The sequence below is a fragment of the Cellulosimicrobium composti genome (assembly GCF_010287905.1).
GTDB classification, from domain to species: Bacteria; Actinomycetota; Actinomycetes; order Actinomycetales; family Cellulomonadaceae; genus Cellulosimicrobium; species Cellulosimicrobium composti.
Window position 1 is genome coordinate 1 of the sequence record NZ_JAAFAN010000030.1, and the last position, 48,563, is coordinate 48,563.

The window sequence follows — 48,563 nt, forward strand, 5'->3', positions numbered from 1 at the left end:
CCCCCCCCCCCCCCCCCCCCCCCCCCGGCCCCCGCCCCGACGCCCTCCCGCGAAAGAGACCGTCATGACCACCCGCACCGACACCGAGCCCCAGGCCGGGCCCCGCCCCGCGCCCGCGGCGACGCGCACGCCGGCCGCCCGCCGCCGTCGTCGTCCCGCCTGGGTCCCGTACCTGCCCTACCTCCTGCCCGGCGCGGTGGCGTTCGTCGTCGTGATCGGCTACCCGTTCGCGATGAACGTCTACTACAGCCTGTTCAAGTGGCGCGGCGGCATGGCGCCCATGCGCTGGAACGGGCTCGGCAACTACGCCGACCTCCTGCACGACTCGGCGTTCTGGACGTCGTTCCAGAACTCGATCGCGATGATCCTCGCGATGGTCGTCGTGCCCACGCTCATCGGCCTCGTCCTCGCGGCCGTGCTGTTCGACTACCTCGGGCGGCGCTTCGGGCCGCGCGTCGCGGCGTTCCTGCGCGCGACGTACTACCTGCCGCAGATCCTGCCGGTCGCCGTCGCGGGCGTGCTGTGGAACTGGATCCTCAACTCCCAGACCGGCGCGCTCAACGTCATCCTGCGGGGGATCGGGATCGACAGCCCGCCGAACTGGCTGGGCGACACGACGACCGCCCTGCCGAGCGTCATGCTCGTGCTCATCTGGGTGCAGGTCGGCTACCCCGTCGTCATCTTCATGTCCGCGCTCCAGCGCGTGGACCCCGAGCTGTACGAGGCCGCCGAGCTCGACGGCGCGGGGTGGTGGCGCCGCTTCCGGGCCATCACGATCCCGCAGATCCGCCCCGAGACGTTCGTCGTCACGCTCACGTGCACGGTCGCGGCGCTCAAGGTGTTCGGGCCGATCTACGTGCTCACGCGCGGCGGCCCCGAGAGCTCGACCCTCGTGCCGAGCTACTACTCGTACCTGAACTTCTTCGACAAGTCGAAGGTCGGCTACGGCGCCGCGGTGGCGACCGTGCTCACCCTCGTCATCATCCTCGTCGCCGTCGTGATCCTCGCGCTCCAGAACCGCGCCGAGCGACGTGAGCAGGAGGGCCGCTGATGTCCACCGTCACCACCACCCCGACCGCGGGCGCCGCACCCGCCGCCGCGCCGTCGTCCGCCGCGCGCGGTCCCGTCCGGGCGACGCGCCCGGACGAGCGCTACCGCCGCGGCGTCGGCCGCTGGTTCGTGCTCGCCGCGGCGGTCGTCGTCGCCCTGCTCATGCTGTCGCCGTTCGTCATCATGGTGCTCAACGCGTTCAAGTCGCCGGCCGAGTACTCGCAGGACGGCCCGCTGAGCATCCCGAGCGAGCTGTACCTCGACGGCGTGCAGAACTTCTGGACGCGCACGAACTTCCCGCAGAAGCTCTGGAACTCCGTCTTCATCTCGGCGCTCGTCGCGGTGTTCGGCACGCTCCTGTCGCTGCTCAGCGCGTACGCGATCGGCGTCGGGCGCATCAAGGGCCGCCTGTGGATCGTCACGCTCTTCCTCGTGGCGAACATGCTCCCGCAGGAGGCGCTCATCTACCCGCTGTTCGACATGGCGCAGAAGGTCGGCCTGTCGAACTCGCCGTGGTCGATCATCATCATCTTCACCGTCATCCAGGCGGCGTTCGGCACGTACCTGCTCGCGTCCGTGCTCGGCACGTTCCCGCCCGCGCTGCTCGAGGCGGCCCAGCTCGACGGCGCCGGCCGCTGGCGCATCCTGTGGCAGGTCGTGTACCCGATCGTCAAGCCCACGCTCGGCGTCCTCATGATCTTCTTCTTCATCTGGACGTGGAACGAGTTCTTCATCCCACTCGTGATGCTCACGACCAACGACACGCAGACCATCCCCATCGCGCTCGCGTCGCTCCAGGGCGACCGGATGATGGACGCCCCGACGACCAACGCGGGCGCGCTCGTGTCGCTGATCCCCGCGCTGGTCTTCTTCCTCATCTTCCAGCGCACGCTCACCCGCGGCGTCACGGCCGGCGCCGTGAAGTGACGCGGCCCCCGAGACCCCGACGCACGCACCGACGAAGGAAGCACCACCGATGAAGTTCACCGACGGGTACTGGCAGGTCCGACCGGGCATGCACCCGCTCTACGCGGTCGAGGTCGACGACGTCCGCGCCGACGAGGCGGCCGGGACGCTCACCGTGTACGCGCCGACCGCGAAGATCCGCGGCCGTGGCGACACGCTCAACCGCCCCATGCTCACGACGACGTACTCGTCGCCCGCCCCGGGCGTCATCCGGGTGCGCGTCGAGCACCACCAGGGCGCGGTACGTCGCGGCCCGGCGTTCCGGGTCACGGGCGAGCCGGGGTTCCGGCCCGAGGTCGAGGTCCACGACGACGTCGCGGTCCTGCGGTCCAAGGACCTCGCCGTGCGCGTGCACCGCGGCGACCGGTGGCGCGTCGACTTCGAGGCGGACGGCGAGGTCCTCACGTCGTCGCTGCCGAAGTCGGTCGGGCACGTGACGTCCGACGACGGCGGCGCGTGGACCCACGAGCAGCTCGCGCTCGAGCCGGGCGAGCTCGTGTACGGCCTGGGGGAGCGGTTCGGGCCCTTCGTCAAGAACGGGCAGGTCGTCGACATCTGGAACGAGGACGGCGGGACGTCGAGCGAGCAGGCGTACAAGTCCGTGCCGCTCTACCTCACGACCAAGGGCTACGGGGTGTTCGTCGACCACCCGGAGAAGGTCTCGTTCGAGGTCGCCTCCGAGGTGAACACGCGCGTCCAGTTCTCCGTCGAGGGCCAGGCGCTGGAGTACCTCGTCATCCAGGGTCCGACGCCCAAGGACGTGCTGCGCCGCTACACCGCGCTCACCGGGCGCCCGGCGCGCGTGCCCGCGTGGTCGTTCGGGCTGTGGCTCACGACGTCGTTCACGACGAGCTACGACGAGCAGACCGTGAACGGGTTCATCGACGGGATGGCCGAGCGCGACCTGCCGCTGTCCGTCTTCCACTTCGACTGCTTCTGGATGCGCGAGTACCAGTGGGTCGACTTCGAGTGGGACCCGCGCACGTTCCCCGACCCCGAGGGCATGCTCCGCCGTCTGCACGACCGTGGCCTCAAGGTGTGCGTGTGGATCAACCCGTACGTCGCGCAGCGCTCGCCGCTGTTCGCCGAGGCCGCCGAGCAGGGGTTCCTCGTCCGGCGCGAGGACGGCTCCGTGTGGCAGTGGGACCTGTGGCAGGCGGGCATGGGGCTCGTCGACTTCACGAACCCCGAGGCGACCGCGTGGTACGTCGGCAAGCTCGAGGCGCTGCTCGACCAGGGCGTCGACTGCTTCAAGACCGACTTCGGCGAGCGCATCCCCGTCGACGGCATCGCGTGGCACGACGGCTCCGACCCGCGCAAGATGCACAACTACTACGCCCAGCTCTACAACGAGGCGGTCTTCCGGCTGCTCGAGCGCAAGCGCGGCCAGGGCGAGGCGGTGCTCTTCGCCCGGTCGGCGACGGCGGGCGGGCAGCAGTTCCCCGTGCACTGGGGCGGCGACTGCGACTCGACGTACGCGTCGATGGCCGAGTCGCTGCGCGGCGGCCTGTCGATGTCGATGTCCGGCTTCGGGTACTGGAGCCACGACATCGGCGGGTTCGAGGGCACGCCGGACCCCGGCGTCTTCAAGCGCTGGACGGCGTTCGGCCTGCTGTCCTCGCACTCGCGCCTGCACGGCTCGGGCTCGGTCCGCGTGCCGTGGGCGTTCGACGACGAGGCCGTCGACGTCACGCGCAAGTTCACGCACCTCAAGCTCTCGCTCATGCCGTACCTGGCGCGCGTGGCCGAGGAAGCGCACACGGACGGCGTGCCGATGATGCGACCGCTCGTGCTCGAGCTGCCGCACGACCGCGCGGGCTTCACCGCGGACACGCAGTACCTGCTCGGTGACGCCCTGCTCGTCGCGCCGGTCTTCCGCGCCGACGGCCGCGTCGAGTACTACGTGCCGGAGGGCACGTGGACGCGTCTCGTCCAGCCCGACGACGGCCCGGCCCTGAGCGAGACCGTGACGGGCCCGCGCTGGGTCACCGAGACGCACGGGTTCGACTCGCTCCCGGTGCTCGTGCGCCCGGGCACCGTCCTCCCGGTCGGCGCCCGCACCGACCGGCCCGACTACGACTGGGCCGACGGCGTCACGCTGCACGCGTTCGAGCTGCCCGACGGGTACGACGAGCGCGTCGTCGTCCCGGCCGCCGACGGCGCACCCGGGGCCACGTTCCGCGTGCGCCGGTCCGGCACGACCCTCACCGTGTCGTCCGACGACGCCGTGGCGGGCTGGTCCGTGCGGGCCGGCTCCGCGACGGCGGACGCTCACGGCGCGACGAGCGTGACGATCGACCTCGGCTGAGGACGTATCCTGGGCGGACGAACCATGGAAGCGCTCCCATGGTTCGTCCGCCCGGCCCGGCCACCGGCCACCGACCCGACCACCGTCGCGGACCGCGCCGTCCGACGACCGACCAGCGAGGACCTCCGTGACCACCGACACCACCGCCCCCGTCGACGTCGACGCCCAGACCGCCGCCGCGCCGTCGGGCCGCCGGACCTTCCCCACCGACTTCCTCTGGGGCTCCGCCACCGCCGCCTACCAGATCGAGGGCGCCGCCGCCGAGGGCGGGCGCACCCCGTCCATCTGGGACACGTACTCCCACACCCCCGGCCGCACCCTCAACGGCGACACCGGCGACGTCGCCGACGACCACTACCACCGGTGGCAGGAGGACGTGCAGCACATCGCCGACCTCGGCCTCGGCGCCTACCGGTTCTCCATCTCGTGGTCCCGCGTCCAGCCCGGCGGCACCGGCCCCCTCAACCCCGAGGGCGTCGCGTTCTACTCGCGCCTCGTCGACGCGCTCCTCGAGAAGGGCGTCAAGCCCGTCGTCACGCTCTACCACTGGGACCTCCCGCAGGAGCTCGAGGACGCCGGCGGCTGGGCCAACCGCGACACCGCGTACGCGTTCGCCGAGTACGCCCGCCACATGGCGCGCGAGCTCGGCGACCGGATCGACACGTGGACGACGCTCAACGAGCCGTGGTGCTCCGCCTACCTCGGCTACGGCTCCGGTGTGCACGCGCCCGGCCGCACCGAGCCCGCCGCGGCGCTCGCGGCCGTCCACCACCTCAACCTCGCGCACGGCCTCGCCGTCCAGGCGATCCGCGACGAGCTCGGCGAGGACGCGAAGACGTCCGTGACGCTCAACCTCCACGTCATCCGCCCCGACGACCCGACGTCCGCCGCGGACCTCGACGCCGTGCGGAAGATCGACGCCCTCGCCAACCGCGCCTTCCTCGGCCCCGTCCTCGACGGCGAGTACCCCGCCGACCTGCTCGCCGACACCGCCCACGTCAGCGACTGGTCGTTCGTGCAGGACGGCGACCTGGAGACCGTGCGCCAGCCGCTGTCGATCCTCGGCGTCAACTACTACTCGACCGTGCGCGTGCGCCACTTCTCCGGCGAGGGCGAGCGGTCCGAGAACGACGGCCACGGCGCGTCCACCCACAGCCCGTGGATCGGCGTCGACGACGTCGAGTTCGTCCAGCAGCCCGGCCCCTACACCGCGATGGGCTGGAACATCGAGCCCGCCGGCATGACCGAGCTCCTCGTCTCCCTCGCGCGCACCTACCCCGACCAGCCGCTCATGGTCACCGAGAACGGCGCCGCGTTCCACGACGAGGTGACCGTGGACGCCGACGGCACGCGCCGCGTCCACGACGACCGCCGTGTCGCCTACCTGCACGACCACGTGGACGCCGTCGGCGCCGCGATCGACGCGGGAGCCGACGTGCGCGGGTACTTCGCGTGGTCCCTCCTCGACAACTTCGAGTGGGGCTACGGCTACGACCGCCGGTTCGGCATCATCCGCGTCGACTACGACACGCTCGAGCGCACGTGGAAGGACTCCGCGCACTGGTACCGCCGGCTCGCGACGTCGTCCGTGCTGCCCGGGGTCGACGAGACCGCCTGAGCCGTCCCGCCCCGACGCCCGCCCGGAGTCCGCTCCGGGCGGGCGTCGTCGTGAGCGGGCGTTCTCGTGGGCGGGCGTCGTCGTGGGTCGGGTCCGCGGCCGGGCCTCCGCGGGCGGGGTCGCGGGTCTACCATCCGCCGCTCGTCCCTCGCGGCTCCCGCCAGACCCGCCACGACCCGCGACCCCGCCCGCTCCGGCCCGCCCGCTCGTCCGTCGTCGTGCCCGGGTGGACCGGGGCCTCGTCCCAGCGGACGGGCCGACTCTCGCCCGTGCTCCGGAGCGTCCGAGCGGCGGGTCGTGCGGTGCCCGCCGCGGTGACGTTTCTCGCACCTGACGGGGCGGTGGCGCGACACGCCGACGGGGCGCGACACGCCGACGAGTTCGAGGAGCGTCCTGTCCGGATTAGGGTGGTTTCGACCGGGCGTTCGAAGGGCGGTCCCGGTGGGTGCGGAGGGGTCCGCGGGCGCGCGCGACGGGTCGCACAGGGTGTGGACCGACGTCGTCCCCACCCTGTGGACGGGTGGTCGCCGACCGCGTGAAGACGCGGTTCTCCCGGCTCCACGGCGGTGGACGACGGGCTGTGGACGACCCCCTCCGAGGGGGTGTCAGAGGGTCCTGGGACCATGGATCCATGGCCCCTAGCACACCCCGGTGGGTGAAGTTCGACCACGACATCTAGTGCGGTGGCGCGGTGTCGACCACTAGGTATAGTGGTTGCACACCCAGGGGGCCGGAGGCCTTCTGGCGAATCACACAGTCGTAGTTCCACCGGTGTCCTTCGAGGTCAGAGACGTTTCTCCCTCCCCGAGGACCCGCCCAGGACAGAGCGCGAGAGACGAGGAGTCACCACCATGAGCGTCACGGTCTACAGCAAGCCGGCTTGCGTTCAGTGCGACGCGACGTACCGCGCTCTGGACAAGAAGGGCATCGAGTACTCGGTCGTCGACATCACGCAGGACGCCGAGGCGCTCGAGCTCGTGCGCGGGCTCGGCTACCTGCAGGCGCCCGTGGTCGTCGCCGGGGACGAGCACTGGTCCGGGTTCCGTCCGGACCAGATCAACGCCCTCGCGCAGAAGGTCTCCCCGGTCGTCGCCTGACCGGCCTCCCGGGTCGCCGCGAGGCGCCCCGGAACCCGTAGCACAGAGCAGGCGGAGCAGGGCAGGACGGAGGTGCGTCCCCGTGGGGTCGCTCGTGTACTTCTCCAGCGTCAGCGAGAACACGCACCGGTTCGTCCAGCGGCTCGACCTGCCGGCCCTCGGCATGGACGTCCAGCGCATCCCGCTGCGTCCGACCGAGGGCTTCCTGCGCGTCGAGGAGCCGTACGTGCTCATGGTCCCGACCTACGGGGGCGGCAACGAGGGCGGTGCCGTCCCGCGCCAGGTCGTGAAGTTCCTCAACGACGTGCACAACCGGTCGTTGATCCGCGGCGTCATCGCCGCGGGCAACACCAACTTCGGTGACGCGTACTGCATCGCCGGCGACATCATCTCCGCGAAGTGCCAGGTGCCCTACCTGTACGCCTTCGAACTCCTGGGAACAGCCGAGGACGCCGTGCGCGTCCGCGACGGATTGGGACGATTTTGGCAACGACAGTCACGGATTCCGGCGTGAACTCCGCGAGCGCAGCGGCGGGTGACGTCGCGCTCGCGCCCCAGCAGGTGCCGCTGACGAGCGCGCAGCTCGACTACCACGCGCTCAACGCGATGCTGAACCTCTACGGTCCGAACGGCGAGATCCAGTTCGACAAGGACCGTGAGGCCGCGCGGCAGTACTTCCTGCAGCACGTCAACCAGAACACGGTCTTCTTCCACGACCTCGCGGAGAAGCTCGACTACCTGGTCGATCACCAGTACTACGACCCCGAGGTCCTGGCGAAGTACGACCGCGAGTTCGTGAAGTCGCTGTTCGAGTTCGCGTACTCCAAGAAGTTCCGGTTCGAGACGTTCCTCGGCGCGTTCAAGTACTACACGTCGTACACCCTCAAGACGTTCGACGGGAAGCGGTACCTCGAGCGCTTCGAGGACCGCGTCTGCATGGTCGCGCTCGGTCTCGCCGACGGCAACGAGCAGGCCGCGCTCGACATCGTCGAGGAGGTCATCTCGGGCCGCTTCCAGCCCGCGACCCCGACGTTCCTCAACGTCGGCAAGGCGCAGCGCGGCGAGCCCGTGTCCTGCTTCCTGCTGCGCATCGAGGACAACATGGAGTCCATCGCGCGCGGCATCAACTCCGCGCTGCAGCTCTCCAAGCGCGGCGGCGGCGTCGCCCTGCTCCTGTCGAACATCCGCGAGCACGGCGCCCCGATCAAGCACATCGAGAACCAGTCGTCCGGCGTCATCCCCGTGATGAAGCTGCTCGAGGACTCGTTCTCCTACGCGAACCAGCTCGGCGCGCGCCAGGGCGCCGGTGCCGTGTACCTGCACGCGCACCACCCGGACATCCTGCGGTTCCTCGACACCAAGCGCGAGAACGCGGACGAGAAGATCCGCATCAAGACGCTGTCGCTCGGCGTCGTGATCCCCGACATCACGTTCGAGCTCGCCAAGAGGAACGAGGACATGTACCTCTTCTCGCCGTACGACGTCGAGCGCGTCTACGGCAAGCCGTTCGCCGACATCTCGATCACCGAGAAGTACGACGAGATGGTCGACGACTCGCGCATCCGCAAGACGAAGATCAAGGCGCGCGACTTCTTCCAGACGATCGCCGAGCTCCAGTTCGAGTCCGGCTACCCGTACATCATGTTCGAGGACACGGTGAACAAGGCGAACCCGATCAAGGGCCGCATCACCCACTCGAACCTGTGCTCGGAGATCCTCCAGGTCTCGACGCCGTCGACGTTCAACGAGGACCTCTCGTACGACCACGTCGGCCGCGACATCTCCTGCAACCTCGGCTCGCTCAACATCGCCAAGACGATGGACTCGCCCGACTTCGCGAAGACCATCGACACCGCGATCCGCGCGCTCACCGCCGTCTCCGACCAGACGAGCATCGAGTCCGTGCCGTCGGTCAAGCGCGCCAACGAGTCGGGTCACGCGATCGGCCTCGGCCAGATGAACCTCCACGGCTACCTCGCGCGCGAGCGGATCCACTACGGGTCCGAGGAGGGCATCGACTTCACGAACATCTACTTCTACACGGTCGCCTACCACGCGATCGCGGCGTCCAACCGCCTCGCGATCGAGCGCGGCCGCGCGTTCGGCGGCTTCGAGGAGTCGAAGTACGCGACGGGGGAGTACTTCGACAAGTACACCGACCAGGTGTGGGAGCCCGCCACGGAGCGCGTGCGCCAGCTCTTCGCCGACGCCGGCGTGCACATCCCCACGCAGGACGACTGGAAGGCCCTCAAGGCCTCCGTCATGGAGCACGGGATCTACAACCAGAACCTCCAGGCCGTCCCGCCGACGGGCTCGATCTCCTACATCAACAACTCGACGTCCTCGATCCACCCGGTGCCGTCGAAGATCGAGATCCGCAAGGAGGGCAAGATCGGGCGCGTCTACTACCCGGCGCCCTACCTGACGAACGACAACCTCGAGTACTACCAGGACGCGTACGAGATCGGCTACGAGAAGATCATCGACACGTACGCCGCCGCGACGCAGCACGTCGACCAGGGCCTGAGCCTCACGCTGTTCTTCAAGGACACGGTCACGACGCGCGACGTCAACCGCGCCCAGATCTACGCGTGGCGCAAGGGCATCAAGACGCTCTACTACATCCGTCTCCGCCAGATGGCCCTGGAGGGCACGGAGGTCGAGGGTTGCGTCTCGTGCATGCTCTAGTCCTCGGGTCACCGTCGCGGTGACTCTCCAGGGATGCGGGCACCGGTCTACCAGCCGGCCGCTCGTGCCTCGCGGCCTCCCGCCAGGCCCGCCACGACCGGCGCCCGCATCCCTTCCGGTCCCCGCTCGTCCGTCCGTCACCAGCACGCCTGGCGCGGTGCACGACGGCGTAGCGTTCGTTTCGTAGCCACCTCCCGGTCGGTCCGGGGTCAGCAGGAGAGAAGAAGGCAGATGTCGCCCACGGGGAAGCTCAAGCTCATCGATCGCGTGAGCGCGATCAACTGGAACCGTCTCGAGGACGAGAAGGACCTCGAGGTGTGGGACCGCCTCGTCGGGAACTTCTGGCTGCCCGAGAAGGTGCCGGTGTCGAACGACATCCAGTCGTGGCACACGCTCACCGAGCAGGAGCAGCAGCTCACGATGCGGGTGTTCACGGGCCTGACGCTGCTCGACACGATCCAGGGCACGGTCGGCGCGGTGTCGCTCATCCCGGACGCGCTCACGCCGCACGAGGAGGCGGTGTACACGAACATCGCGTTCATGGAGTCGGTGCACGCCAAGAGCTACTCGTCGATCTTCTCGACGCTGTGCTCGACGCGCGAGATCGACGACGCGTTCCGGTGGTCGGAGGAGAACCCGAACCTCCAGCGCAAGGCCGAGATCGTCATGGAGTACTACAAGGGCGACTCGCCGCTCAAGCGCAAGGTCGCGAGCACGCTGCTCGAGTCGTTCCTGTTCTACTCCGGCTTCTACCTGCCGATGTACTGGTCGTCGCGCGCCAAGCTCACGAACACGGCCGACCTCATCCGCCTCATCATCCGCGACGAGGCGGTGCACGGGTACTACATCGGCTACAAGTTCCAGAAGGGCCTCGAGAAGCTCTCCCCGGAGGAGCGCGACGAGCTCAAGGCGTACACGTTCGAGCTGCTCTTCGAGCTGTACGACAACGAGGTGCAGTACACGGAGGACCTCTACGACGGCGTCGGGCTCACCGAGGACGTCAAGAAGTTCCTGCGGTACAACGCGAACAAGGCGCTCATGAACCTCGGGTACGAGGCGCTGTTCCCCAAGGACGAGACCGACGTCAACCCGGCGATCCTCTCCGCGCTGTCGCCGAACGCCGACGAGAACCACGACTTCTTCTCCGGGTCCGGGTCGTCGTACGTCATCGGCAAGGCCGTCAACACGACGGACGACGACTGGGACTTCTAGGGCTCGTCACCGACGCGCTCGCCGAGCGAGCCGAAGGCCCGGACCGCGATGTCGCGGTCCGGGCCTTGTCGTGTCGGCTCGGCGACGGCCCCGGTGGTGGGGCCGTCGCGCGTCACGCAGCCTGGTCCTTCTTCTTGCCCACGAGGCTCTGCACGGCCTGGGCGACCGCCGCGAACTCGTCCTGCTTGCGGGCGACGAGCTCGAGGGCCTCGGTGCCGGTGGCCAGCACCTCCCGGCCCACCTCGCCGACATCCGCGAAGTGGTGGCTCGCGTTGCCCGAGAGGCCGCCCTCGAGCGCGAGTCGTCCCACCAGGTCGAGCTTGAGGACCTTGGTGCCCTCGTTGAAGCTCAGATCGGCGAAGTCCACCCACACGATGTTCGGCCGGGTGGTGGACTCGTAGGCGTAGCGCTTGTTCGTGAGGTCGAGCACGACCTGCCAGATGGTCTGCGACGCGTCCGGCTTGCCCTCCTCCGGCGTGCGGAACGGCTGCGCGGCGTTGCGGATGATGCTGAACATCGCCGACATCGCCTCGATCTGGGTCTTCGGCTGCTTCTGGTGCGCCACGTAGAACGAGGCGCGCGCGAAGCGGTCGCTGGCCAGCGTCGAGCCGGGGAGCGGCTTGTCCCCGCCGAGGCCCTCGACCTGCGTGACGAGCTCGAGCTGCTTGTCGAACGTGGGGGAGTTGGTCATGACCTGGTACTCGCGGCCGTGGTAGACCTTCGGCGTGCCGTCCGTGTACTCGATGATCGCGGAGTCGCCGGTCGCGTCGTCGATCGCCAGGTGCAGCGTGGGGACCAGGTGCCCGGTCGGGTCGAAGAGCTGGGCGATCTGCACCTGCGACTCCTTCGTCCAGGCGACCGCCTCCGCCACCGTCGCGAAGTTGTCGAGGTAGTACTGCAGCCACACCGCCTGGCTGAGCTGCGTGGCGTCGGCCGCCGGCTTGCCGTAGTCGGACTCCGCCAGCCACAGGATGTGGCCCGCGAACCCTTCCTCGTTCATGCCGTCGGTCGCGATCAGGTCGAACGCCGTCGCGACGACGCTCCCGTACTTCGCTCTCCAGGTCAGGTTGCCGTGGACACCGTCGGAGCGCTCGATGCCGCGGGGGTATTTCCAGAGGTTGGTGAGCAGGTCCATGTGGAAATCCATGTTTCGGCCGACGATGACGGCACCATTGGCATCAGGCCAGACAACTCGTGTGCACATGAGCGCTGCACATCCTCTCGTCAATGTGAGCCCGCCTGAGTCCGCGAGGACCCGCAGGCTCTTTGGAGGCTATCCGGCCTGCGCCGAACGCGACGGACAAGGAGATGAATTCACCCCGGTGATCCACCCGGGCGTCACCCCGTGCGTCACCCGTCCGTCGGGGCGCGTCGGCGCGCCACGACGCCCGGGACGGGTGGCACGTCCCCTTCCTGAGGAGACGTCCGCGACCGGGTCTCCTCCGGATCCGAACTGCCGGGACGGGCGTACAGACGGCAATTGTCCGACCGCATTGCAGGCTCCGGAACAACGCGTCCTCGTGGCGTCGGGCGGGGCCCGTGCCGGTGGCGAAGAATGCGCGGGGCCGCCCGCTGCGGCGCCTTTCTTACGGCACGAGGAACTGTGCCAGCAGACGGTGGAAGGCGTCCGGGTGCTCGACCGCCGGGACGTGCCCGCAGCGCCCGAGCACGTGCAGCCGGACGTCGGGCAGGTGGTCGAGGAACGGCAGCGCCGCGGTGCGCAGGGGAGTGAGGCGGTCCTGCGCGCCGTGGACGAGCAGCACGGGCACCCGGACCTCGGACAGCTCACGGCTGGACAGGGTCAGGTCCTCGGCCCACCGCTCCCGCGGCGGGGGGAACATCGTGGCGAAGGACGACGCGTCGGCGCGCATCGCCTCCGCACGCGCCTCGACCGCCGCCTCGGTGACGTGTGCCGGGTCGAGGAAGAGTCGGCTCAGCATGTCCCGCGCGCCGCGTCGGTCGGGCGTGGCGCCCCAGACCGCGTCGAGGTCCGGCGACAGCGGCGCTCCCGGCGCACCCATCGCCGCGACCCCCACGACGGCGGTGACGTTCCGGGGCCGTGCGGCGGCCAGCGCCAGTGCCACGGCACCACCCATGGAGTGGCCCACCACCGCGTAGGTGCCGATGCCGAGCGCGTCCATCAGGCCCGCGGCCTGCTCGGTCCACACGCGCAGGCCGCCCCGCGACCCCGCGGGCAGCGGCGTGCGACCGAACCCCGCGTGGTCCGGGGCCACCACGCGCCACGACTGGCTCAACGCCGCGGCGGTCGCCGACCACGCGCCCGAGCCGGTCGTGCCCGGGCCGGATCCGTGCAGCAGGAGCACCGCAGGACCGTCGCCCGCCTCGAGCACCCGGACGGGTGAGCCCGCGACGTCGACGGTCCTGCTCGGGGCCCCGGGGGCACGCGGTCCGCGCTCAGGCAACCGTGCCGACCGACTTGTCGAAGACCTCCATCATCACGCGGCCGAACTTCGGCATGTCCGGCCAGCCTCGGCACGACACGAGGTTGCCGTCGACGACGTCGGGCGCGTCGATCACCGTGGCGCCGGCGTTCTCCATGTCGCCCGTGATGGGCGGGAAGCACGCCGTCTTCCGGCCCTTGAGCAGCCCGTAGACCGCAGGGACCTGCGCACCGTGGCACACCAGCGCGATCGGCAGGTCGCGGGCGAAGAAGTGCTCCGTGATGCGCCGGACGTGCGCGTCGACCCGGATCCACTCGGGCGCGCGGCCGCCGGGGATGATCAGGGCGTCGTACCGCTCGAGGTCGACGTCGGCCCACGGGACGTCGACCGGCAGCTTGCGCCCGTTCTTCTCGACGTAGGCGTCGGAGCCGGGGTCGAACTCGTGGATGACGAGCTGGACGTCGCGCATCGTCCGTGACGACACGTCGACGTCCCAGCCGCCCTCCTGCACGCGGTAGTAGGGGTACATCGTGTCGAGCTCCTCGGCGGCGTCGCCGGTCAGGAGCAGAGCTCTGGGCACGTGCTTCTCCTCGCATTCGTCGTTGAATGGCTTGATCCGATCGGATCGGATTGTCAGTCAGGATTCACCGCGACGCCCGATCCGTCAACCCCTGCGGCGCCTTCGCCCTCCGGTCCCGTCTCGAACAGGCGGCGGATCCGGTCCCCGGAGAGCAGGATGTGCCGGCGCATCGCGTAGGCGGCCGCGTCGGGGTCGCGCGCGGCGATCGCGGCGAGCACGTCCTCGTGCTCGTGCGTGGCGAGGTCGGTGACCTGGGCGTCGTATACCAGCCGGAACAGGTGCACGTGCGCGTGCATCCGGGCCAGGGCCTCGCGGATCACGCGGTTACCGCCGCTCGTGGCCACGACGTCGTGGAACGCCGCGTCGAGCAGCCCGAACTCGCCGTAGGCCGTGTGCCCGTCCGAGAGCGCCGCCATCTCGTCCAGCACCGCGCGCAGCCGGGCGAGCTGCTTCGCCGAGGCGCGCTCCGCGGCGCGTCGCGCCGCGGCGGGCTCGAGCAGCAGGCGCGCCTCCAGCATGTCCTCGAACCGCTCCCGCGTGATCTGCGGGGGGATGCGGTAGCCGGCGTTGGGCACGCGAACGACGAGGTCGTCGGCCTCCAGGCGGTTGAGAGCGGCCCGGATCGGGGTCTGCGAGACCCCGAGCTCGCGCGCCAGGGCGTCGACGGTGACGCGCGACCCGGGCTCGATCCGCTGCGACATCAGCTGGGTGAGCAGCGTGTCGTAGACCTTGTCCGCCGGGCGGCGGCGCGCCTTCCTCGCCGACGCCTCGGGCCGGTCCTCGTCGGTCCGCTCGTCGCGCTCGTCCGTCACCGCAGCGTCCACCTCGTGGGGGCTCCCTTCGTGGGTCGAGTCGCAGAACCTGTTGACACCAACTGTTCCACTACTCCATGATCTGGATCGATCGGATCGGATCCGATCGTATCGGAACGAGTGCACGTGACGTGACCAACGGCGGCCGCGGAACGACCACATCTTCACTCACCCTCTAGCTCCCGGAGTTTCCCATGAGCATGCTCGGCTTCCTGCGCGGGCCACGAGAGATCTTGTTCGGAGCCGGACAGCGCCACGCGCTGGGAACCGTGACCGCGTCTCTCGGGTCTCACGCCCTGATCTGCACCGACGCCCGCTTCGGGCGCACGAGCGACTTCGCCGGGCTGGTCGGTCTGATCGAGGGCGCGGGCGTCCGCGTGACGGTCTTCGCGGAGGCGCTGCCCGACGTCCCGGTGCACCAGGTGGAGCAGGTCGCCGAGCTCGCCGCGGAGGCGGGCCCGGACGTCGTCGTCGGCATGGGCGGGGGCAGCTGCCTCGACCTCGCCAAGGCCGCGGCCGTCGTCATCACCCACGGTGGCCGCGCGTCGGACTACTACGGCGAGCTCCGCGTGCCCGGGCCGGTGCTCCCGGTGGTCGCGCTGCCCACCACGGCGGGGACGGGCTCGGAGGTGACGCCCGTGGCCGTGCTGACCGACCCCGACCGCGTGAGCAAGGTGGGCATCTCGAGCCCGCACCTCGTCCCGCACACGGCCGTGTGCGACCCGGAGCTCACGCTCGGCTGCCCGCCGGCGCTCACCGCGAGCGCGGGGGCCGACGCGTTGTCGCACGCGATCGAGTCGTTCACCGCGGTGCGCCGCCCGGCGACCGCCGAGCTCGGCACCGAGCGCGTCTTCGTGGGCAAGAACGAGCTCACCGACATGTACGCGCTCCGGGGGATCCGTCTCATCGCGCACCACCTGCGGCGCGCGGTCGAGGTCCCGGACGACCGGGAGGCGCGCGAGGCGATGATGCTCGGGGCGACGGCCGGGGGATTCGCGCTCGGCAGCGCCGGGACGGCCGCGGCGCACGCGCTCCAGTACCCGGTCGGTGCGCTCACCCACACGCCGCACGGGGTCGGTGTCGGCGCACTGCTGCCGTACGTGATGGAGTACAACCGGCCCGTCCGCGTGCCCGAGCTGGCCGCGGTCGCCGTGGCGCTGGGCGCCGACCCGGGCGCGCCGCCCGAGGCCCTGGCCGACGAGGCGATCGACCGGACGGCGGCGCTGCTGGCGTCCGTGGGCATCCCCTCGACCCTCGCCGAGATCGGTCTGCCGGCCGACCGGCTGCGGTGGACCGCGGAGCAGTCGCTCCAGGCCCAGCGGCTCGTCGCGAACAACCCGCGCCCGCTCGACGTCGACGCTCTCGAGCGCATCGTGCGCGCCGCGCACTCCGGCGACCGCGCCGCGCTGCGCGACGACGTCCGTCCGCAGGCCCCGGCGACGACGGCAGGTGTGCGATGAGCGTCCTCCACGACACCATGCGCCCCGTCCTCGACGGGATCGACGTGCCCACCGACCTCCTCGTGGGTGGACGGTGGCGTCCCGCCCGCGGAGACCGGCGGATCGAGGTCCGCGACCCCGCGACGGGGGAGGTCCTCGCGACGGTCGCCGACGCCGACCTCGACGACGCGCGGGCGGCGGTGGACGCGGCCGCCGCCGCCGCGGCCGCGTGGGCCGCGACCTCCCCGCGGCACCGGGCCGGCGTCCTCCTGCGGGCCTTCGAGCTCATGACGGAGCGGAGCGAGGACCTCGCCCGGCTGATCGCGCTCGAGAACGGCAAGGCGCTCCCCGACGCGCGGTCGGAGGTGGCCTACGCCGCGGAGTTCTTCCGGTGGTACGCGGAGGAGTGCGTCCGCGTGCGCGGCCAGCTCGGCGTCGCCCCCAGCGGCGCGAACCGGCTACTGGTGACCTACCAGCCCGTGGGCGTCAGCGTCCTCGTCACGCCGTGGAACTTCCCCGCGGCGATGGCCACCCGGAAGATCGCCCCCGCCCTGGCGGCGGGGTGCACGGCGGTGCTGAAGCCGGCGACGGAGACGCCGCTCACGGCGTTCGCCGTCGCGGCCCTGCTGGAGCAGGCGGGGATGCCGCCCGGCGTGCTCAACGTCGTCACGACGTCGACCGCCGGCCCCGTCGTCGCGGCGATGCTGGAGGACCACCGCACGCGCATGGTGTCGTTCACCGGCTCGACGGAGGTGGGCCGGCGGCTCCTGCGCACCGCCGCCGACCGCGTCCTCAAGTGCGCGATGGAGCTCGGGGGCAACGCCCCGTTCCTCGTCCTCGCGGACGCGGACCTGGACGCGGCGCTGGACGGCGCCATGGTCGCCAAGATGCGCAACGGCGGCCAGGCGTGCACGGCCGCCAACCGGTTCTTCGTCGAGGACGCGGCCCACGACGCGTTCGTCGAGGGCCTCGTGGCGCGGATGGCGGCGGTCCGCGTCGGCCCCGGGACCGAGGAGGGCACCCAGTGCGGCCCGCTCGTCAACGCGGGCGCCGTCCGCAAGGTCGACGAGCTCGTGCGCGACGCGGTGGACCGCGGCGCCCGGGCGGTGCTGGGGGGCCACCCCGTCGACGGACCGGGCTGCTTCTACGCGCCGACGGTGCTGGTCGACGTCCCGCGCGACGCGCGCGTCCTGCACGAGGAGATCTTCGGACCCGTCGCCCCGGTCGTGCGCGTCGGGGACGCGGAGGAGGCGCTCGCCCTCGCCAACGACACGGACCTCGGTCTCGTCAGCTACCTCTACACCGGCGACCTGGCCCGGGGTCTGCGGCTCGCGGAGCGCCTCGAGTCCGGGATGGTCGGCCTCAACCGGGGCCTCGTCTCCGATCCCGCCGCACCGTTCGGCGGCACCAAGCAGAGCGGCCTCGGTCGCGAGGGGAGCTCGGAGGGGCTCCTCGAGTTCATGGAGGCCCAGTACGTCGCCACGTCGTGGTGACGTGACGCCCCCGGTCAGTCACGAAGGAACAACCCGGCAACACCCGACCCAGGAAGCAGGAGCATGATGCGAAGCGAGAGGCGAGCGGGGCGCAGATCACTCCCCGTCCGACAGGCGCGGCTGGCGACGACGGCGGTCGCGGCCGCGGTGGCCACGGCGACGGTCCTGGGGGCGTGCGGCGGCGGCGGTGGCACGGCGGAGGCGGGTGGGGCGACGGCGCCCGCCACCGTCCCCGAGCTGACCGACGAGCCGCTGACCCTCAGCTTCATCTGGTTCGAGTGGCCACCGGCGCAGGCGCTGGAGGACTTCGCGAACGCGGAGTACACCAAGGAACGGCCGAACGTGACCGTCGAGGTCAACACGGTGCCCAACGCGAACTGGCACGACGCGATGTTCACGCAGTTCGCCGCGCGGCAGACCGACTTCGACATCGCGATCCTGGACTCGCAGCACATCGGCGAGGCCGTGACGAACGGCAACATCGTCGAGCTCACCGAGTTCATCGAGGGCAACATCGAGACGGACGCCTTCGACCCGTACCTCCTGGCCGCGTACGGCCAGTACCCCCAGGCCGAGACCGGCAAGCGCGACGAGTCCGCGAGCATGTACGGGCTCCCGCTGCTGGGCGACACGTGGACGATGATCTACCGCAAGGACCTGATCGGCGACGAGCCGCCGCAGTCCTGGGACGAGATGATCGCGGTCGCCGAGCAGTGCCAGGCGGACAACCCGGGGGTGAGCGGTCTCGCCTTCCACCAGGCCAACGGCTCGGACGCCGCCGCCGTCACGTACAACACGGTCAACGGCCTGTACGGCGGGAACCTGTGGGACGCGGCGTCGCGCCAGATCGACGGCGTCCTCAACGACGAGGCCGGGCACCGGGCGATGGACGTCCTGGTCAACGAGATGAAGCCGCTCACCGCCGCGGGCTCGGGCAACTGGTTCATCGACGAGGTCAACGCGGCCGTCGCGCAGGGCAAGGCCTGCATCGCGTTCAACTGGATCGCCGCGAGCGGCGGGCTGCTCGACCCCGAGCAGTCCACGCTCGGCGCGACGCGCGAGGAGATCCTCGACACGCTCGGCTTCGCGACGCTGCCGACGCAGGAGACGGACCTCGTGCCGCTCGGCGGGATGGGCATGCACGTCTCGGCGTACGCCGCTGCCGAGCACCAGGCGGAGGCCCTCAACTTCATGAAGTGGTTCCTCCAGGAGGACACCCAGAAGAAGTGGGCCGCGGCCGGCGGCGTGCCGTCCCGCACGGACGCCCTGGAGTCGCCCGAGTTCCTCGAGGCCGGGCCGTTCAACCAGGTGTACGCCGACTCCGTCTCGCGCATGCGGGACATGTGGAACGTGCCGGAGTACGCGCGCCTCGTCGACATCGAGAACACGAGCGTCAACGCTGCGCTCAACGGCGCCATGGACCCGCGGGAGGCGCTCGACACGATCGCCGTCGAGCAGCAGCAGATCCTCGACTCCAGCGGCAGCGGCGGGCTCTGACCCATGGTGCTGACGAACGAACCTCCGGTGCGGGAGGTGACGCCGACGCCGCCCCCGCGCCGGCGCACCTCCCGCCTGGGGGACCGTGGGCTCGCCGCCCTCTTCATCTCGCCCGCGATGCTGCTCCTGCTGGCGATGTCGGTCTTCCCGCTGCTGTGGGCGCTGACGCTGTCCTTCACGAACTACTCCGCCACGTCGAGCGCGCCGGCCGAGTTCGTCGGGTTCGCGAACTACGCGGAGATCCTGACGTCCCCGGCGGTCCGCCAGCGAGCGCTGACGACGCTGGTCTACGTGGTCGGGGCCGTCACGCTCCAGACCGTCCTCGGCTTCGGCATCGCGTACCTCATCTCACGGCGGGAGCGCGGGCGGGGTCTGCTGACCACCGTCTTCCTCGTGCCGATGATGCTGTCGCCGGTCGTGGTGGGCCTGTTCTGGCGGTTCATGCTCGACGCGCAGTTCGGCGTCGTGAACAGCCTGCTCACCTCGGTCGGGCTGCAGCCGGTGGAGTGGCTCACCCGGCAGGAGACGGCGATGATCTCGCTGATCGTCGTCGACACCTGGCAGTGGACGCCGTTCATCATGCTCATCGCCCTGGCCGGCCTCACCGCGGTGCCGCGCTACCTGTACGAGGCGGCCTCCATCGACCGGGCGTCGGAGTGGTTCCGCTTCCGCAACATCACGCTGCCGCTCGTGTGGCCGCTGCTGCTCATCGCCGTGATGTTCCGCGCCATCGAGGCGTTCCGGCTGTTCGACCTCGTCTACATCCTCACCAACGGCGGACCGGGGGTCTCGACCGAGACGTTGTCGTTCCACGTCTACAAGGTGGCGTTCCTCGGCTTCAACACCGGGACGGCGTCGGCGTACGGGATCCTCATGGTCGTCGTCGTCATCGTCCTCGCGCAGGTCTACCTGCGCTACCTCAACAAGCTCAAGGAGGACTGATGGCCGGCTCCCTCGTGGCCCGCGCACGGCCTGCCCGCAGCAGCCCCCGCAGCGGCCCCCGCGGCCGGGTCCGCAAGACGGTCGAGGTCGCGCTGCTCGCGGTGCTCGTCGTGGCGATGCTCTTCCCGGTGCTGTGGATGCTGGAGACGTCCGTGAAGGAGAACCGCGACGTCTACGCCGTCCCGGCCAAGCTCGTCGGCTTCGACCTCACGCTGGCCCACTACCGGGACGTGTTCGTCGGGCCGTCCGGAGGGGCGTCGGACCTGTCCGTCGCGCTCCTCAACTCGGTCGTCGTCGCCGGGGCGTCGACGATCCTCGCCACGGTCCTCGGCGTCCCCGCGGCCTGGGCGTACTCGCGGTTCACGCTGCGTGCGAAGAAGGACCAGCTCTTCTTCATCCTGTCCACCCGGTTCATGCCGCCGGTGGTCGTCGTGATCCCGATCTTCCTCATGTACCGCACGCTGGGGCTCATCGACTCCCAGCTCGGTCTCATCCTCATCTACACCGCCTTCAACGTGCCCTTCACGATCTGGATGATGAAGGGCTTCGTCGACCAGGTCCCCTCCGAGTACGAGGACGCCGCCATGCTCGACGGTCACACCCGCTTCCAGGCCTTCCGGCGCATCACCCTGCCGCTGCTCCTCCCCGGGATCGCGGCGACGGCGGTGTTCGCGCTCATCTTCTCCTGGAACGAGTTCGTCTACGCCATCTTCCTGACCTCGAGCCGGGAGGTCCGGACCGCGCCGCCCGCGATCGCGGGGCTCATCGGCGGCACGACCGTGGACTGGGGCCTCGTGGCCGCGTCCGCGTGCGTGTTCGCCGTCCCGGTGCTCGTGTTCGCGTACCTCGTGCGCAAGCACCTCGTCGCCGGCGTCACGCTCGGGGCGGTGCGACGCTGATGGCCGGCATCGAGATCACGTCCCTGCACATGCGCTACCCGGACGGGACCGTCGCCGTGGAGGAGGTGGACCTGTCCGTCCGCGACGGCGAGCTGTTCGTCATGCTCGGCCCGTCGGGCTGCGGGAAGACGACGACGCTGCGCGCGGTCGCGGGGCTGGAGCGGCAGACGTCGGGCACGATCCGGATCGGGGACACCCCGGTCGACGACCTGCCGCCCGGCGAGCGCGACATCGCGATGGTGTTCCAGTTCTACGCCCTGTACCCGCACCTCAAGGCGCGGGACAACGTGGCGTTCCCCCTGCGGGCCGAGGGCCTGCCGGAGGCGGAGGTGCGACGACGGGTCGAGGACGCGGCGCGGATGCTGCAGCTCGGCCCGCTGATGGGCCGGCGGCCGCAGCGCCTGTCCGGCGGCGAGCAGCAACGCGTCGCGCTGGCCCGCGCGCTCGTCCGGCGGCCCCGCGCGTTCCTCATGGACGAGCCCCTGACGAACCTCGACGCCGAGCAGCGCACGGACATGCGCGCGGAGATCAAGCACCTGCAGCGCGAGCTGGGGGCCACGATGGTCTACGTCACGCACGACCAGGTCGAGGCGATGTCGCTCGGCCACCGCATCGCGATCCTCAACAAGGGCCGCGTCGAGCAGGTCGGCACGCCCATGGAGGTCTACGACCGCCCGGCGAGCCTGTTCTGCGCGGCGTTCATCGGCTCGCCGCCGATGAACCTCGTCGACGTCGAGGTCGCCGACGGCGCCCTGCGCGGGCCGGGCGGGATCGCCCTCCCGGTGCCGTACGGGGTGCCGGACGGCCGGCCCCTCGTCGCCGGTGTGCGGCCCGAGGCGCTGGAGGTCACGGCGCCGGGGACGGACGGTGCCGTCCGCGGGCGGGTGGTCTCCGTCGAGGCGCTGGGCGACGAGACCATCTACGTCGTCGAGTGCGAGGGAGAGCACGACGTCCGGGTCCGGATGCCCCCGACCGCACGGTTCGCCGCGGACGCGCCCGTCGGCGTGCGGCACGTCGGCGGCCCTCCGCCCGTCTACGACCGCGACACGGAGAGGTTGGTGGCCTGATGGGGACCGTCGCGACCTACGGGATGAGGAAGGCGTTCGGGGAGGTCCAGGCCCTCGACGGGGTGGACCTGGAGGTGCCGGACGGCGCGTTCTTCGTCGTCCTCGGGCCCTCGGGGGCGGGCAAGACGACGACGCTGCGCGCGATCGCGGGCCTGGAGCGGCTCGACGCCGGGTCGGTGCACCTCGACGGGCGGGACGTGACCGGGGAGACGCCGGGCGCGCGCGACCTGGCGATGGTCTTCCAGAACTACGCCCTCTACCCCCGGCACACGGTGTTCGAGAACATCGCCTCGCCGCTGCGCGTGCGCCGCGACCCGGCGGGCGAGATCGCCGCGGCCGTGGACGAGGTGGCGCGCCTGCTGCACATCGAGCGCCTCCTCGAGCGGCGGCCGGCGCAGCTCTCCGGCGGCGAGATGCAGCGCGTCGCGCTCGCCCGGGCGCTGGTCCGCCGTCCGCACGCATTCCTCATGGACGAGCCGCTCACCAACCTCGACCTCAAGCTGCGCGTCGAGATGCGGACCGAGCTCAGCCGCATCCACCGCCGCCTGGGGCGGACCTTCGTCTACGTGACCAACGACCAGGTCGAGGCCATGTCCATGGCCGACCAGGTCGCGGTGCTCAAGGACGGGAAGGTGCGGCAGGTCGGCACGCCCGCCGAGGTGTACGAGCGGCCGGTCGACCGGTGGGTCGCGAGCTTCGTCGGGAGCCCGCGGATCAGCCTGCTCGCGTGCCACGTGGACGACGACCGCCTGGTCGGGTCCCAGGGGTGGAGCCTGCCGCGTCCCCGCGGGACGACGGCGGAGCCCGGTCGTCCGCTGCTCCTCGGCCTGCGAGCCGAGGACGTGTCGGTCGAGCGTCGCGGGGAGGCGACGGTCGAGGGGGAGGTCTTCGGTCTCGAGCCGCTGGGCGACCACACGCTCGTGGACGTCAAGGTCGGGACGGAGACGCTCACGGTCAAGGCGCGGCCGACGGTGGCCGGACGGCCGGGGGAGCGCCTGTCGGTGACGGTCGACCTGGACCGTGCGCACCTCTTCGACGCCGGCACGGGCCTGGCGCTGTCCGGCGCCGGGCGGTAGGCGGGCGGGTCGTGTCGCGACGGTGCGGCGCGCACGACCTGCCCGTCCCGCGGGGGCGGCGGCCTGCTGCCGCCCCCGCGCCTAGTCGTTCGGTCGCGCCTGCGCGCCCGCGACCGGCGGATCGGCCGACCACGGGAACGTGATCCACAGGTCGGTGTCCTTCCACGAGTAGTCCGGCTGGATGATCGTGCGCGGCTTCGTGTAGAGCACCGCGGAGCGCGCCTCGGCGCCGTGCGTGCTGAGCATCTCCATGACGAGGGCGAGAGTGCGGCCCGAGTCCGCGACGTCGTCGACCACGAGCACGTGCGCGCCCGGCAGGTCGGACGTGTCCATGAGCGGGGGCAGCACGCGCGGGTCCGTGAGGGTCTGGCCGATGTCGGTGTAGAACTCGACGTTGAGCGTCCCGACGCCCTTGGTGCCGAGCGCGTACGCGACCGCGCCGCCCGGCAGGAGCCCGCCGCGCGCGACCGCGACGACGACCTCGGGGCGGAACCCGCTCGCGACGACCTGCTCGGCGAGCTCGCGCGCGGCGACGCCGAACGTCTCCCACGTGAGCACCTCGCGCTCGGGCGGGACGCCCGCGCTCGCGGCGGTGACGTCGTCGGGCACGGAAGGGACCGGGGTCGTGGAGGCGTCCGTCATGCGTCGAGCCTACGTCGGCCCGCTCGCGCGCCCCGTCCCCGGACGCGACGAGGGCCGCACCCCGGTCGGGGTGCGGCCCTCGTCGCGGCGACGTCAGTACGCCGCGAGGATGTCCACGACGAAGACGAGCGTCTCGTTCTGGAGCTCGTGGCCCTCGCTCGCGCCGTAGCCGAGCGACGGCGGGATGACGAGGAGCACCTGGCTCCCGACGGTCTGCCCCGACAGGCCCTGCGTCCAGCCGGCGACGACGCCGCTCAGGGGGAAGGTCGACGGCTCGCCGCGATCCCAGGACGAGTCGAACTTCTCGCCGTCGAGCTTCCAGCCGGTGTAGTGCGCGATGACGGTCTGGTCCTCGGTGACCTCCGGGCCGCTGCCCTTGATGAGCGGCTGCACGACGAGCTCCGTCGGAGCGGTGTAGCCCTCGGGGATCTCGATCGACGGCATGCCCGCGCCGTCGAGCGTGACGACCGGGAGGCCGTCGGCCGGCGTCACGGCCTCGCCCTCGGCGCGGTCCGGCACGTCCGCGGGGTCGGGAGCGACCGGGGCGTCGCGGACCGCGGTGGCCTCGGCCACGGTGAGCACGGCGGTGCCGTCCTGGCCGGGGGCCGCGAACAGGAAGCGCGTGCCGACCTTCTTGCCGACGAGCACGTCGAGGAGCTGCGGGTACACCTGGTCGTCGAGGACGATCGGCTGGGCGGAGTCGTCCTCCCACGTCGAGCCGAGCTTCGACGCGTCGGCACCGGAGTACGCCGCCTGGTGCAGCGTGACCTCCTGGCCCTTGGCGATCTCGTCCCCGTCGCCGTCCCCGAGGGACAGCGCGACGGCACCGGAGACCTCGAGCGGCGCCTCGAACTCCACCGTGGGCTCGGCGCCCGGGTCGCCCGAGACCGTCACGGCCTCGAGCGCCGCGACGTCCTCCGGCGACGACGTGGCGCCGTCGGTCTCGGACGCGCTCGGCGACGTCTCGTCGCCGGATCCGTCCTCCGACGAGCAGCCGGACAGGACGAGGGCGGCGCCCAGGGTGAGCGCGGCGACGCCGCGCAGGGTGCGGTGCTTCACGAGGGGGTCCTTCGGGTCGGTGGGACGGCGCGGGGCCGTCGGGTCTGGGCCGCACCCGCACGACGGCGGTCGGGCGGCGTCCCGGGTCGGGGAGCCTCGCTGCCGAGTGCCGGGTGCAGCACCGGCGCGGACACTCTAGCGGTCCCGCCTGGGCACCCGCTGGGAGCGGTCGGCGGGCCGGGCACTCGCGGGCGGGTGCGGCGACCCGGGGGACAATGGGCGCATGCCGTCCCGTCGACCGTCCCGCAAGCGACCCTGGGGCGCGGAGCCCGCGCCCCTCGACCTCGACCGCGCCCTCGGCGGCGCACGGCGCGAGTCCGGGGCCGACGGCGAGTGGCAGGTGCGCACGGTGCGCGGCGGGACCAAGACCTACCTGTGCCCGGGCTGCAACCAGGAGATCCCGCCGGGCACCGGCCACGTGGTGGCCTGGCAGGACGACTCGTTCTTCGGCGCCGAGACGGCGCTCGACCACCGCCGCCACTGGCACACGTCGTGCTGGCAGGCGCGCGGGCGGCGCCGCCCGCGCTGAACGAACTAGGCTCGGCCCGGTGAGCACCGCACCCGATCCCGCGACCACCGGCGCCGACGCGTCGGGACCGACCCCGATCCGCTCGCTGACGGTCCTGCCCGCGCGGCGCGAGGACGTCGAGCTGCACACGGCGGACGGGCTCACGCTCGTCGGCGAGCTCGCGCTCCCCGCCGACCGCGACCCCGTCGCGACGCTCGTCACGCTGCACCCGCTGCCCACGCACGGCGGCTACATGGACTCCCACGTGTACCGCAAGGCCGCGTGGCGCCTGCCCGCGCTCGCCGACCTCGCGGTGCTGCGCTTCAACACGCGCGGGACGTCGTCGCCGCGCGGCACGAGCGAGGGCGCGTTCGACGGCGGCGAGGCCGAGCGCTTCGACGTCGCCGCGGCGATCGAGTTCGCCGAGTTCCACGACCTCCCGCACCCGTGGCTCGTCGGGTGGTCGTTCGGCACCGAGCTCGCGCTCAAGCACGGCGCGGACCCCGCGGTCGAGGGCGCGATCCTGCTCTCGCCGCCGCTGCACCGCGCGACCGACGAGGACCTCGACCGCTGGGACGCGTTCGGCAAGCCGCTCGTGGTGCTCGTGCCCGAGCTCGACGACTACCTGCGCCCCGACGAGGCCCGGCGCCGCTTCGCGCGCGTGCGGAACGCCGAGGTCATCGGGGTCGACGGCGCGAAGCACCTGTGGGTGGGGGAGTCGTCGGTGCGACGCGTGCTCGACGAGATCGTCGGGCACGTGCGGCCCGGGTTCCCGCTGCCGCTGCCGACCGAGTGGTCCGGCGACGGCGACGGCGCCGCGGCCGCGACCGCCGACCGCGACACCGCCGACACCGACCAGGCGAGCTACGACGCGAGCCGCGGCGACGGCGTCGCCGACTGATCCCGCGGGCCCCCACCGGCCGACGCCGGGCCCTGCACCGCCCGATGCCACGGCCCCGCCGACGACCCCCCCCGTGGGCGTGGCCGCCTCCCGCGGCGGACGCGCGGCGGGCGTGGGAGCGTGGGAGGACCCCTGGCACGAGGACGACCCGAGGAGGACGACGTGACGACGGCACCGCTCGAGACCTACACCCTGCGCGAGGGGTACGGGACCCCGCTCGTGCTGCTGCACGGCTTCCCGCTGGACCACCGCATGTGGGCCGACGTGGCCGCGGCGCTCCCGGGCGAGCCCACCGTCGTCGCGGTCGACCTGCCGGGGCTCGGCGCGAGCCCGCTCACCGGCAAGCCCCCGTCGATCGAGGCGTCGGCCGACGCGACCGCCGCCGCCCTCACCGCCGCGGGCATCACGCGCGCTGTCGTGGCGGGCCTGTCGATGGGCGGGTACGTCGCGCTGGCGCTCGCGGAGCGGCACGCGAGCCTCGTCGCCGGTCTCGGCCTCGTCGACACGAAGTCGACCGCGGACACCGACGACGCGCGTGCGAACCGCCTGCGCATCGCCGACGAGGCCGAGCGGTCGCAGACGGTCGACGCCGTGCTCGGCATGCCGGGCGCGATGCTCGGCGAGACGAGCAAGGCCGCGCGCAAGCCGCTCACGGCGCGGGTCGAGGAGTGGATCCGCGGGCAGCGTCCCGACGGCGTCGCGTGGTCGCAGCGCGCCATGGCGTCCCGGCCCGACCGCACGCACGTCCTCGAGGGGTTCGCGGGCCCGGTCGCCGTCGTCGTGGGGGAGGAGGACGTGATCACGCCCGTCGGCGAGGCCGAGCACATGGCCGCGGCCGCCGCGTCCGCGCAGCTCGTCCAGGTCCCCGGGGTGGGTCACCTCAGCGCGGTCGAGGACCCCGCGGCGGTGGCCGACGCCCTGGCGGACGTGCTCGCACGCGCCGCCGTCTGACGCGCGCCGCCGTCCGGAGCGCGCGGCGCCTCCCAGCGGGCAGTGCCGTCAGGCGCCGTCGAGCACGAGCGCGAGCGCGTCCGCGAGGTCGATCGACTCGCCGTCGCGGCCGCCCTTGCCCAGGACGAGGGGCGGGTCGGAGGGTTCGACGCTCACGCCGCGGAGCCCTCCGAGCACGCTGCCGGGGACGCTCAGCACGTAGAACTCCCCGTCCTCGCCGACCGCGACGCTGCGGTTGCGGCGCAGGTACCAGCCCGTGAGCGGGGTCCGGTAGGTGGTGCTCCCGTCGAACGAGCGCGCCCGCAGCGGCTCGGGCGCCAGGCCGCGCTCGCGCGCCCGGGCCACGAAGTCCGCGAGGAGCGCGCGGGCCGCCGCGCTCTCGCGGGCCCGCTGCCGGTCGAGCTCACGCTGCTGGTGCGCGGCGGCCTCGGTCCGCTGCCGACGCCAGTCGTCGGCAGCGGGCCCCGAGCCGCCCGCGGGGGACCCGGCCCGGGCCACGGGTCAGGCCGGCGCCGGGGCGTCGGACTCGGCGTCCGCGTCCGCGTCGACCGGGCTCGCCGGACGCCGCTTGCTCGACGTGCCCGAGCCGGCGGGCTGCGCCGGCTCCTCCGCGACGACCGGGAACTCCGCGGTCATGAGCGTCGCGGCGCGGGCCTGCTGCGCGGGCGTGCCGGCGGGGACCGCCGCCTTCTTGACCGGTGCCTTCGCCTCGGCGTCGCCGCCGCCGAGGAGGCCGCGCAGCTCGTCGAGGTACGTGTTGATCGAGTCGTGCTGGCGCGTGAGGTCCTCGAGCTGGCGCTGCGCGACGTTGCGCTGCTGCTCGGCCTCCGCCTTCGCGTCCGACACGGTCTGCTCCGCGAACGCGCGCGCCTCGGCGACGATCTGGTCGGCGTTGCGGCGGGCCGTCGACATGAGGTCCTTGACGTAGGCGTCGGACTCCGAGCGGACCTTCTCCGCCTGCTCGAGCGCGAGCGCGACGCGCTTCTCCGCCTCGGCGGCGTGCTCCTCGGCGGTCGAGACGAGCTTCTCCGTCTCCGCCTTGGCGGCCGCGTGGCGCTCCGCGTTCTCGCGCTCCGCCTCCTCGCGGCGGCGGACGACCTCGAGCTCGGCGTCGGCGAGGGCGGTGCGGGCCTGGTCGCGCAGCTGCTCCATCTCCGACGTCACGGCGTTGGCCGCCTCGGTCGCCTTGCGCTGGGCCTCGTCCACCTGGCGCTGCGCCTCGCGGCGCGCGTTCTCGAGCATCTCGGCGGACTCGCGCTCCGCGGCCTCGCGCTGGGCGGCGGTCTCCGCGGCGACGCGGGCGCGCAGCTCCGCGGCCTCGCGCTCGGTCGTCACGCGCAGCTCGGTCGTCTCGCGCTCGACCGTCGCCCGCATCGTGCCGAGCTCGCGCTCGAGCGACGCGCGGCGCTCGCTCTCCTCCGTGGCGATCGCGCTCTGGATGCGCGCGGCCTCGCGCTCGGCGGAGCCCACGAGCTCCTCGGCGCGGCGCTGCGCGCTCAGCAGCGTGCCCTCGGCCTCGGACGCGCTCGTGGACCGGATCTCCTCGGCCTCGAGGCGCGCGCTGTTGAGGAGCTCGGCGACCTCGTTCTCGGCGCGAGAGCGCACCTGGCCCGCGGAGAGCTTCGCGCGCGCCATGATGTCGGCCGCCTGCGAGTTCGCCTGGGAGAGGATGTCCGCCGACTGCTCCTCCGCCGAGCGCAGGAGCTGCTCGATGCGCGAGCCGAGGCCCGCGTAGGACGGGCGGTCCGCCTCGCGGAGCTGGCGCTGGGCGTCGGCGAGCTCGCTCGTGAGCTGCATGGCGCGGGCGTCGGCGGCCTCGACGCGCGCCCGCGCGTCCTCCACCGCCTTCTCCAGCTTCGCGAGCTGTGCCTCGACCTGGACGCGGTCGTAGCCGCGCATCGTGATGGGGAAGAGCGTGCGCTCGTCGGACACGTCGATGACCTCCGGTGCTGGTTCGTCGCGGCTTCCACCGCCGGGCGGCGTCTCCCCTCCTGGGGAAGGAGGGCGCGGCGCACGTGCCACGGCCCCGCCGTGCTGCGACCAGGATACGGGGGACTCGCGGGCCTGGGTACCCGCGTCGGACCAGGTGAGACGATGGTCGCACCCCTGCGCGAGGGGCTTCCCGGCCGGTGGGTGCACGCACCCCGCCGCCGAGGTGCGTGCCCCGGTCGCCGGTGACGATGAGACCGCCGCGAGAGGGCTCCGTGAACGGTTCGTGAGGATCCGCGCCCGGTCCCTCTCGGTCGATCCACGAGGGGTTTCGCACCTATCCTGGAACGTCGGTCGACGAAGGGAAGCTCGGTGCTGCAACGAATCATCGCTGCCCTCCTGGTGGTAGGAGGGCTCGTCGCCATCGGCCTCGGTGTCGCGTCCGCCACGGTGTGGCGTGACAGCGACACGGTCGTGGCGACGACGGCGTACACGGGGGACGGCACGCTGCTCGTCACCGAGCCCGGGGTGCTCGACCTCGTCGCCGAGGACGTGACGATCCGTGCCACGGCGCCCGGCGAGCAGCAGGTCACCCTCGCGATCGGGCGCGAGGTGGACGTCACGGGCTGGGTCGGCGAGCAGGCGCACGGCGTGGTCACCGGCCTCGCCGACTGGGACGCGCTCGCGACACGCGCCGTCGAGGCCGCTCCCGCGGAGCCGGCCGAGGGCGAGGAGCCCGCCGAGGGCGAGACGCCCGCGGACGGGGAGACCCCTGCGGACGGGGAGACCCCCGCGGACGGGGAGACCCCCGCCGAGGGCGAGGCCGCCGAGGCGCCCGTCGTCGGTCTCGACCCCGCAGGCTCGGACATGTGGTTCGAGGAGTCCAGCGGCGCCGGCTCGGCGAGTCTGCGCTGGTCCGACCAGCCCGGTCGCTGGCAGCTCCTCGCGGCCGGCGTGGGCGAGGACGCGGTCGCCCCGACGCTCGAGCTCTCCTGGCCGCGCGAGGTCGAGACGCCGTTCCTGTGGCCCGGCGTCGTCGGCGGCGTGGTCCTCCTCCTGCTCGGCCTCGGCATCGGCGCGGCAAGCTTCCGCCCCTCGCGGCGCGCAGCCTCGGGCCGCGGCTCCGCGACGTCGTCGACCCCGGTCGTGGCACCGGCTGCCGCGCCCGCCGAGGACGAGGGGAACGGCGCCGAGGCGCCGACCGACACCGCGCAGGTCCGGATGCTCACGCGCCGCGAGCTCCGCGAGCGCGAGGAGGCCGAGCGGCTCGCGCAGCAGCAGGCCCGCGGGCAGAAGCCCCGCCGCGCGTGGCTCACGGGCCAGATCCCGATCGTGGCGCGTGGCGAGCGCCGCCCCCGGACGGCGGCGCAGCCGACCGTCGACGCGGCCGCCGGCCACCCCACGGCCCAGGACAGCGCGAGCACGCGCGCGGACGCGTGGCGCCGTGCGTGGGGCTTCACGCCGGGCGGCACCGCGGCGGGGACGACCGCCGAGCCGCAGGGCGACCCGGACGAGACGAAGGACAGCACCCGATGACCCGCACCACCCGCGGCACGGCTCGCGCGCGCCGTCACCTCGCCGGGGTGTCCGGCGGCCTGGTCGGCGCGCTCCTGCTCGCCGCCTGCTCCTCGCCCCTGCCGACACCGCAGCCCGACCCCACCCAGGACCCGCCGCCGCCGGTCCTCACCGAGACGCAGGAGACCGTCGTCCTCGACGCGGTCGCGTCGGCGCTCGCGGCGGCGAGCGAGACGAACGACCCCGCGGGGCTCGACGCCCGGGTGACGGGACCCGCGCTCGCGATCCGGACGAGCCAGCTCGCCGTGGCCGCCGCGCGCGGCAACGCCGACCTCGTGACCGAGCTCCCGACCGAGGCGCAGCAGGTCGTCATCCCGACGACCCAGACCTGGCCGCGCACGTCGTACGCCGTGAGCGTCCAGCCCGAGAGCCTGCAGACGCCGCGGCTGTCGGTCCTCGAGCAGGGCGCCGCGCGCCAGAACTACCGGCTCTGGGCGTGGGTGCGCCTGCTCCCCGGCGTGACGATGCCGAGCTTCGCCGACCCGAGCATCGGGAGCGAGGCGGTCGCGCCCGACGACTCGAGCCTCCTCGTCACGCCGACGGACGCCGTCGCGCAGTACGCGGACGTGCTCAACCTCGGGACGGGCTCCGGGTTCGCCGAGACGTTCGAGGACGACTCGTTCCGCACCCTGCTCGCCGAGCGCGCGCAGGCCTGGACGACGGCGCTCGAGCCGGCGGCCGGGAAGTACGCGCTGACGTTCACGCCGAACCCCGACGAGCAGGTCCGGGCCGTGCGCACCGCGGACGGCGGCGCGCTCGTCGTGGGCGCGATGACGTCGCAGGAGTCGATGACCGCCGAGGAGGGCGCGCAGGTCCCGCCGGACACGGAGACCATCAAGGCGCTCTACGGCGACAAGACGCCGACGAACGTGCTCAAGGTCGGGTACGTCGACGTCGTGGCGCTCTACGTGCCGCCGGCCGGGTCGGAGGAGAAGATCCGCGTCGTGGGCAACGAGCACGTCGCGACGTCGGTCGCGAACTCCTGACGCTCCGTAGGATTGCGACCATGAGCGAACCCACTCAGCAGCCCGCGTTCGACGTGCGCGGAGCGGTCGACCTCTCCGCGCTGACCCGGCCGCAGTCCCCGCCTCCCGGTGAGGAGGGCGGCGCGCCCGCCGCGGGCGGGTACGTCGTCGACGTCACCGAGGAGTCGTTCGGCCAGCTCGTCCAGGACTCGACGCAGTACCCGGTCGTCGTCCTGCTCTGGATCCCGACGGACCAGGCGAACGCCCAGCTCGGCACGGAGCTCGGCGCGCTCGCGGACGAGTACGCCGGGCGCTTCCTCCTCGCGCGCGTGGACGCGCAGGCGTACCCGCAGATCGCGGCCGCGTTCCAGGTCCAGGGCGTGCCGACCGTCGTCGCCGTGCTCCAGGGGCAGCCCGTCCCGCTGTTCCAGGGCGCGGCGCCCGCGGAGCAGGTGCGCGCGGTCCTCGACCAGGTCCTGCAGGCCGCGGAGGCGAACGGCGTCACGGGCCGGGCCCCGGCCCGCGGGGGCGACGGCGAGCCCGAGGCCGCCGCCGCGCCGCCGCCGGAGCCCGAGCCCGAGCTCCCGCCGCTGCACCAGGAGGCGTACGACGCGATCGAGCGCGACGACCTCGACGCGGCCGTCGCCGCCTACGAGAAGGCGATCAAGCAGGACCCGCGGGACGCGCTCGCGGTCGCGGGCCTCGCGCAGGTCCGCCTCCTGCAGCGCACGCGCGACGCCGACCTCGCGGCCGTGCGCGCCGCCGCCGCCGACGCGCCCGGCGACGTCGACGCGCAGCTCGCGATCGCCGACCTCGACCTGCTCGGCGGGCACGTCGACGACGCGCTCGGGCGCCTGCTCGACCTCCTGCCCGGTGCGGACGCGGACGCGAAGGAGAAGCTGCGCGTGCGCCTCCTCGACTACTTCGAGGTCGTCGGCACGACGGACCCGCGCGTCGCCAAGGCGCGCCAGCGTCTCGCGATCAGCCTCTACTGAGCGACGCCCGGCGCCTGCGCCGGGACGAGGTAGAGCGCGCCGAGCGGGGGGACCCGGAGGGTCGCCGACCAGGCGCGGCCCTTCCACGGCACGGGCTCGGCCTCGACCTCCCCGAGGTTGCCGACCCCGGAGCCGCCGTAGGCCTCGGCGTCGGTGTTGAGCACCTCGCGCCACGCGCCGCCCGCCGGGAGCGCGACGCGGTAGCCCTCGTGCGGCGTCCCGGCGAAGTTCACGACGACCGCGACCTCGCCGCCGTCGCGGCTGCGGCGCAGGAACGCGAGGACGTTGTGGTCGGCGTCGTCGGCGTCGAGCCACTCGAACCCGGCGGGGTCGTGGTCGAGCTCCCACAGCGCCGGGGTCGCGCGGTAGAGGGCGTTGAGGTCGCGCACGGCGCGCTGCACGCCCTGCCGCCCGGGGTCGGCCGCGAGGCCGTCCCAGTCGAGCGAGCGGCCCTCGTTCCACTCGGAGTGCTGGCCGATCTCGCTGCCCATGAAGAGCAGCTGCTTGCCGGGGTGGGCCCACTGGTAGGCGAGGAACGCGCGCACGCCGGCGCGCTTCTGCCAGTCGTCGCCGGGCATCTTGCCGTAGAGCGAGCCCTTGCCGTGCACGACCTCGTCGTGGCTGATGGGCAGCACGAACTGCTCGGAGTACGCGTACACCATCGAGAACGTGATCTCGTGGTGGTGGTAGCGCCGGTTGATGGGCTCCTCCGCGACGTAGCGCAGGGAGTCGTTCATCCAGCCCATGTTCCACTTGAGCCCGAACCCGAGCCCGCCCGCCGACGTGGGGCGCGTGACGCCCGGCCAGGCCGTGGACTCCTCGGCGATCATCATGACGCCGGGCGTGCGCCGGTACGCGGTGGCGTTCGCCTCCTGGAGGAACGCGATCGCCTCGAGGTTCTCGCGCCCGCCGTGCACGTTGGGGTGCCACTGCCCGGGCCCGCGCGAGTAGTCGAGGTAGAGCATCGACGCGACCGCGTCGACGCGCAGCGCGTCGACGTGGAACTCCTCGAGCCAGTAGGTCGCGTTCGCGACGAGGAAGTTGCGCACCTCGTTCCGGCCGAAGTCGAACACGAACGTGCCCCAGTCGGGCTGCTCGCCGCGCAGCGGGTCCGCGTGCTCGTAGCAGGGCGTGCCGTCGAACCGGGCGAGGGCCCACTCGTCGCGCGGGAAGTGCGCGGGCACCCAGTCGACGATGACGCCGACGCCCGCGGCGTGCAGGCGGTCGACGAGGTACCGGAGGTCGTCGGGGTGGCCGAACCGCGACGTCGGGGCGTAGTAGCCGGTCACCTGGTAGCCCCACGACCCGCCGAACGGGTGCTCCGCGACGGGCAGGAGCTCGACGTGCGTGAACCCCTGCTCGACGACGTACTCCGTGAGCTGCTCGGCGAGGTCGCGGTACGACAGTCCCTGTCGCCACGAGCCGAGGTGCACCTCGTACACGCTGAGGGGCCGCGTGTGCGGGTCGTGGGCCGCGCGATCGGCGAGCCAGGCGTCGTCCGTCCACGTGAACCGCGACTCGACGACGACGCTGGCCGTCGCGGGCGGCACCTCTGCGGCCTTGGCGAGCGGGTCCGCCTTCTGCCGCCACGACCCGTCGGGCCCGAGGATCTCGTACTTGTACCGCGTGCCCGCCCCGACGCCGGGCACGAACAGCTCCCACACGCCGCTCGACCCGAGCGAGCGCATCGGGTGGGTGGGGCCCCACCCGTTGAAGTCGCCGATGACGCGGACGGCGCGCGCGTTCGGGGCCCACACCGCGAACGCGGTGCCCGTGGTGTCGCCGAGCGCGCTCGGGTACGTCCGCACGTTCGCGCCGAGCACGCGCCACAGCTCCTCGTGCCGGCCCTCGCGCACGAGGTGCAGGTCGACCTCGCCGAGCGTCGGCAGGAACCGGTAGGGGTCGTCGACGGTCGTGGTCTCCTGCCCGTAGCGCGCGCGGACCCGGTAGTCGGGCGCGTGGCGCGTCCCGTCCTCGCCCCGGTGCACCGGCACGACGGCGGCCCACACGCCGTCCTGCTCGTGCGCGGCCGCGTGCTCGCCGTCGGTCGTGACGACGACGACCTCGTCCGCGAGGGGGCGCAGGACGCGGACGACGGCCCGGGCGTCCGCGGTGTCGTCCGCGAGGTGGGGGCCCAGCACGGCGTGCGGGTCGAACGTGCGTCCCGCCGCCGCGGCGGCGAGCGCGTCCGGCGGCACGACGACGGGTGGCGGGGTGGCGGAGTCGGCTGGCCCTGTCATGGGCCAACCTTTCCACGTCCCCGTGTCGCGCACATGACGGGCTCGCCGGTCGGGCGCGCCCCGCGGTGCCGCGGCCCGGGTCACGCGTTCCCGGCGAGCAGGCGGTCCACGGCGGTCAGGGGGATGGGCTCCCAGTCGGGGCGGTTGCGGGACTCGTAGACGACCTCGTAGAGCGCCTTGTCGAGCGTGAGCGCGCGGACGAGGGCCTCGGACGTCGTGCGGTCGACCCCGGCGGTGTCGGCGCGCGCGTACGCGTCGAGGAACGCGCTGCGCGCCTGCACGGCCCACGACGCGGCGGGCGCGCGCCCGACGGCGGCGGCGTAGTCGAACGAGCGCACGATGCCTGCGACGTCGCGCAGCGCGAGGTCGGGGCGGGTGCGCTCGGCGACGGGCCGCAGCGGCTCGCCCTCGAAGTCGAGCACCTTCCACCCGAACCGGCGGGCGTGGAGCACCTGGCCGAGGTGCAGGTCGCCGTGCACCGTCTGGAGCCGGGGGAGCGCGTCGGGCACGCGCGTGACGCCGGCGAGCCGGGCCTCGGTGCGGTCCCAGAACGCGGCGATCTCGTCCGCGCGGCGCGCGAGCGCGCGCGAGGACGCGACGGCCTCGTCCGCGCGGCGCCGCAGGTCGGAGACGAGCCAGCGCGCGTCGACGGGCGAGCCCACGTCGAACGCGCGCCGGAGCGCGGCGTGCAGGTCGGCGAGGACGCGGCCGAGGTCCGCGGCGAGGTCCGCGAACGACGCGTTCTGCCCCGCGTACGCGCACGCGAGGTCGAAGCCGTCGCGCGCGCCCTCGACGAACTCGCTGAGGATCGCGAGGTGCGCGGAGCGCGGGGCGTCCGGGCCCGCTCCCGGGCCGGTGCCGGGCGGCGCCGGGTCGCCGGCGGTCGGGTCGTCCGCCGCGTCCCACCGCACCTCGAGCCACGCGAGCGGGGCCGGCACGCCCGTCCAGCCCTGCGCCGCGAGCGCGCGCGGGATCGTGAGGTCCGGGTTGGGCCCGATCGCGATGGCGCGCAGCACCTTGAGCATGCTCCCGCCCGCGACCCGGGGGAGCAGCACCGAGCTGTTGGACTGCTCGACGCTCAGCGCACGACCGTCGGCGAGGTCCGGCAGCTCCGGGTCGTCGGCGAGCGCCGCGCCGGGGGCCGCGCTGCGGTCCTCCCACTCGGCCGCGGCGAGGAGGGCGGCCCAGCACGCGGGGTGCGCGGCGCCGTCGTGCACGACCCAGCGCGTGCCGTCGCCGGGGTCGAGGACGCCGATCGGCTCGGGCGTGCGGCCGGGGGAGCCGCCCTCGGGGGCGGGGCCGGGCCCGGGGGGCGCCGTCGCGCCGGTGGGCGCCGGGTCGGCGGGCTCGAGCACGAGCGGGACCTGCACGACGAGGTCGACGTCGTCGCCGACGAGCCGCAGGAGGTGCAGCTCGACCCGGACCCCGGCGCGCGCGCCGCCCGGCGAGCGGGAGCCCGCGGCTCCCGGGACGTCGAGCGCGAACGACAGCCAGGGCACGTGCCGCACCGTGACGCCCTTGACCGGGTACCAGCGCCGGGCGGGCAGCCAGGCGTCCAGGAGCGCCGTGAGCTCCGCCGAGGGCGGGTCCGTCCGCCGTACCGTCACGCGTGCCTCCTCCGTCAGGTCGCCTTCATGGCACCACGCACGCGCCGCGCCCGCCGCACGAAGCGGTGTGGGCGGCGGCGGGCACACTGTCCCCGTCGCCCACGGCCTCGAGGAGGGGTACCCATGGACTGTCCGCACCGGGCCGTCTCGCTGACCCAGGAGCAGGTGCCGCTGCGGCACTGCGTGTCGGTCGTGCACTGGTTCACGTGCGACGCGTGCGGCGAGCGCGCCGCGGTGGTCACGAGGACGGAGGCCGTCGTGGGCAGGGACGACGCCCGCTGATCAGGCGGGGTCGTGCACGAGCAGCCAGTAGAAGTCCCGCGACCCCCACGTCATGACGACGCGCTCGTCGTCGCCGACGTCGGGGAAGTGCGCGCCGCCGAACACGTCGGTGAGCGTCGCGCCCGCGTGCCCCGGCAGGTGCACCGCGGCCGACCGCGCGGTCGCGGAGAGGTTCGCGACGCACAGGACCGTCTCCTCGGGCGTGCGGCGCAGGTAGGCGAGGATCGACTCGTTGTCGCACTCGAGCGCGACGAAGTCGCCGGTGCCGAACGCCTTGTGGCGCCGCCGGACCTTGAGCATCCCGTGCACCCAGTGGAGCAGGGACGTCGACTGCTCGAGCTGGGCCTCGACGTTGACGTAGCCGTAGTGGTGCACGAGCGACTGGACGAGCGGCAGGTACACCTTGCCCGGGTCGGCGGTCGAGAACCCGGCGTTGCGGTCGGGGGTCCACTGCATGGGCGTGCGCACGGCGTCGCGGTCGGGCAGCCAGATGTTGTCGCCCATCCCGATCTCGTCGCCGTAGTACAGGCACGGGCTGCCCGGGAGCGAGAGCAGGAGGGCGTGCGCGAGCTCGACCTCCTTGCGCGAGTTGTCGAGCAGCGGGGCGAGCCGACGGCGGATGCCGACGTTCGCGCGCATGCGGGGGTCGGGCGCGTACCACCCGTACATCGACGCGCGCTCCTCGGTCGAGACCATCTCGAGCGTCAGCTCGTCGTGGTTGCGCAGGAACGTGCTCCACTGCGCGCCGGGCGGGATGTCGGGCGTGTCGGCGAGGATCTCGAGGATCTGGTTCGCCCGCTGGTCGCGGATCGCGTAGAAGATGCGCGGCATCACGGGGAAGTGGAAGCACATGTGGCACTCGGGGTCGTCCTCGGTGCCGAAGTAGTCGACGACGTCGCGCGGCCACTGGTTGGCCTCGGCGAGCAGGATCCGGCCCGGGAACTCGGTGTCGACCATGCGGCGCACGCGCTGCAGGAACTCGTGCGTCTGCGGCAGGTTCTCGCAGTTGGTGCCCTCGGCCTCGTAGAGGTACGGCACGGCGTCGAGCCGGAACCCGTCGACGCCCATCTGCAGCCAGAACCGCGCGACGTCGAGCATGGCGTCGGCGACGCGCGGGTTCTCGAAGTTGAGGTCGGGCTGGTGGGAGAAGAAGCGGTGCCAGAAGAACTGCCGGCGCACGGGGTCGAACGTCCAGTTGGACGTCTCCGTGTCGACGAAGATGATGCGCGCGTCCTGGTAGCGCGTGTCGTCGTCGCTCCACACGTAGAAGTCCCCGTACGGGCCCTCGGGGTCGGCGCGCGACGCCTGGAACCACGGGTGCTGGTCGCTCGTGTGGTTCATGACGAGGTCGATGACGACGCGCATCCCGCGCGCGTGCGCCTCCGTCACGAGCTCTGCGAAGTCGGTCGTCGAGCCGTACTGCGGCGCGATGGCCGTGTAGTCCGAGACGTCGTAGCCGCCGTCACGCAGGGGGGAGGGGTAGAACGGCGGGAGCCACAGCGCGTCGATGCCGAGCCACTGCAGGTAGTCGAGCCGGTCGATGAGCCCGCGCAGGTCGCCCGTCCCGCTGCCGTCGGAGTCGGAGAAGGCCCGGACGATGACCTCGTAGAACACGGCCGTGCGGTACCAGTCCGGGTCGTCGGACAGGCCGGGTCGCGCGTCGACGGGCGGGGTGGGCTGGCGGCGCGGGGGGAGCGCCGCGATCGGGACCGGGACCGGGCGGGCGTCGCGCGGGAACGTCACGGCGTCCTCACGTGGACCACGTGCGCGACCTGGCGCATCGGCTCGAGCCGGACGTAGACGTCCTGGCCCCAGCCGTAGCTCTCGCCGGACAGCTCGTCGTGGGCGACGAACGAGGGGGCCCACGGGTCCTGCCCGTCCGCGAGCGGCGGCAGCCCCAGGGAGGTGAGGTCGAGGTGCACGTTCGACTCCTGCGGGGAGTGGGGGTCGAGGTTGACGACCACGACGACGGTGTCCGCCTCGCCCGTCGGGGAGTGCTCGGCGGGCAGGTGCCGCGAGAACGCGAGCACCTGGTCGTTCGTCGTCGGGTGGATCGTGAGGTTGCGCAGCTGGCGCAGCGCCGGGTGGTCGCGGCGGATCTCGTTGAGCCGGGTGAGGAGCGTCGAGATGCCGATCTCGGGGGCCTGCGACCAGTCACGCGGCTTGTACTCGTACTTCTCGTTGTCGATCTGCTCCTCGACGCCCGGGCGCGGCACGTTCTCGACGAGCTCGTACCCGGAGTAGATCCCCCACGTGGGCGAGCCGAGCGCGGCGAGGACCGCGCGCACGGCGAAGCCCGCGACGCCCCCGTGCTGGAGGTAGGGCGGCAGGATGTCGTGCGTCGTGGGCCAGAAGCTCGGGCGCATGTACGCGCCGGCCTCGCCCGAGACCTCGGCGAGGTACTCCGCGAGCTCGTCGCGCGTGTTGCGCCACGTGAAGTACGTGTACGACTGGTGGAACCCGATGCGCGCGAGCGTGTGCATCATCGCGGGCTTGGTGAACGCCTCGGAGAGGAACACGACCTCGGGGTTCGTCGCGCGGACCTCGGCGAGCAGCCACTCCCAGAAGTCGAGCGGCTTGGTGTGCGGGTTGTCGACGCGGAACGCGGTGACTCCGCGGTCGATCCACACGCGCACGACGCGCAGGACCTCCGCGTAGATGCCCGCCGGGTCGTTGTCGAAGTTCAGCGGGTAGATGTCCTGGTACTTCTTGGGCGGGTTCTCCGCGTACGCGATCGACCCGTCGACGCGCGTCGTGAACCACTCCGGGTGCTCGGTCACCCACGGGTGGTCGGGCGAGCACTGCAGCGCGAGGTCGATCGCGACCTCGAGCCCGTTGCGCCGGGCCTCCTTGACGAACGCGCGGAACGTGCGCTCGCTGCCGAGCTCGGGGTGGATCGCGTCGTGCCCGCCGTCCTTCGACCCGATCGCGTACGGGCTGCCGGGGTCGCCCGGGAGGGCGGTGAGCGAGTTGTTGCGGCCCTTGCGGTGCGTCGTGCCGATGGGGTGGACGGGCGTCAGGTAGACGACGTCGAACCCCATCTCCGCGATGGCGGGCAGGCGGCGGGCCGCGGCGGTGAACGTGCCCGAGCGCCAGCGCCCGTCCTTGAGCCGCCGGGCGCCCTCGGAGCGTGGGAACATCTCGTACCCCGCGCCCGCGAGCGCGAGCGGGCGCTCGACGCGCAGCGCGTACGTGGCCGACGCCGTGACGTGGTCGCGCAGGGGCGCGCGGTCCAGGACGTCGCGCACCTCGGGGGACGTCGCGGCCGCGAGCCGTGCCTCGGCGGGGCGGCTCCCGTCGGCGAGCGCGGCGAGCGCGTCGGCGAGCACGCGCTCGTCCTCGGGCGTGCGCGCGCCGGGCGTCCCGTCGCGGCCCGGGAGCGGGACGGCGTCGGACAGGACGCGCTCGACGAGCCGCGCGCCCTCGGCGAGCATGAGGTCGACGTCGACGCCGGCCGCGATCTTCACCGTGGCGTCGTGCGCCCACATGCCGTACGGGTCGCTCCAGGCCTCGACCCGCAGCGACCAGTCGCCGACGACGTCGGGGTGGAGCGTGGCACGGAACCGGTCCAGCCCGGGCGCGACGTCGACCATGCGCGCGGTGCGCTCGGTGCCGTCGGGCGCGACCAGCACGGCGGTCGCGGCGACGGCGTCGTGCCCCTCGCGGAACACGGTCGCCTCGACCGGGACCATCTCGCCGACGACGGCCTTGGCGGGCCAGCGGCCGCCCTCGACGACGGGGGACACCTCCAGCACGGGGATGCGGCCGATCGGGGCGGCGGGCGCGGGCGCGGGAGGGCGGTGCGGCGCGGGGGCCGGAGAGGTCGACGTCACACGCACAACGTAGCGAGGGGCGCGGGGGGTCGACACTCGGGGCGCGGCTCGGCGCGTCGGGCGGACGGGACGCCGCCCGTCGGACCACCGGGTGAAACGTCGTGCAAGCGTTGCACGGCTGTGACACGCGGGGTGTGCTGCGGCGCGAGCCTGCGTACTCTCGTCTCCGTGAGAGCGATCCGACGGTTCACCGTCCGCACCCTGCTGCCCGCCGAGCTGCGTGACCTGGACGAGCTGGCCCACAACCTGCGCTGGTCCTGGCACGCCCCCACGCGCGACCTGTTCGCCGGCATCGACCCCGAGGCGTGGGCGTCCGTGCACGGCGACCCCGTCGCGCTCCTCGGCGCACTCGGCCCCGAGCGCCTCGCGGAGCTCGCCGCCGACGGGGCGTTCGTCGAGCGCGTGCGCGCCGCGGCGGCCGACCTGCGCCACTACCTCGACGACGCGCTGTGGTACCAGCAGCGGGTCGCCGAGGCGTCGGCCGACGGCGGGAGCTCGCTCCCGGCCGCGATCGCGTACTTCTCCCCGGAGTTCGGGATCACGTCGGTCCTGCCGCAGTACTCGGGCGGCCTCGGCATCCTCGCCGGCGACCACCTCAAGAGCGCGAGCGACCTCGGCGTACCGATCGTCGGCGTCGGGCTCCTCTACGGCGCCGGGTACTTCAAGCAGTCCCTCACGCGCGACGGCTGGCAGGTCGAGACCTACCCGCTGCTCGACCCCGACGGCCTGCCCCTGACGCTCCTGCGCGACGACGACGGCACGCCCGCGCGCGTCTCGCTCGACCTCCCGGGCGGCCGCGCTCTGCACGCGCACGTGTGGGTGGCCGCCGTCGGGCGCGTGCCCCTGCTGCTGCTCGACTCGAACGTGCCGGGCAACGACGAGGCCGCCCGCAAGGTCACCGACCGCCTCTACGGCGGCGGCGGCGAGCACCGGCTCCAGCAGGAGCTCCTGCTCGGCGTGGGCGGCGTGCGCGCGCTGCGCCTGTGGTCGCGCCTCACCGGCGCTCCGGAGCCGGAGGTCTACCACACCAACGAGGGGCACGCGGGCTTCCTCGGCGTCGAGCGCATCCGCGAGCTCGTCGAGCGCGGCCTGACGTTCGACGAGGCGCTCGAGGCCGTGCGCGCCGCGACCGTGTTCACGACGCACACGCCCGTGCCCGCCGGCATCGACCGGTTCGCCCGCGACCTCGTCGCGCAGTACTTCGGCGGCGACATGGCCGTCGACGGCCTGCCCGTCGAGCGCGTCCTCGCCCTCGGCGCGGAGGACTACGACGGCGGCGACCCGACGGTGTTCAACATGGCCGTCATGGGCCTGCGCCTCGGCGGGCGCGCGAACGGCGTCTCGCTCCTGCACGGCGAGGTGTCGCGCGGCATGTTCGAGGGGCTGTGGCCGGGCTTCGACGCGCGCGAGGTCCCCATCACGTCCGTGACGAACGGCGTGCACTCGCCCACGTGGGTCGACCCGGCGCTCGCGGCCCTGCAGGCCGAGCGGCTCGGGCTCGACGAGCTCACGGCCGACGACGCGTCGTCGCGCTGGCTGCGCGGCGACGGGGACGGTGCCGTGAGCGACGGCGAGCTCTGGGCGATCCGCCGCGAGATGCGTGGCCGGCTCGTCGACGAGGCGCGCCGCCGCGTGCGCCGGTCCTGGCGCGACCGGGGCGCGACCCCGGCCGAGCTCGGCTGGGTCGACGACGTGCTCTCGCCCGACGTGCTCACCATCGGGTTCGCGCGCCGCGTGCCCACGTACAAGCGGCTCACGCTCATGCTGCGCGACCCGGAGCGGCTCAAGGCCCTCCTGCTGCATCCCGAGCGCCCGGTCCAGCTCGTCGTCGCGGGCAAGTCGCACCCCGCGGACGACCAGGGCAAGCGCCTCATCCAGCAGCTCGTGCGCTTCACCGACGACCCCGCCGTGCGGCACCGGATCGTGTTCCTGCCGAACTACGACATCGCGATGGCCCAGTCGCTCTACCCGGGCTGCGACGTCTGGCTCAACAACCCGCTGCGCCCGCTCGAGGCGTCCGGGACGTCGGGCATGAAGTCCGCGCTCAACGGCGGGCTCAACCTGTCGATCCTCGACGGGTGGTGGGACGAGTGGTACGACGGCGAGAACGGCTGGGCCATCCCGACCGCCGACGGCGTCGAGGACCCCGACCGCCGCGACGACCTCGAGGCCGCCGCGCTCTACGACCTCGTCGAGCAGCAGGTCGCGCCGCGCTTCTACGACCGCGACGCCGACGGCGTGCCCGGCCGGTGGCTCGAGATGGTGCGGCACACGCTCGCGACGCTCGGCCCCAAGGTGCAGGCGACGCGCATGGTGGGCGAGTACGTCACGCGCCTGTACGCCCCGGCCGCCGCGGCCGGGCGCGCGCTCGCCGAGGACGGGCTCGCGCCGGCGCGCGAGCTCGCCCGGTGGAAGCACGACGTGCGCCAGGGCTGGTCGCGCGTGCGCGTCGACCACGTCGACTCGTCGGGCATCGGCGAGGTGCCCCAGGTGGGCGACCGCCTGACGGTGCGCGCCTACGTGTCGCTGGGCGACCTGCGCCCCGAGGACGTGCAGGTGCAGGTCGTGCACGGGCGCGTCAGCGAGGCCGACGTCATCGAGGAGTTCACGGCCGAGCCGCTCGCGCTCGCGGAGTCGTACGAGGCGGGGCGGCACGCGTTCGCCGGCGAGGTCGTGCTCGACGCGTCCGGGCCGTTCGGGTACACGGTGCGCGTCGTGCCGGCGCACGACGGCCTGCCGAGCGTCGCCGACCTCGGCCTCGTCACCAACGCCTGACCCGCTCCGGCGGGGGAGAGCCCGCGCGCGCCGCCCCGGCGCGCGCGGGCTCCGTCATGCTGCGGGGGCGTCGAGGTCGGCGGCCACCTGCACGACGACCTTCTCTCCGCGCGTCATGCGCTCGACGGCCTCCTCCCAGCGGTCGAGCGGGACGACGGCGCCGATGACGGGGCCGAGCCGCACGTGGCCGGACCCGAGGAGCCGGATCGCGGTGCGGAACGACGACGGCCGCTTGCCGCGCGAGCCGACGACCTCGAGCTCGCGGTTGACGACGAGGTCGAGGTCCGTCGACGGGCGCTCGTGGTAGAAGGCGACGAGCACGGCCCGCCCGCCCTTGCGCAGGTGCGTGAGACCGTCGGCGAGGACGGCGGTCGAGCCCGAGCACTCGAACAGCGAGTGGGCGCCGTACCCGTCGGTGAGGCGGCCGACGACCTCGCCGACGTCCTCGGCGTCGGCGTCCACGACGTGCTGCACGCCGAGGTCGCGGGCGGTCGCGAGGCGCGCGGCGTGCCGCGAGCGCCCGACGAGCACGACGGTCGCGCCGCACGCGACGGCGACCTGGGCGACGAGGAGCCCCACGGCGCCGGGCCCGGTGACGACGACCACCTCGCCGGCGAGCGCCGGGCTGCGCTCGACGACGGCGTGCACGGCGACGGCGAGCGGCTCGACGAGCGCGCCCTCCAGGAGCGTGACGTCGTCGGGCAGGCGGTGCACGGCGCGCCCGGGGACGGCGAGCTGGTCGGCGAGGCCGCCGTCGGTGGTGGTGCCGATGCCGGTGCGGTGGGGGCAGCGGTTGTACTGCTCGGTGCGGCAGTAGGCGCACCGCAGGCACAGCGAGGCGTCGGTCTCGACGCACACGCGGTCCCCGGGCCGCAGGTCGGGGCGGTCGGCAGCCGGGCCGACCCACCGCACGACGCCGGCGACCTCGTGGCCGAGGACGCGGCGGCCGTCGAAGCCCTGGCCGGACTCGACGGCGGAGCGGTCGGTGCCGCAGATCGCGCACGCGGCGACGTCGACGAGCACCTGGTCGTCATGGGGGACCGGGGCGGGGACGTCGAGCAGCGCGACGTTGCCGGGACCGGGCGAGTGCTTCACGAGGGCGCGCACAAGGCCTCCTTGCCTCTCTTTGCATGTATAGACAGGAGTATGCCAGACCGTGTATGTCTAGGGCAGTACGGGCGGCGCAGCACGCGCGCCTCACCTCGACGAAGAGGAGCACGACGCATGAGCAGGTACCTCGTCGGCATCGACGCCGGCACGTCGGTCGTCAAGGCGGCCGTCTTCGACCTCGACGGGACGGAGCTGACCCGCGCCGGGCGCAGCGTCCCGGTCACCAACCCGGCCCCGCACCTGGCCGAGGAGGACATGGAGCAGGTCTGGACCGCGGCGCACGAGGCGATCCGGGAGGCGGTCGCCGCGGCGGGCGTCGCCCCGGAGGAGATCCTCGCGGTCGGTGCCACGGGCCAGGGCGACGGCAGCTGGCTCGTCGGGCCCGACGGCAGGCCGGTCGGCCCCGCCTACCTGTGGACCGACGGCCGCGCGGGCGAGCTCATCGACGCGTGGTACGCCGACGGCACGGTGAGCCGGCAGTTCCCCGTCTCGGGCACCGGGCCGTACGCGGGGACGACGAGCGCCCTCCTGCGCTGGCGCCTGGAGAACGAGCCGGAGTCGCTGCGCGAGGGGGTCACCGCGCTGTGGTGCAAGGACTGGGTCGAGTACCGTCTCACCGGCGAGCTCTCGGGCGACCCGTCGGACGCGAGCCTCGCGGGCATCGACGTGCGCTCGCGCACGTGGTCGGACGAGGTGCTCGACGCGTGGGGTCTCGGTGCGGCGCGCCACGTGCTGCCGCGCCTCCTCGCGCCGACCGACGTGTGCGGCACCGTGACCCCCGAGGCTGCCGCGCTCACGGGCCTGCGGGCCGGGACGCCCGTCGTCAAGGGGCAGGTCGACATCGCCGCGTCGTCCCTCGGCGTCGGCGTCATCGCCCCGGGGGACTGCATGGCGGTCATCGGCACCGCCGGGATCGTCACCGTCGCGACCGACGACCTCTCGGCCGGCTTCGCACCGGCCGACGTCGGGTGGGTCATCCCGCACGGCCCGGACACGTGGGTCCGAGCGATGGGCATGAACTCGTGCACGCCGAACGTCGACTGGTTCCTGCGCGAGCTCGGCCACGGGTTCCACGAGGACGCGCGGGCCCGCGCGGTGTCGCTCTTCGAGCACCTCGACGCGACCGTCGCGAGCGTCCCGCCGGGCGCGGGCGGCGTCGTCTTCCACGGGTACACCGCGCCCGGCGGCGAGCGCGCGCCCTTCGTCAAGCCCAGCGCGCGCGGGTCGTTCAGCGGGCTCACCGCCGGGCACTCGCGCGACCACATGCTGCGCGCGGTGTACGAGGGCGTCGCCTACGGGATCCGCGACTGCCTGGACTCCATCCCCACGGAGGTGGGCACGGTGCGCCTCGCGGGCGGCGGCGCGTCGAGCCCCGTGTGGAGCCAGGTGTTCGCCGACGTCCTCGGCCGCCGCGTCGTCGTCCCGGCGGGCAGCGAGTTCGGCGCGAAGGGCGCCGCGCTCGTCGCCGGGGTCGGCGTGGGGGCGTGGTCGACCCTCGACGAGGCCGTCGCGGCGACGGTCGACGTGGAGCGCTCGTACGAGCCGTCGGCGCACGCGACGCGCGTGTACGACGAGTACTTCGGCGTCTACCGCCAGATCCGCGAGCACGTCGCCGCCACGTGGGACCTCCTGCACGCGGCGGGCCGGCGCACCGAGGCGATGCTCGCCGCCTGACCCGCACGCGAGAGAGGGGCGGGTGGTGACGACCACCCGCCCCTCTCGTCGTGCGTCGACGCGTCAGTCCAGCACGCCGAAGCGCTCCAGCGCCGCGGCGAGCTCGGGGTGCTCGCGCGCCGCGTCGCGCACGTCGCGGCCGGCGACCGCGGCGTCGATCGCCTGGCGCATGGCGCGCACGCCCGCGGCGGGCCCCTGCGGGTGCCCCTGGATCGCGCCTCCCGCGCCGAGGACCACGTCGGTGCCCGCGTCCCGCACGTACCGCGCGACCACGCCGGGGTGCACCCCGCCGCCGATCACGGGCAGCGCGGGGGCGACGTGCGGGCGCGGCAGCGCGAGCTGCTGCAGCGTGCGCAGGTACGGCAGGCGGCGGACCGGGTAGCCCCCGTACGGGGTCGTCGTGAGCACGAGGTCCGCCCCCGCGAGTCGCGGGAGCATGCCGGCGGCGATCGGGGCGCTCATCCCGGAGGCGGGTCCCTCGAAGTACGGGCCGGTGCCGGCGAAGTGGCCGAGCACGGGGACGTCCACCGCGTCGCGCAGCGCCTGCAGGCCGCCGTACCCGACGGTCGCGTAGGTGATCATGAGCGCGCGGGCCCCCGCGTCGACGGCCCGGCGCGCGGTGTCGAGCATGCGGTCGGGCCGGTCGGTGACGTTCGGGACGTAGACCACGTCCTTGCCCGTCTCCTCGAGCACCTCGCGCGCGGCGCGACCGAACTCGCGCACGCGCTCGACGACGGGCGAGAACGACGTGTCGCCGAGCAGCTCGTCGTCCTTCACGAGGTCCACGCCCCCGAGCGCGGTCTCCTTGAAGATCCGCGCGCCCTCCTGCGGGCTCAGCCCGGTGCACGGCTTGATCATGTTGAGCACGAGCGGCCGGTCCGTGACCCCGACGAGCTCGCGCACGCCGGCGACCCCGAACCGGGGTCCGCCGAGATCGCGCGCGTAGGCGTCCGGGAGCTCGAGGTCGACGAGCTTCGCCTGCACGGACGTCGACGCGTCGTTGCCGAGCAGCGTCGTGAGCAGCATCGGGAGCTGCGGCCCCACGTTGACCGTCGGGACGGCGATCTGGACGAGGAAGTCGTGCACCTCGTCGTCGTCGCCCCCGACCTCGACGGGCGGTGCCTCGAGGACGCGCACGACGCGTCCCTCGTGCCGCGCGCGCAGCTCGGGCGTCAGGCCCGGCACCTCGACCCAGGTGCCGGTCGTCTGCCCGACGGCGAACGTCGTGGCCCTGGCCATGACGTCGGTGCCCGCGGGCAGTCGCAGGTGGTACGTCGCGAGCACGTAGTCGTCGCCGCGGACGTCCTCGGGGAGGCGGAAGAGGGAAGCGGTCGTCATGCGAGGTCTCCGGTCCGGGGGGCGCCGAGGCCCAGGTGGTCGAGGGCGTGCTCGAGGAAGGCGGCCAGCCCGTCCTCGGCGTGGTGGCCGATGCTCGCGAGCGTGACGGCCTTGACCTCGGGGCGCGCGTTGCCCATCGCGAACCCGTAGCCGATGCGGGACAGCCACGGTACGTCGTTGCCGCCGTCGCCGAACCCGAGCGTGCGGTCCGCGGTCACGCCGAGGCGGTCCAGCACGAAGGACAGGCCCTCCCACTTCGCGCCCCGCTCGGGCGAGAGCTCGAAGAACTCGTCCATCGCACGGGCGATCCGGGGGACGCGCGAGACCGTGGGGGCGACCTCGTCCAGACGGTCCCCGCGGCCGACGACCATGATCTTGACGATCGAGCGCGGGTCGGTGTCCCGGAGGTCGGCGACGCGCACGTCCTGCTCGTTGAGCGCCATGAGGAGGTCGCGACCGAAGCCCGGCTCGGAGATGAAGATGTCGCGCGACGTCCACCACGTGCAGGTGAGGCCGAGCTCGTCCGCGAGCTCGGCCATCGTCCGGACCTCCTCCGGGGCCAGGGTCTCGACGCGCAGGTCCTCGTCCGTGCGCGGGTCGACCACGACGGCCCCGTTGCAGCAGACCACGGGCAGGTCGAGCCCGATCGAGCCCGCGAGAGCGAGGGTGTTGGCCCGTGACCTCCCGGTGACGAGCAGGACGGGGACGCCGGCGTCGCGGACGCGGGCGACCGCGGCCGCGGTGCGCGGCGAGACGGCGTGGTCGGCGCCGGCGAGCGTCCCGTCCACGTCGAGGGCGAGGGCGCCGACGTCGGCGAGCGAGGGGAGGGTGACGGTCGAGGACGACATGCTTCTCCTGAGGTCGGGTGTCATGACGCGCGGGCGGGGCCCCGGGGGGGGCCCCCCGGGCCCCCCCCCCACCCCCCCCCCCCCGGCCCCCCCCCCGGGGGCGCCGCCCCCCCCCCCCGGCCCCCCGCGGGGGGGGGCGCCGGGCCCCCCCCCCTCCGCGGTGCGGCCGTCGAGCGGCCGGGTAC

The 48,563-nt window shown here is 73.2% G+C and carries 39 protein-coding genes; 24 read left to right on the plus strand and 15 right to left on the minus strand.

The genetic code is table 11. The features are described from left to right. The first annotated feature begins 64 nt into the window (after nucleotides 1–64). From GYH36_RS10265 to nrdF, 8 genes are all read left to right on the plus strand, one after another. Nucleotides 65–1,051: a carbohydrate ABC transporter permease gene (locus GYH36_RS10265; RefSeq protein ID WP_115942950.1), complete on the plus strand. Its 987-nt coding sequence runs from the start codon at nucleotides 65–67 to the stop codon at nucleotides 1,049–1,051. Continuing rightward, entirely contained in the window at nucleotides 1,051–1,977 is a 927-nt protein-coding gene (locus tag GYH36_RS10270; protein ID WP_115942949.1) for a carbohydrate ABC transporter permease, read from the plus strand. The genes GYH36_RS10265 and GYH36_RS10270 overlap by 1 nt, the downstream gene beginning before the upstream one ends. A gap of 49 nt (nucleotides 1,978–2,026) precedes the next feature. Beyond that, nucleotides 2,027–4,324, plus strand: coding sequence for an alpha-xylosidase (gene yicI, locus GYH36_RS10275; RefSeq protein WP_162289798.1), 2,298 nt, complete (start codon nucleotides 2,027–2,029; stop codon nucleotides 4,322–4,324). Between the two features lie 127 nt (nucleotides 4,325–4,451). Continuing rightward, a complete protein-coding gene (locus GYH36_RS10280; RefSeq protein ID WP_162289799.1) occupies nucleotides 4,452–5,942 on the plus strand; it encodes a GH1 family beta-glucosidase in 1,491 nt (496 codons plus the stop codon). Nucleotides 5,943–6,793: 851 nt separating this feature from the next. Further along, nucleotides 6,794–7,039, plus strand: coding sequence for a glutaredoxin-like protein NrdH (gene nrdH / locus GYH36_RS10285; protein ID WP_024839280.1), 246 nt, complete (start codon nucleotides 6,794–6,796; stop codon nucleotides 7,037–7,039). 82 nt (nucleotides 7,040–7,121) lie between these two features. Beyond that, nucleotides 7,122–7,553 carry a class Ib ribonucleoside-diphosphate reductase assembly flavoprotein NrdI gene (nrdI, locus tag GYH36_RS10290; RefSeq protein ID WP_024839279.1) on the plus strand — a complete coding sequence of 144 codons (432 nt, stop codon included), beginning with the start codon at nucleotides 7,122–7,124 and terminating at the stop codon, nucleotides 7,551–7,553. A 47-nt stretch (nucleotides 7,554–7,600) separates the two neighbouring features. Next, nucleotides 7,601–9,727, plus strand: coding sequence for a class 1b ribonucleoside-diphosphate reductase subunit alpha (gene nrdE / locus GYH36_RS10295; protein ID WP_051471411.1), 2,127 nt, complete (start codon nucleotides 7,601–7,603; stop codon nucleotides 9,725–9,727). Between the two features lie 231 nt (nucleotides 9,728–9,958). Further along, nucleotides 9,959–10,939: a class 1b ribonucleoside-diphosphate reductase subunit beta gene (gene nrdF / locus GYH36_RS10300; protein ID WP_024839277.1), complete on the plus strand. Its 981-nt coding sequence runs from the start codon at nucleotides 9,959–9,961 to the stop codon at nucleotides 10,937–10,939. Between the two features lie 112 nt (nucleotides 10,940–11,051). On the opposite strand, the gene GYH36_RS10305 is transcribed toward nrdF, so the two are convergent. The 4 genes from GYH36_RS10305 to GYH36_RS10320 all read right to left on the minus strand — a co-directional run bounded on the left by GYH36_RS10305 (nucleotide 11,052) and on the right by GYH36_RS10320 (nucleotide 14,733). Further along, nucleotides 11,052–12,143 carry a linear amide C-N hydrolase gene (locus GYH36_RS10305; protein ID WP_155098586.1) on the minus strand — a complete coding sequence of 364 codons (1,092 nt, stop codon included), beginning with the start codon at nucleotides 12,141–12,143 and terminating at the stop codon, nucleotides 11,052–11,054. Nucleotides 12,144–12,525: 382 nt separating this feature from the next. Beyond that, nucleotides 12,526–13,263: an alpha/beta fold hydrolase gene (locus tag GYH36_RS10310; RefSeq protein ID WP_203231753.1), complete on the minus strand. Its 738-nt coding sequence runs from the start codon at nucleotides 13,261–13,263 to the stop codon at nucleotides 12,526–12,528. Between the two features lie 91 nt (nucleotides 13,264–13,354). Continuing rightward, nucleotides 13,355–13,921, minus strand: a complete 567-nt coding sequence (locus GYH36_RS10315) for a DJ-1/PfpI family protein (RefSeq protein WP_024839274.1) — start codon at nucleotides 13,919–13,921, stop codon at nucleotides 13,355–13,357. Between the two features lie 53 nt (nucleotides 13,922–13,974). After that, on the minus strand, nucleotides 13,975–14,733 hold the full coding sequence (locus tag GYH36_RS10320; protein ID WP_024839273.1) for a GntR family transcriptional regulator: 759 nt from the start codon (nucleotides 14,731–14,733) through the stop codon (nucleotides 13,975–13,977). 200 nt (nucleotides 14,734–14,933) lie between these two features. Between GYH36_RS10320 and GYH36_RS10325 the strand changes: the two genes are divergently transcribed. The 7 genes from GYH36_RS10325 (at nucleotide 14,934) to GYH36_RS10355 (ending at nucleotide 23,146) form a co-directional block, all read left to right on the plus strand. Next, nucleotides 14,934–16,193, plus strand: a complete 1,260-nt coding sequence (locus GYH36_RS10325; protein WP_246209333.1) for an iron-containing alcohol dehydrogenase — start codon at nucleotides 14,934–14,936, stop codon at nucleotides 16,191–16,193. Further along, nucleotides 16,190–17,665 carry an NAD-dependent succinate-semialdehyde dehydrogenase gene (locus tag GYH36_RS10330; protein WP_162289802.1) on the plus strand — a complete coding sequence of 492 codons (1,476 nt, stop codon included), beginning with the start codon at nucleotides 16,190–16,192 and terminating at the stop codon, nucleotides 17,663–17,665. Before GYH36_RS10325 ends, GYH36_RS10330 begins: the two co-directional genes overlap by 4 nt. A 147-nt stretch (nucleotides 17,666–17,812) precedes the next feature. After that, nucleotides 17,813–19,162, plus strand: a complete 1,350-nt coding sequence (locus tag GYH36_RS10335) for an extracellular solute-binding protein (RefSeq protein ID WP_203231754.1) — start codon at nucleotides 17,813–17,815, stop codon at nucleotides 19,160–19,162. A 36-nt stretch (nucleotides 19,163–19,198) separates the two neighbouring features. Beyond that, nucleotides 19,199–20,104, plus strand: coding sequence for a carbohydrate ABC transporter permease (locus tag GYH36_RS10340; RefSeq protein ID WP_203231755.1), 906 nt, complete (start codon nucleotides 19,199–19,201; stop codon nucleotides 20,102–20,104). Continuing rightward, nucleotides 20,104–21,003: a carbohydrate ABC transporter permease gene (locus GYH36_RS10345; protein WP_024839268.1), complete on the plus strand. Its 900-nt coding sequence runs from the start codon at nucleotides 20,104–20,106 to the stop codon at nucleotides 21,001–21,003. Before GYH36_RS10340 ends, GYH36_RS10345 begins: the two co-directional genes overlap by 1 nt. Beyond that, the gene (locus GYH36_RS10350) at nucleotides 21,003–22,070 is read left to right on the plus strand and encodes an ABC transporter ATP-binding protein (RefSeq protein ID WP_162289803.1); all 1,068 of its coding nucleotides are present in this window, start codon (nucleotides 21,003–21,005) and stop codon (nucleotides 22,068–22,070) included. Before GYH36_RS10345 ends, GYH36_RS10350 begins: the two co-directional genes overlap by 1 nt. Then, the gene (locus GYH36_RS10355) at nucleotides 22,070–23,146 is read left to right on the plus strand and encodes an ABC transporter ATP-binding protein (protein ID WP_115942938.1); all 1,077 of its coding nucleotides are present in this window, start codon (nucleotides 22,070–22,072) and stop codon (nucleotides 23,144–23,146) included. The genes GYH36_RS10350 and GYH36_RS10355 overlap by 1 nt, the downstream gene beginning before the upstream one ends. 81 nt (nucleotides 23,147–23,227) lie before the next feature. On the opposite strand, the gene GYH36_RS10360 is transcribed toward GYH36_RS10355, so the two are convergent. Both GYH36_RS10360 and GYH36_RS10365 read right to left on the minus strand, forming a co-directional pair. After that, complete coding sequence (locus tag GYH36_RS10360) at nucleotides 23,228–23,788, minus strand: phosphoribosyltransferase (protein WP_024839265.1); 561 nt, start codon at nucleotides 23,786–23,788, stop codon at nucleotides 23,228–23,230. Nucleotides 23,789–23,881: 93 nt separating this feature from the next. Beyond that, on the minus strand, nucleotides 23,882–24,847 hold the full coding sequence (locus tag GYH36_RS10365; protein WP_024839264.1) for an FKBP-type peptidyl-prolyl cis-trans isomerase: 966 nt from the start codon (nucleotides 24,845–24,847) through the stop codon (nucleotides 23,882–23,884). A gap of 223 nt (nucleotides 24,848–25,070) precedes the next feature. On the opposite strand from GYH36_RS10365, the gene GYH36_RS10370 reads away from it, so the two are divergent. The 3 genes from GYH36_RS10370 to GYH36_RS10380 all read left to right on the plus strand — a co-directional run bounded on the left by GYH36_RS10370 (nucleotide 25,071) and on the right by GYH36_RS10380 (nucleotide 27,207). Next, complete coding sequence (locus GYH36_RS10370) at nucleotides 25,071–25,376, plus strand: Rv1322 family protein (protein WP_024839263.1); 306 nt, start codon at nucleotides 25,071–25,073, stop codon at nucleotides 25,374–25,376. Nucleotides 25,377–25,395: 19 nt separating this feature from the next. Continuing rightward, the gene (locus GYH36_RS10375; protein ID WP_312028590.1) at nucleotides 25,396–26,256 is read left to right on the plus strand and encodes an alpha/beta hydrolase; all 861 of its coding nucleotides are present in this window, start codon (nucleotides 25,396–25,398) and stop codon (nucleotides 26,254–26,256) included. A 162-nt stretch (nucleotides 26,257–26,418) separates the two neighbouring features. Further along, a complete protein-coding gene (locus GYH36_RS10380) occupies nucleotides 26,419–27,207 on the plus strand; it encodes an alpha/beta fold hydrolase (protein ID WP_115942934.1) in 789 nt (262 codons plus the stop codon). A gap of 48 nt (nucleotides 27,208–27,255) precedes the next feature. Here GYH36_RS10380 and GYH36_RS10385 read toward each other — a convergent pair whose 3' ends face one another. Both GYH36_RS10385 and GYH36_RS10390 read right to left on the minus strand, forming a co-directional pair. Beyond that, nucleotides 27,256–27,705, minus strand: a complete 450-nt coding sequence (locus tag GYH36_RS10385) for a hypothetical protein (protein ID WP_162289804.1) — start codon at nucleotides 27,703–27,705, stop codon at nucleotides 27,256–27,258. A 3-nt stretch (nucleotides 27,706–27,708) separates the two neighbouring features. Continuing rightward, complete coding sequence (locus GYH36_RS10390; RefSeq protein WP_024839259.1) at nucleotides 27,709–29,139, minus strand: coiled-coil domain-containing protein; 1,431 nt, start codon at nucleotides 29,137–29,139, stop codon at nucleotides 27,709–27,711. Nucleotides 29,140–29,508: 369 nt separating this feature from the next. On the opposite strand from GYH36_RS10390, the gene GYH36_RS10395 reads away from it, so the two are divergent. From GYH36_RS10395 to GYH36_RS10405, 3 genes are read left to right on the plus strand one after another with little or no spacing between them, the layout of a single operon-like run. Next, on the plus strand, nucleotides 29,509–30,672 hold the full coding sequence (locus GYH36_RS10395) for a hypothetical protein (RefSeq protein WP_162289805.1): 1,164 nt from the start codon (nucleotides 29,509–29,511) through the stop codon (nucleotides 30,670–30,672). Next, entirely contained in the window at nucleotides 30,669–31,697 is a 1,029-nt protein-coding gene (locus GYH36_RS10400) for a DUF8094 domain-containing protein (RefSeq protein ID WP_024839257.1), read from the plus strand. The genes GYH36_RS10395 and GYH36_RS10400 overlap by 4 nt, the downstream gene beginning before the upstream one ends. Before the next feature lie 20 nt (nucleotides 31,698–31,717). Beyond that, entirely contained in the window at nucleotides 31,718–32,671 is a 954-nt protein-coding gene (locus tag GYH36_RS10405) for a tetratricopeptide repeat protein (RefSeq protein WP_024839256.1), read from the plus strand. Here the strand turns inward: GYH36_RS10405 and glgB are convergent. Together glgB and GYH36_RS10415 are read right to left on the minus strand one after the other, a co-directional pair. Next, on the minus strand, nucleotides 32,665–34,911 hold the full coding sequence (gene glgB, locus GYH36_RS10410) for a 1,4-alpha-glucan branching protein GlgB (RefSeq protein WP_162289806.1): 2,247 nt from the start codon (nucleotides 34,909–34,911) through the stop codon (nucleotides 32,665–32,667). The two genes, GYH36_RS10405 and glgB, sit on opposite strands and share 7 nt — an antisense overlap. Before the next feature lie 80 nt (nucleotides 34,912–34,991). Next, entirely contained in the window at nucleotides 34,992–36,518 is a 1,527-nt protein-coding gene (locus tag GYH36_RS10415; protein ID WP_162289807.1) for an aminoglycoside phosphotransferase, read from the minus strand. 123 nt (nucleotides 36,519–36,641) lie between these two features. On the opposite strand from GYH36_RS10415, the gene GYH36_RS10420 reads away from it, so the two are divergent. Continuing rightward, the gene (locus GYH36_RS10420; RefSeq protein ID WP_155858597.1) at nucleotides 36,642–36,800 is read left to right on the plus strand and encodes a hypothetical protein; all 159 of its coding nucleotides are present in this window, start codon (nucleotides 36,642–36,644) and stop codon (nucleotides 36,798–36,800) included. On the opposite strand, the gene treS is transcribed toward GYH36_RS10420, so the two are convergent. Both treS and GYH36_RS10430 read right to left on the minus strand, forming a co-directional pair. Further along, the gene (treS, locus tag GYH36_RS10425; RefSeq protein ID WP_162289808.1) at nucleotides 36,801–38,543 is read right to left on the minus strand and encodes a maltose alpha-D-glucosyltransferase; all 1,743 of its coding nucleotides are present in this window, start codon (nucleotides 38,541–38,543) and stop codon (nucleotides 36,801–36,803) included. Continuing rightward, nucleotides 38,540–40,633, minus strand: coding sequence for an alpha-1,4-glucan--maltose-1-phosphate maltosyltransferase (locus GYH36_RS10430; protein ID WP_162289809.1), 2,094 nt, complete (start codon nucleotides 40,631–40,633; stop codon nucleotides 38,540–38,542). Before GYH36_RS10430 ends, treS begins: the two co-directional genes overlap by 4 nt. A gap of 168 nt (nucleotides 40,634–40,801) precedes the next feature. Here GYH36_RS10430 and glgP point away from each other — a divergent pair, with 168 nt between their 5' ends. Then, nucleotides 40,802–43,408: an alpha-glucan family phosphorylase gene (gene glgP / locus GYH36_RS10435; protein ID WP_162289810.1), complete on the plus strand. Its 2,607-nt coding sequence runs from the start codon at nucleotides 40,802–40,804 to the stop codon at nucleotides 43,406–43,408. 54 nt (nucleotides 43,409–43,462) lie between these two features. On the opposite strand, the gene GYH36_RS10440 is transcribed toward glgP, so the two are convergent. After that, a complete protein-coding gene (locus GYH36_RS10440) occupies nucleotides 43,463–44,515 on the minus strand; it encodes a zinc-binding dehydrogenase (RefSeq protein ID WP_151192093.1) in 1,053 nt (350 codons plus the stop codon). A 117-nt stretch (nucleotides 44,516–44,632) separates the two neighbouring features. Here GYH36_RS10440 and GYH36_RS10445 point away from each other — a divergent pair, with 117 nt between their 5' ends. Then, on the plus strand, nucleotides 44,633–46,192 hold the full coding sequence (locus GYH36_RS10445; protein ID WP_162289811.1) for an FGGY-family carbohydrate kinase: 1,560 nt from the start codon (nucleotides 44,633–44,635) through the stop codon (nucleotides 46,190–46,192). Between the two features lie 63 nt (nucleotides 46,193–46,255). Here GYH36_RS10445 and GYH36_RS10450 read toward each other — a convergent pair whose 3' ends face one another. Beyond that, nucleotides 46,256–47,530 (minus strand): RuBisCO large subunit C-terminal-like domain-containing protein, encoded by a 1,275-nt coding sequence (locus GYH36_RS10450; RefSeq protein WP_162289812.1) that lies wholly within the window; start codon nucleotides 47,528–47,530, stop codon nucleotides 46,256–46,258. Further along, entirely contained in the window at nucleotides 47,527–48,378 is an 852-nt protein-coding gene (locus GYH36_RS10455; RefSeq protein WP_162289813.1) for an HAD family hydrolase, read from the minus strand. The genes GYH36_RS10450 and GYH36_RS10455 overlap by 4 nt, the downstream gene beginning before the upstream one ends. Nucleotides 48,379–48,563: the final 185 nt, after the last annotated feature.

Coding starts and splice junctions, on each gene's coding strand:
- GYH36_RS10305 (WP_155098586.1), bottom strand. CDS start 12,143: ATGTGCACACGAGTTGTCTGGCCTGATGCCAATGGTGCCGTCATCGTC.
- GYH36_RS10450 (WP_162289812.1), bottom strand. CDS start 47,530: ATGACGACCGCTTCCCTCTTCCGCCTCCCCGAGGACGTCCGCGGCGAC.
- nrdH (WP_024839280.1), top strand. CDS start 6,794: ATGAGCGTCACGGTCTACAGCAAGCCGGCTTGCGTTCAGTGCGACGCG.
- GYH36_RS10455 (WP_162289813.1), bottom strand. CDS start 48,378: ATGTCGTCCTCGACCGTCACCCTCCCCTCGCTCGCCGACGTCGGCGCC.
- nrdF (WP_024839277.1), top strand. CDS start 9,959: ATGTCGCCCACGGGGAAGCTCAAGCTCATCGATCGCGTGAGCGCGATC.
- GYH36_RS10350 (WP_162289803.1), top strand. CDS start 21,003: ATGGCCGGCATCGAGATCACGTCCCTGCACATGCGCTACCCGGACGGG.
- GYH36_RS10400 (WP_024839257.1), top strand. CDS start 30,669: ATGACCCGCACCACCCGCGGCACGGCTCGCGCGCGCCGTCACCTCGCC.
- GYH36_RS10355 (WP_115942938.1), top strand. CDS start 22,070: ATGGGGACCGTCGCGACCTACGGGATGAGGAAGGCGTTCGGGGAGGTC.
- GYH36_RS10360 (WP_024839265.1), bottom strand. CDS start 23,788: ATGACGGACGCCTCCACGACCCCGGTCCCTTCCGTGCCCGACGACGTC.
- GYH36_RS10370 (WP_024839263.1), top strand. CDS start 25,071: ATGCCGTCCCGTCGACCGTCCCGCAAGCGACCCTGGGGCGCGGAGCCC.
- glgB (WP_162289806.1), bottom strand. CDS start 34,911: ATGACAGGGCCAGCCGACTCCGCCACCCCGCCACCCGTCGTCGTGCCG.
- GYH36_RS10265 (WP_115942950.1), top strand. CDS start 65: ATGACCACCCGCACCGACACCGAGCCCCAGGCCGGGCCCCGCCCCGCG.
- GYH36_RS10445 (WP_162289811.1), top strand. CDS start 44,633: ATGAGCAGGTACCTCGTCGGCATCGACGCCGGCACGTCGGTCGTCAAG.
- GYH36_RS10420 (WP_155858597.1), top strand. CDS start 36,642: ATGGACTGTCCGCACCGGGCCGTCTCGCTGACCCAGGAGCAGGTGCCG.
- GYH36_RS10330 (WP_162289802.1), top strand. CDS start 16,190: ATGAGCGTCCTCCACGACACCATGCGCCCCGTCCTCGACGGGATCGAC.
- GYH36_RS10405 (WP_024839256.1), top strand. CDS start 31,718: ATGAGCGAACCCACTCAGCAGCCCGCGTTCGACGTGCGCGGAGCGGTC.
- yicI (WP_162289798.1), top strand. CDS start 2,027: ATGAAGTTCACCGACGGGTACTGGCAGGTCCGACCGGGCATGCACCCG.
- GYH36_RS10325 (WP_246209333.1), top strand. CDS start 14,934: ATGCTCGGCTTCCTGCGCGGGCCACGAGAGATCTTGTTCGGAGCCGGA.
- GYH36_RS10345 (WP_024839268.1), top strand. CDS start 20,104: ATGGCCGGCTCCCTCGTGGCCCGCGCACGGCCTGCCCGCAGCAGCCCC.
- GYH36_RS10270 (WP_115942949.1), top strand. CDS start 1,051: ATGTCCACCGTCACCACCACCCCGACCGCGGGCGCCGCACCCGCCGCC.